Origin of the sequence: Slackia equolifaciens, assembly GCF_003725995.1 — a bacterium.
GTDB classification, from domain to species: domain Bacteria; phylum Actinomycetota; class Coriobacteriia; order Coriobacteriales; family Eggerthellaceae; genus Slackia; species Slackia equolifaciens.
On the sequence record NZ_QIBX01000009.1, the window covers coordinates 1 to 57671 of the forward strand.

The 57671-nt window shown below is 60.8% G+C and carries 46 protein-coding genes (1 of these 46 running past the window's edge); 9 read left to right on the top strand and 37 right to left on the bottom strand.

Annotated elements, in window-relative coordinates:
* Positions 1–497 precede the first annotated feature (497 nt).
* Positions 498–962 (bottom strand): universal stress protein, encoded by a 465-nt coding sequence (locus tag DMP06_RS06020; RefSeq protein WP_123208852.1) that lies wholly within the window; start codon positions 960–962, stop codon positions 498–500.
* 549 nt (positions 963–1511) lie between these two features.
* Here DMP06_RS06020 and DMP06_RS06025 point away from each other — a divergent pair.
* Positions 1512–2300, top strand: a complete 789-nt coding sequence (locus tag DMP06_RS06025) for an enoyl-CoA hydratase/isomerase family protein (protein WP_161957843.1) — start codon at positions 1512–1514, stop codon at positions 2298–2300.
* 29 nt (positions 2301–2329) lie between these two features.
* Here DMP06_RS06025 and DMP06_RS06030 read toward each other — a convergent pair whose 3' ends face one another.
* The 5 genes from DMP06_RS06030 to DMP06_RS06050 all read right to left on the bottom strand — a co-directional run bounded on the left by DMP06_RS06030 (position 2330) and on the right by DMP06_RS06050 (position 9102).
* Complete coding sequence (locus DMP06_RS06030; RefSeq protein WP_123208854.1) at positions 2330–3544, bottom strand: dicarboxylate/amino acid:cation symporter; 1215 nt, start codon at positions 3542–3544, stop codon at positions 2330–2332.
* A gap of 413 nt (positions 3545–3957) precedes the next feature.
* Complete coding sequence (locus DMP06_RS06035; RefSeq protein ID WP_123208855.1) at positions 3958–4602, bottom strand: TorD/DmsD family molecular chaperone; 645 nt, start codon at positions 4600–4602, stop codon at positions 3958–3960.
* A 249-nt stretch (positions 4603–4851) separates the two neighbouring features.
* Positions 4852–6054 carry an NrfD/PsrC family molybdoenzyme membrane anchor subunit gene (gene nrfD / locus DMP06_RS06040; RefSeq protein ID WP_123208856.1) on the bottom strand — a complete coding sequence of 401 codons (1203 nt, stop codon included), beginning with the start codon at positions 6052–6054 and terminating at the stop codon, positions 4852–4854.
* Between the two features lie 15 nt (positions 6055–6069).
* Entirely contained in the window at positions 6070–6690 is a 621-nt protein-coding gene (locus DMP06_RS06045) for a 4Fe-4S dicluster domain-containing protein (protein WP_123208857.1), read from the bottom strand.
* Between the two features lie 3 nt (positions 6691–6693).
* Positions 6694–9102, bottom strand: coding sequence for a molybdopterin-dependent oxidoreductase (locus tag DMP06_RS06050; RefSeq protein ID WP_123208858.1), 2409 nt, complete (start codon positions 9100–9102; stop codon positions 6694–6696).
* A 223-nt stretch (positions 9103–9325) separates the two neighbouring features.
* Between DMP06_RS06050 and DMP06_RS06055 the strand changes: the two genes are divergently transcribed.
* Positions 9326–9958, top strand: coding sequence for a TetR/AcrR family transcriptional regulator (locus DMP06_RS06055; protein WP_123208859.1), 633 nt, complete (start codon positions 9326–9328; stop codon positions 9956–9958).
* Positions 9959–10074: 116 nt separating this feature from the next.
* Here the strand turns inward: DMP06_RS06055 and DMP06_RS11410 are convergent, their stop codons facing one another.
* The 3 genes from DMP06_RS11410 to DMP06_RS06070 all read right to left on the bottom strand — a co-directional run bounded on the left by DMP06_RS11410 (position 10075) and on the right by DMP06_RS06070 (position 13482).
* Positions 10075–11382 carry a C39 family peptidase gene (locus tag DMP06_RS11410; RefSeq protein WP_123208860.1) on the bottom strand — a complete coding sequence of 436 codons (1308 nt, stop codon included), beginning with the start codon at positions 11380–11382 and terminating at the stop codon, positions 10075–10077.
* Positions 11383–11411: 29 nt separating this feature from the next.
* Positions 11412–12203 (bottom strand): pyrroline-5-carboxylate reductase, encoded by a 792-nt coding sequence (gene proC, locus DMP06_RS06065; RefSeq protein ID WP_181443024.1) that lies wholly within the window; start codon positions 12201–12203, stop codon positions 11412–11414.
* A 337-nt stretch (positions 12204–12540) separates the two neighbouring features.
* Entirely contained in the window at positions 12541–13482 is a 942-nt protein-coding gene (locus tag DMP06_RS06070) for a manganese-dependent inorganic pyrophosphatase (RefSeq protein WP_123208861.1), read from the bottom strand.
* Positions 13483–13614: 132 nt separating this feature from the next.
* Between DMP06_RS06070 and sdaAA the strand changes: the two genes are divergently transcribed.
* Both sdaAA and DMP06_RS06080 read left to right on the top strand, forming a co-directional pair.
* Positions 13615–15258 (top strand): L-serine ammonia-lyase, iron-sulfur-dependent, subunit alpha, encoded by a 1644-nt coding sequence (gene sdaAA, locus DMP06_RS06075; RefSeq protein ID WP_123208862.1) that lies wholly within the window; start codon positions 13615–13617, stop codon positions 15256–15258.
* A gap of 111 nt (positions 15259–15369) precedes the next feature.
* On the top strand, positions 15370–16452 hold the full coding sequence (locus DMP06_RS06080) for a hypothetical protein (RefSeq protein ID WP_123208863.1): 1083 nt from the start codon (positions 15370–15372) through the stop codon (positions 16450–16452).
* Between the two features lie 65 nt (positions 16453–16517).
* Here the strand turns inward: DMP06_RS06080 and DMP06_RS06085 are convergent, their stop codons facing one another.
* Together DMP06_RS06085 and DMP06_RS06090 are read right to left on the bottom strand one after the other, a co-directional pair.
* Complete coding sequence (locus tag DMP06_RS06085; protein WP_123208864.1) at positions 16518–19082, bottom strand: ATP-dependent helicase; 2565 nt, start codon at positions 19080–19082, stop codon at positions 16518–16520.
* Between the two features lie 331 nt (positions 19083–19413).
* On the bottom strand, positions 19414–20394 hold the full coding sequence (locus DMP06_RS06090) for an undecaprenyl-diphosphate phosphatase (protein WP_123208865.1): 981 nt from the start codon (positions 20392–20394) through the stop codon (positions 19414–19416).
* A gap of 356 nt (positions 20395–20750) precedes the next feature.
* Here DMP06_RS06090 and guaA point away from each other — a divergent pair, with 356 nt between their 5' ends.
* From guaA to DMP06_RS06110, 3 genes are all read left to right on the top strand, one after another.
* Complete coding sequence (gene guaA / locus DMP06_RS06095) at positions 20751–22343, top strand: glutamine-hydrolyzing GMP synthase (RefSeq protein WP_123208866.1); 1593 nt, start codon at positions 20751–20753, stop codon at positions 22341–22343.
* Between the two features lie 100 nt (positions 22344–22443).
* A complete protein-coding gene (locus DMP06_RS06100; RefSeq protein ID WP_123208867.1) occupies positions 22444–23745 on the top strand; it encodes an ATP-binding protein in 1302 nt (433 codons plus the stop codon).
* A gap of 345 nt (positions 23746–24090) precedes the next feature.
* Positions 24091–25005 carry a hypothetical protein gene (locus DMP06_RS06110; RefSeq protein ID WP_123208869.1) on the top strand — a complete coding sequence of 305 codons (915 nt, stop codon included), beginning with the start codon at positions 24091–24093 and terminating at the stop codon, positions 25003–25005.
* Between the two features lie 406 nt (positions 25006–25411).
* On the opposite strand, the gene DMP06_RS06115 is transcribed toward DMP06_RS06110, so the two are convergent.
* From DMP06_RS06115 to DMP06_RS06130, 5 genes are all read right to left on the bottom strand, one after another.
* Entirely contained in the window at positions 25412–26206 is a 795-nt protein-coding gene (locus DMP06_RS06115) for a hypothetical protein (RefSeq protein WP_148042501.1), read from the bottom strand.
* 385 nt (positions 26207–26591) lie between these two features.
* Positions 26592–28868: a leucine-rich repeat domain-containing protein gene (locus DMP06_RS06120; RefSeq protein WP_123208871.1), complete on the bottom strand. Its 2277-nt coding sequence runs from the start codon at positions 28866–28868 to the stop codon at positions 26592–26594.
* Positions 28869–29528: 660 nt separating this feature from the next.
* On the bottom strand, positions 29529–29891 hold the full coding sequence (locus DMP06_RS06125; protein ID WP_123208872.1) for a hypothetical protein: 363 nt from the start codon (positions 29889–29891) through the stop codon (positions 29529–29531).
* Positions 29892–29924: 33 nt separating this feature from the next.
* A complete protein-coding gene (locus tag DMP06_RS11515; RefSeq protein WP_181443025.1) occupies positions 29925–30086 on the bottom strand; it encodes a hypothetical protein in 162 nt (53 codons plus the stop codon).
* A 177-nt stretch (positions 30087–30263) separates the two neighbouring features.
* Positions 30264–31172 (bottom strand): amidohydrolase family protein, encoded by a 909-nt coding sequence (locus DMP06_RS06130; RefSeq protein ID WP_245962406.1) that lies wholly within the window; start codon positions 31170–31172, stop codon positions 30264–30266.
* Here DMP06_RS06130 and DMP06_RS06135 point away from each other — a divergent pair.
* Together DMP06_RS06135 and DMP06_RS06140 are read left to right on the top strand one after the other, a co-directional pair.
* On the top strand, positions 31159–31890 hold the full coding sequence (locus tag DMP06_RS06135; protein WP_123208873.1) for a nucleotidyl transferase AbiEii/AbiGii toxin family protein: 732 nt from the start codon (positions 31159–31161) through the stop codon (positions 31888–31890). The genes DMP06_RS06130 and DMP06_RS06135 overlap by 14 nt on opposite strands.
* A gap of 435 nt (positions 31891–32325) precedes the next feature.
* Positions 32326–33015, top strand: a complete 690-nt coding sequence (locus DMP06_RS06140) for a DUF3800 domain-containing protein (RefSeq protein WP_245962407.1) — start codon at positions 32326–32328, stop codon at positions 33013–33015.
* A gap of 306 nt (positions 33016–33321) precedes the next feature.
* On the opposite strand, the gene hydF is transcribed toward DMP06_RS06140, so the two are convergent.
* The 21 genes from hydF to DMP06_RS06245 form a co-directional block, all read right to left on the bottom strand.
* Complete coding sequence (gene hydF / locus DMP06_RS06145; RefSeq protein WP_123208874.1) at positions 33322–34662, bottom strand: [FeFe] hydrogenase H-cluster maturation GTPase HydF; 1341 nt, start codon at positions 34660–34662, stop codon at positions 33322–33324.
* Positions 34663–34718: 56 nt separating this feature from the next.
* Positions 34719–35780 carry a [FeFe] hydrogenase H-cluster radical SAM maturase HydE gene (hydE, locus tag DMP06_RS06150; protein WP_123208875.1) on the bottom strand — a complete coding sequence of 354 codons (1062 nt, stop codon included), beginning with the start codon at positions 35778–35780 and terminating at the stop codon, positions 34719–34721.
* Positions 35781–35790: 10 nt separating this feature from the next.
* Positions 35791–37215, bottom strand: a complete 1425-nt coding sequence (hydG, locus tag DMP06_RS06155; RefSeq protein WP_123208876.1) for a [FeFe] hydrogenase H-cluster radical SAM maturase HydG — start codon at positions 37213–37215, stop codon at positions 35791–35793.
* A 30-nt stretch (positions 37216–37245) separates the two neighbouring features.
* Entirely contained in the window at positions 37246–38127 is an 882-nt protein-coding gene (locus DMP06_RS06160) for an NAD(+)/NADH kinase (RefSeq protein WP_161957845.1), read from the bottom strand.
* Between the two features lie 173 nt (positions 38128–38300).
* Positions 38301–40019: a [FeFe] hydrogenase, group A gene (locus DMP06_RS06165; RefSeq protein WP_123208878.1), complete on the bottom strand. Its 1719-nt coding sequence runs from the start codon at positions 40017–40019 to the stop codon at positions 38301–38303.
* Positions 40013–41851: an NAD(P)-binding protein gene (locus DMP06_RS06170; RefSeq protein ID WP_123208879.1), complete on the bottom strand. Its 1839-nt coding sequence runs from the start codon at positions 41849–41851 to the stop codon at positions 40013–40015. Before DMP06_RS06170 ends, DMP06_RS06165 begins: the two co-directional genes overlap by 7 nt.
* Positions 41852–41871: 20 nt before the next feature.
* On the bottom strand, positions 41872–42177 hold the full coding sequence (locus DMP06_RS06175; RefSeq protein WP_123208880.1) for a ferredoxin family protein: 306 nt from the start codon (positions 42175–42177) through the stop codon (positions 41872–41874).
* A complete protein-coding gene (locus tag DMP06_RS06180) occupies positions 42174–43487 on the bottom strand; it encodes an FAD-dependent oxidoreductase (protein ID WP_123208881.1) in 1314 nt (437 codons plus the stop codon). Before DMP06_RS06180 ends, DMP06_RS06175 begins: the two co-directional genes overlap by 4 nt.
* A 201-nt stretch (positions 43488–43688) precedes the next feature.
* Entirely contained in the window at positions 43689–45623 is a 1935-nt protein-coding gene (gene dznr, locus DMP06_RS06185) for an NADP(H)-dependent daidzein reductase (protein WP_123208882.1), read from the bottom strand.
* A gap of 72 nt (positions 45624–45695) precedes the next feature.
* The gene (locus tag DMP06_RS06190; RefSeq protein WP_123208883.1) at positions 45696–46199 is read right to left on the bottom strand and encodes a hypothetical protein; all 504 of its coding nucleotides are present in this window, start codon (positions 46197–46199) and stop codon (positions 45696–45698) included.
* A 96-nt stretch (positions 46200–46295) separates the two neighbouring features.
* A complete protein-coding gene (gene ddr / locus DMP06_RS06195) occupies positions 46296–47156 on the bottom strand; it encodes a dihydrodaidzein reductase (RefSeq protein ID WP_181443028.1) in 861 nt (286 codons plus the stop codon).
* A 145-nt stretch (positions 47157–47301) separates the two neighbouring features.
* Positions 47302–48762 (bottom strand): tetrahydrodaidzein reductase, encoded by a 1461-nt coding sequence (gene tdr / locus DMP06_RS06200; protein ID WP_123208885.1) that lies wholly within the window; start codon positions 48760–48762, stop codon positions 47302–47304.
* A 111-nt stretch (positions 48763–48873) separates the two neighbouring features.
* Positions 48874–49788, bottom strand: a complete 915-nt coding sequence (locus DMP06_RS06205) for an electron transfer flavoprotein subunit alpha/FixB family protein (RefSeq protein WP_013979961.1) — start codon at positions 49786–49788, stop codon at positions 48874–48876.
* Positions 49789–50511, bottom strand: a complete 723-nt coding sequence (locus tag DMP06_RS06210) for an electron transfer flavoprotein subunit beta/FixA family protein (protein ID WP_013979962.1) — start codon at positions 50509–50511, stop codon at positions 49789–49791.
* Positions 50512–50526: 15 nt separating this feature from the next.
* Positions 50527–51000, bottom strand: coding sequence for a dihydrodaizein racemase (ifcA) (gene ddrc / locus DMP06_RS06215; RefSeq protein ID WP_173363555.1), 474 nt, complete (start codon positions 50998–51000; stop codon positions 50527–50529).
* Between the two features lie 336 nt (positions 51001–51336).
* Positions 51337–52116, bottom strand: coding sequence for a LuxR C-terminal-related transcriptional regulator (locus DMP06_RS06220; protein ID WP_123208886.1), 780 nt, complete (start codon positions 52114–52116; stop codon positions 51337–51339).
* Between the two features lie 527 nt (positions 52117–52643).
* Entirely contained in the window at positions 52644–52919 is a 276-nt protein-coding gene (locus tag DMP06_RS11790; protein WP_338056807.1) for an IS3 family transposase, read from the bottom strand.
* Between the two features lie 712 nt (positions 52920–53631).
* Positions 53632–54144: a hypothetical protein gene (locus tag DMP06_RS06230; RefSeq protein ID WP_123208888.1), complete on the bottom strand. Its 513-nt coding sequence runs from the start codon at positions 54142–54144 to the stop codon at positions 53632–53634.
* Positions 54145–54253: 109 nt separating this feature from the next.
* Positions 54254–54712 (bottom strand): DUF6262 family protein, encoded by a 459-nt coding sequence (locus tag DMP06_RS06235; RefSeq protein WP_123208889.1) that lies wholly within the window; start codon positions 54710–54712, stop codon positions 54254–54256.
* Between the two features lie 413 nt (positions 54713–55125).
* Complete coding sequence (locus tag DMP06_RS06240) at positions 55126–56301, bottom strand: PDDEXK nuclease domain-containing protein (protein WP_220092542.1); 1176 nt, start codon at positions 56299–56301, stop codon at positions 55126–55128.
* Between the two features lie 498 nt (positions 56302–56799).
* Positions 56800–57671 carry the final stretch of a hypothetical protein gene (locus DMP06_RS06245; protein ID WP_148042502.1) on the bottom strand. Its footprint extends 3199 nt past the window's final position, so the window shows 872 of its 4071 coding nt (coding positions 3200–4071); its start codon lies beyond the right edge, outside the window; the stop codon is at positions 56800–56802.

Here is a 57671-nt window from a genome sequence, read left to right on the forward strand (position 1 = left end):
GAGTGGATGCGCTGGTTCCGCGAGGGGCGCATATCCCAGAAGCTCGGGTGGCTCACCCCGGACGAGCGCCGCGCGGCGCTGGGCTATCCGGTGCTGTAGGATGTACAAGAAAACGTCCGCGGTCCCTGGACGTCAAATCGGATTACACACTTCGAAAAACTGCCGTCCAGAAAGTATTCGAGCAGATGCCAATCGCCCTCTTCGGAGAGAGAGGGGGGGGGCTGACCCATACCTGAAAGGCCCGCCGGAATGCACAAGGGGTCAGCCAAAGTGCACGAGCGATCAGTCGGAGTGTGCAATCCGCGGTTCCACGACATGCGCACGCGCTACGAGATGGCTGGGTCAACCGGAGCGCGCGAGCCGCAGGCTTTACAACATACGCACGCGCTACGAGGTTGCTGGGTCAACCGGAGCGCGCGAACCGCGGGCACAAAAAAGCGGCGCACTCGCATGCGCCGCTTCCATACCGTTCTCAAAAGAACCGCAAACGCCTCGCATTACTTTTCGATGAGCACGGGGCATTCGGCGTTGCGCAAGACTGCGTAGCTTACGCTGCCCAGCATGCCGGCGACGGCGTTAAGCCCACGACAGCCCATGACGATCAGGTCGATTTTGTGCTCCTCGGCGTAATCGAGAATCGCCTTGCTGGGCTTGCCTTGACCCATAGCGACCTCGACGTTATCCAGATTCATGATGTCGCCCAAATCCTTCATCAGCAGGCTGGTCTCGTACTTCACGTACTCCTCCTGCATATGGGCAAGCTCCTCGCGGGAAGAGCGGATGGAGCCAGACATGCGCTCGGCAATCATAAACTGGGACGATTCAAACTCGGGCATGGGAGCGGCGAAAAACACCGTCACCTTGGCGCCCTCGATCTCGTTGGCCATTGCGAGCGCCGTGGCCAGCGCGTGGTGAGCGGATTCGGAACGATCGTACGGAACCATGATGTTCTTGTACTTCATGGCGACCTCACTTTCCTCGTGCCATGATTTCCTCTTCTCATTGTAGCAGGGTTGCACGCGTTGCGCCGCCCGAATGCAAAGAGCGAGCGACAGGTCGGCCCTGAGCGTCGAGGCGCAGCTCGCCCGTCACATGCCCGTCGGCGCAATTTCCGACGGCACAGCCCGCTGGCACACGTGCTCGCTGCCGCATGGGCACCGCTGCCCTGCATCACATCGCTAAGCCACTGAGTTTCACCTGTTTGCCGATGCATAGGCTCCGCACCTGGAACGGAGCCCGCAAGCACCTTATCCATGTGAAGTTGCAAAAATCGGCGCCACCGTACAAAAACCACAAGGTCGCTTGCCGTTGCGCCGCGCACCTTTAATTGAATGCGAAACGCTCAGCAGCCGCAAAAATCGGGATGACGCAGCGCTGGCACCGTTTACAATGTAAACAGTGTAAACATGCCCGCGACCTTGTCCTTTTGACACGCGACGCGCCTCTCGTTTCTCAGACCGTCCGCCGTGCCCCAAGGCAAGCCGCTGGCAGATGGACAGATGGGAGAAACCATGGCGTACGAAACCATCATCACCGAAACGCGGGGGAATGTGCTTCTGCTCACGCTGAACCGGCCCGAAGTACGCAATGCCCTCAACTCGAAGATGTGGGAAGAGCTGTGCGACGCAATCGACGATTTTGACCGCGACGACAGCCTCGCCGTAATGGTTATCACCAACACCGGAAAATGCTTCTGCTCGGGCACCGACCTCAAGGAGCTCGCGCGGGGCGAATACCATCCTCCTCGCGGACGCGAAGACTGGGGCTTTGCGGGCATGACGCGCCACTACGTGTCGAAGCCCGTCATAGCAGCCGTGAACGGCATCGCCGTAGGCGGCGGGGCCGAGATGGTGGTGGCCGCAGACCTTGCGCTCATCAGCGACGATGGCAAAATAGGATTCCCTGAGATCAAACATAGTCTGCTTGCCACCGGAGGAGGCGCGCTGCTTCGCATGGGACGTTCCATGTATACCAAGCGGGCAATGGAGCTGGTGCTCACCGGAGATGCAATAGACGCGCAAACCGCCCTTGAGTGGGGTCTCGTGAACCACGTGGTTCCCGCGGAAGAGCTGGTCGACCGCGCCATTGAACTGGCGGAGCGTATCGCCAAAAACGGCCCCATCGCCATTCGCATGACCAAGCTCGCCCTGTACGACTGCATGGACAAGAGCTTTCTTCCCGCCACCGACGGCTGGCGCATGATGGCAAACTTCGATGCAGAGATCAAGCGCACCGAAGACTCCCGGGAAGGCGAGCGGGCCTTCGCAGAAAAACGCGAACCCGTCTGGAAGAACCGATAGCGCCGCTCCGATAACGCTGTTTGCCCCGGCTATTCCTCGACCTTGGCCTCAAGCCCGCCGGACGAAAGCCCGCTTTCGTCCTCGATGCCGTGCTTGTTGGCATAGCCCGAAAGAGCCAGCGTAAGCGCTCCGTCGCCGGTGATGTTGCAGGCGGTGCCGAAGCTGTCCTGCAGCGCGAACACCGTGAGCACGAGCGCCGTGCCCGTGGCGTCGAAGCCCAGCACGCCGGTGATAAGCCCCAAAGACGCCATGACCGTACCGCCCGGAACGCCCGGCGCGCCGATGGCGAACACGCCCAGAAGCAGGCAGAAGAGCACCATGGTTCCCAGGTCGGGAATGTATCCATAGAGTACCTGCGAGACCGTCATCACGAAAAACACCTCGGTAAGCACCGAGCCGCACAGATGGATGTTCGCGAACAGCGGAATGCCGAAGCTCACCATGTCGGAGCGGAGCGGCTTGGCCTTGCGCGCGCACCTAAGCGCCACGGCAAGCGTGGCGGCCGAGGACATGGTGCCGATGGCGGTGAGGTACGCCGGCCCGTAGTGACGCAAAACCTGCAGCGGGTTCTTGCCGGAATACGCACCCGCCGCGCCGTAGAGCACCGCAAGCCAAATGTAGTGCCCCACGATCACGATGAGTACCACGGCGATGAACACCGGCAGCTGGCGCGTGATGGTGCCTTCGTAGGCCAACCCGCAAAACGTGGACGCAATGAACAGCGGCAGCAGCGGGATAACCACCTTGGATACGATAGCCAGCACGATGCGTTGGAACTCGTCGAGCAGCTTGGTCATGAGTTCGGCGCGCGTCCACACGGCTGCAAGACCCAGAAGAATCGACAGCACAAGCGCGCTCATTACGCTCATGACCTGCGGGATATCAAGCTGGAACACCACTTCAGGCAGCTCTTTGAGTCCGTCAACCGCGCTCGCGATAGAAAGGTTGGGGATAATTGCATAGCCCGCTGCCATAGAAAAGAATGCGGCGCCGATCGAAGACGCATACGCCAAAATCACCGCCACGCCCAAAATGCGCGACACGTTCGAGCCCAGCTTGGTGATGGAGGGCGCGATAAAACCGATGATGATAAGCGGAACGCAGAAGTTGATAAGCTGGCCGAGCACATATTTGATTGTGACCACCACGTTCATGAATGCCTCGTTGGCCACCAGGCCCACAAGGATGCCAAGGACAACCGACACCAGCAGGATGAACGGCAGACTGGTAAGAATCTTTTTCATGGATGAGCACCTCTAGCATTTCAACCGAGCACGCATCAGGGCGGCGTCATGGATGGCAGGAGAACAGCCCGAATGCGGTCGAACGCACTGTTCGAATTTGCGAAAAGTGGAGGTACTTTACCACAGGTTGCACGGGCGACCGATTATGCGTCGAGAATCGACACGAACCGTCCCGGCGCTGGCGCAATGAGGCGCCTGACCGCACCCGAATCGTGGAATCCCGAATAACCACAAGGACGCCCAACGTCATGCAGGCCGCCCCATGCGCTGCGCTCACTGCGCAGCGAGCGCAGCCGAAACGAAACGGAATTGAAACCAAGTCAACCACGCGAATGGTACCTGCAGCAAGGTCGACCGCTGCGTAAGCAACGACTCGTCAGGCAGCAGCACCCTGCGATTCCGTGCGAAGTAGTCTATGCCACAACGCTCGACCCCTCCTGGCCAAACATGCGCAGCATTGCTGCGGCAAGCTTTGTCAGCGCAGCGAAATACCCCTTGGGATACATCTCCTGGATTCTCTCGCTCAGAGCATCGCACCAAAAAAGCGGATGCGTCTCGGCGAAACGACGCGCATCGTCAGCGAGAAAAGCACCTTCGCCAACGCGACGCAACATCTCCGACAGGCAAAGGAGCTCGATGCCCATATGGTCGGCATATTGATTGTTCTCGTTGCGCACTTCGAGCCCAAGATCTGCAAGCACGTGCCGCATCGCCACCGTCGCCTCTCCAAAGCCGACGAACCCATCGGATTTTCCTGTCGCGCGATACGCCGTCTCCCACGGAGGCGCCGCGGGGCGCGGCGGACCCACGAACAAGCGCGTGAATTCGACCGAGACGCGCTCAATCATGTTCTCCCCCGCTTCCGTTCGACGTTTCGCATCGCGTGCAAACGTCAGGCACTCGCCCACCGCAGCACGCACCCGCCCGTCTCCGAAATCGGGAAATTCTTCCCAAAACTCTGGGATAAGCCCCGCGTCGGCGGTTTGAGACATGGGTTTGAGCAGGGAATTTCCCAGAAATGCGAATACCTGCGATGCCGCAGCATAGTCGAGAGACATACCATAGTCCTCCTTGAAAAGAAGGCCCGCCGGAACCCACCGACGGGCCAATAGCCACTTGCGAAGCCTGAGCCGTTTTCGGGACGTGCGCCATGCGCAGGCCGCTTGCAGGATGCACGCTATGCATAAGCCGCGCACGAGATCCAGGTCGTTCGCGCGAGGCACGAGTCACTCACGAAGCCCGACCATTCGCGAACTGCGCCGTCGCAGGCATGGCCGCTCGCAACTCGGTCAAAGTCCGTCATGGCGCTACGCCGCATCAGCCCCTTCGCGCGACGGCTCGGCGGCCTTTGCCGCACCCTTGGGCAGAAGCTTTGAGCACATCACCATAAAGGCGAGCACTCCCAACGCGAACACGGCAATTACAATGACGATCTCGGGCCAGGTGGGTGCATATGTTCCCGCAAGCGTCCAAATGTTGGCTCCCGCCTGCTGCGCCGCCTGAGTACCCAACGTGATGCCGTTAGCGCCTTGGATGTTCGGCGTGATGAACGAAGTCAGAAGCAGCCAGCAGCGCTTGCAGAACACGCCCAACACTACGAGCGCACCAGCGAAAAGTACCAGACCCGTGCGCTGGCGATTGCGCGCAAACACCAAGATGCAGAACGGAACAAGCAGGCCGCACACGATTTCGAACCAGAAGAACGGCGCAGTGGGGCCGCTCGTCATAAGCGCAAGCGTCTCGGCTCCGGCGGCACCGGGATACGCCATGGTCAGAACCTCGCAGCCGATAAAGTACGCATCCACCGCGATGCAGGTGGCGAGCAGACCGGCAAGGCTGCTGAATAGCTTCTGATCAACCTCAAATACACCCGCCTTGCGCAACGCCGCAAGAGCAATCAGCAGCATCGCCAGGCCCGAATCCATGGCGGAAGCCACGAAGATGGGCGCCATGATGGCGGAATACCAGCCCTCTTTGGCAATCTGCAGACCGAAAATCCATGCAGTCACGCTGTGCACCAAGATGGCTATAGGCAACGCAAAGCGGCTCACGATGGCCACCTTATCGGCGGCACCGGGCTTTTTGGAGGTCATGAAGTACAGATACACGATGTTGATAATCAGGTAGCACGAAATAATGCAGATATCCCAGAACAAAGGCGAGGTGGGATTGGGGCCCGTAATAATGCGCCACACACGCTGAATGCCGCCCAGGTCGATAAGGACGAACATGCCCGCCATGCAGATGCACACCGTGGAGACGATGACCGCAGGAAGTGCCACCTTCTTATACTGCGCCACATGGAACACGCTCGCCGAGGAAGCTACAATCAAGCCGCCGGCGGAAAGGCCCACCATGAACATGAAGCAGATGATATAGAGGCCCCACGAGTTAGAGTTGTTCATTCCCGTGACGCCCAAGCCGCCCATAAGCTGGTAAACCCACGTTGCAATGCCTATGAGCGTGATCGCACCCAGCACGCCGTAGACTATTTTCGTTTTCGTTGCCATGCGAATCCCCTCCCCTTACGATTCAAAGTAATGGACCTGCGGGCGAGTGCCCTTGTCTTCGAGGAGCACATAGCCACCGTGCTCGCGAATGGCAACCGACGCCTCAGAGTTCGGATCGTCCAAGTCGCCGAAGATGCGCGCATCGGTCGGGCAGCACTGCACGCAGCGCGGTTCCTCCCCTGCGTCGGTACGCTCCTTGCACAGCGTGCATTTCTCCATCACGCCCTTGGCGCGTACGGGAACACGGGCATCGCCGTAGTCGAAACCGGTCGAACGAACCGGCTCGTTCCAGTTGAACACGCGAGCGTTATAGGGGCAGGCAGCCATGCACATGCGGCAGCCGATGCACTTGTCGTAGTCGATCTCGATGCGGCCCTTGTCGTCCTTATAGGTCGCACCGGTGGGGCACACGCGCTGGCAGGCGGCATTCTCACAGTGCTGGCACGCAAGCGGCAGATAGGTACGCGTAAGATTGGGGTATGTGCCCTCCGCGCCGTCATAGATGTCGCAGTTCTCGGTAAGCACACGGTTCCACAGCATGCCGTCGGGCACGTTGTTTTGCATCTTGCAGGCGAGCACGCAGGTGTTGCAGCCGATGCAGCGATGCAGGTCGATTGCGATGGCGAGTTTCGTCATTGCCTATTCACCGGCTTTCTTGATCTCGATGAGAGTATCGTTGAACGGAATCATGGGACCATAGGGCAAGGCGTAGCCGCGCTCGTTGAGCTGGTCGTTCGACACGCTCTGCATCATGGTGCCATCGAGCAGGCTCGCATAGGTGCTTTCCGCCATGTAGGCGCTGCCGGGCTGGATTGCCTCGTTCAGACGCAGCTTGGTAGTGAAGGAGCCGCGGTCGTTAAACGCCTCCACCTGATCGCCATCCGCAAGGCCGCGCGATGACGCATCGACGGGGTTGAGCTCGATATGCGGCTCGAACAGCTGCTGAATCCACGCCGCGCCCGAATAGGTCGAATGAACGCGGAAGCGAGAGCGGCTCTGGGTGAATGCCAGCGGGTACTTTTCGCGCAAAGGATTGCTCGCGTAAATCTCGTTTGGCTCCTCCCACTTCGGAAATGCTTGCCCCCATTCGATCAGGTTCTCGTAATACGGCTCCTGGCGCCCAGACGGCGTAGCGAGCTCGTATCCCACTTCAGGTCCCAGCGGGTCCTCGGTCCCCACCAGTTTGACAGCGCCGTCTTCCTCGAACAGTTTCTCCAGCGTAATGCCCGCCATTTGGGGGTCTTCCGAGGTCAGCAACGCGCGGGCGAACTCCTCGCCGTTCTCGGGGTAGGCGTCGGCGATGCCCATGGCCTCTGCAATACCCTTCTCGATGTAGAAGTCGGATTTGGACTCGAACAGCGGGTCGAGCACCTTCTGGTTCTGCAAGATATAGCCGTTGGCGTTTTTCACGCCGCCCACTTCATCTTGGCATTCAAACTTGGAGCACACGGGCAAAAGCAGGTCGACGTAATCGCAAACGGAACTTTGATAGATGTCGGCTACGCACACGAAATCAAGGGATTCGAGCCATTCGCGCGTCTTTGTCCAGTTGGCGGCCTTCTGCGTAGGGATATCGCCGAAGAACATGGCAGCATGCACGTTGTCAGATTTCTGAACCATGTCATAGAAACCCATTGGAGAGGGAGCTGCGCCCGCATTCTCCGGCAAGGGCCATGCGCCCATCATGGCGTTGTAAGGCGTAACGTGGTAGGCATAGATGCCGCACCCCGTGCCGCGCTTTCCGTAATTATCAGTGAGCGAGGCACACAGGGCGTACGCATGGCCTGCAACGTCGTTGTTTCCCACCTTGTCGATGCCGCCCACGCCGTTGCAGATGACCGAGGGGCCTTCGGCGTATTCCTCGGCGATGCGTGCAATGGTGCCCGCAGGCACACCGGTAACGCCTTCTGCCCAATCGAGGGTGTATTCCGCAAGATCCTCCTTGAGGCGCGTAAACTCGGTGACGCAGGTGCGGCCGTCTACCTCAAACGTTCCCTCGAGCGCGGCTTGGACGCCGTCGGTGTCGTACGGCATGGCACGTTCGGAGCTCTCGTCCCACACGAAAGGCGCCTTGACCTGCACAGGCTCACCAGTCGTAGCGTCCACGGAATCACGCATCTCGCCCAAGACCTCGCCCGTTTCTGCATCAATCAAAAACGGGAACGAAGTATGCGCACACAGATGCTCGGCGCTGTAAAGCCCGTTGTCTACGATGTGCTTGGCGAACGCAAGGAACATCGCCGGATCGGTGCCGGGCTTGAGGTTCACCCACTCGTCGGACTTGGATGCCGTTGCGCTGAAACGCGGATCGAAGCAAACAAACTTGGTGCCCGCCTTTTGCGCGTCGAAGAACGCGCGTGACCACATCATACCCGTCTCGAGCATGTTGCAGTTCACCAGCAGAACCGTCTTGGCCTGCGGCCACTCCCACAAGGTGTTCTTGGCGAACATGCCGTCCCAGCCAAACGCCTGGCCTTGACCGTTGCCCTGGCCCATGTCGTAGCCGTTCATGCCTCCCGCCTGAGCCCCCAGAAGCGATGCAAGAAGCGGGGTGAAGCGCTGCTGCGCCTCGGTGGAATACTGGATCCACAGCGAATCTTTACCGTAGGCATCCTGACATTTCTTGAATTCGTCGGCAATCGTCTGAAATGCCTCGTCCCAAGTGATAGCCTCGAATTCGCCGCTTCCGCGTTCGCCCACACGACGCAAGGGCGACTGGAGTCGCGCATCGCCATAGATATGCTGAATTTCAGAGATGCCCTTAAGGCACACGTTATGGAAGCGGTTTTCGTCATTGGGACGCGGCTCGATGATGCTCAGGCGTCCGTCGCGAACCGTGCACTTGAGCATGCAGTTGCACAGGCAGTGTTCGTTGTGGTAGGTGAATGCAGTGCGCTCACTTGCGGCACCTTCGTCCGCCTGCGCCGGGGCGAGCCACTCGCCCGTCGTCGCCATGGCGCCGATTCCGGCAAGGCCCGCAACTCCCGCGGCTCCCTTGAGAAACCCGCGGCGGCTGATGCCACGATGCCATCCGTTGGCTTGTGTCATTGTTCCCCCTTCGATTGTGTCGGATTGCGACGCATCTACACGTGCCCGGGCGCCGGAGATGCGTTAAACTCGCAGGTAGAGTGTATGGAGGAAGAATCAAAAGCACACTTGCCAGTATTTCAGAAGCGGGGCTTACGCCACACGTTTGAAAAACAGGTAATTAATTTGGACATATCCATGAGGCGGCAAGGCGGCAAAAGACGCGCCGCATGAGGAGGAATCCGTGGAAGACGCCAAGAGGAAGGATCTGCGCGTCGAGCGCACACAGCGTGCCATAAGACAGGCGTTTCATGAGATGGTGAACGAGGGTTCCACGCGCATCACGGTCAAAGAGCTCGCGGAACGTGCCGCCATCAACCGCAAGACCTTCTACTTGCATTACGAATCCATCGAGGCGCTGTTCTCGGAGGAACTCGAACGCATCTTGGATGACTTCTTCGCGAACTTTGAGACGACGCCCGAAACGCCCGAAGATATGTCTGGGCATGCGATTCGTTTTTTCCTGTATCTAACGCAACAGCCGCCGGCAATCGAGCGCCTGATTTGCACGCCGGCGTATTTTGATGATTTTGGCGATAAGCTCTATCGCCATCAAATGGACCGCTATGCCCGGGCGGGCGGCGACCCGTTTGAAGATCTGCCGTATGTATCCCACGGAAGATCTGGGCTTGTGCTGAGCTTCATCCGTTCTACAGCGCTGGGGTTTTATCGGCAATGGGTAAAGGACGGCAAGACGGTCGACCCCCAAGAGGCGGCGGAGCTGTTAGCCAACCTTACCTGCCACGGCATCAACTGGTTGTTAATAGATAAGCAGTTCAACCGCCTGACCGCACCCGAATCGCGGAATCCCGAATAACCACAAGGGTGTCCAACGTCATGCAGGCCGCCCCATGCGCTGCACTCGATACGCAGCTGCCCCCACATGTCGAGCATCATGCAGCTCGCTTCGAGCGCGCTCGAGGGCGCCGTGCCCTATGCCGCCTTGAAGGCGTAGAGGGCAATGGTTTGGTTGAGAATCGTATCGACATCCCACGCCTGGGCGCTGCGCACCGAAGAGTAGGGGTCGTTTATGGCCAACGTGCCGTCATCATTCACGCCGGTGATCACGAAGAAGTGACCGCCATCGGTGAAGTCGCCCGCACCCACGTTGCAAATGACCACATAGCCGCTCTGGAGATATGACGTAAGCACGTCGGCCCCGGCATCGGGATAGAACGGCTCGCACTGAAGCCCCAGGTCGGGCGCTTCATCGATGAGGAACGAGCCCACGGTGCCCTGGTAATCCACGGCGTACCCATCCTTGGTGGCGAGCTGTCCCATGTCATAAGGCGTCATATCGGTCTTGCCGGTGAGCCCCATGTACACCATGGAGAACGACGTAGGGCAGCAACCCGCCGAAGCAAACGACGAACCGCAGTAGGTGGTATAGCCCCAGCGCTCGTCCCACTGCATGAGCAGGGGAATCTCGCCCTTAGTAATCTCGCCGTCAAACGCCTCGCCCGCATCGGAAGGGAAATGATCCGCCATACCGGCCACAAAGTCTATGGCCTCGGGGTCGTCAGCCGCCAGCTCGAGCATCTTGACCTGCTCGGCCTCGCCCTCGTCGCCGAGCGCCTCGCCAATGGTATTGATGATGTGCGCCACCCGCTCGTCGGTTGACGCCATATCTGCCAGCTTATCTGCCATATCCTGCGAAAGGCTCGACGGGAGCCTGGAAAGATCGGCCTGCTCAACCTGAGGTTCGGCCTGCTCCTGCTCGGCCGAAGCCTCCTGCGTGGGCTCCGTCTGAACGGGGGTCGCCGTTTCGGGTCCCGAGCATGAGCGCTCAACCGCGCCGATGAGCACGAAAAGAAGCACCAGCACCACGACGCCGGCCCCGATGATGAAAGGCCGCGGCAGGCTGATGAAACCGCCCAGCAGCGAGGCCAAACGAGAGGAATGCGACGAAGACCGCGGGCGGCGAGAAGATCGATGACCGCGCGAATCGGCGCCCTCCCCTAAAAGATCGGCGTGGTCGACCGATGCGGGGAGATCGCCGTCGGAGGCATCGCGCGAGACGGCCCTTTGCCTGCCTGCGGGCGGTTCCGCCCGATGCGGGGCGCCATCAGGGCGCGCCTGCGAAAGCCCGTCCTCGCCTTGAGCGCCGGAGCGCGAGGCAAGACGGCGTTCAAGCCTCCTGCGAGCAGCGTCGCGCGGGTCGTCGGTCAGATCGCGCAGCGGGTCGTCGGGGTTGAGGCGCTCCCGTGCTTTTCTTTTTCTCTCGTCGCTTTCGTAGGTCATAGACGTATTCCGTCACGCTCCAGAACGGCCTAGAGGCTCTGCGCCTTGTCCACGGTAGCCATCAGCGCATCGATCACCGCGCCGCGCATGCCCATCTCCTCCAGCGTGCGCACGCCTTCGATGGTCGTGCCGCCCGGAGAGCACACGGCATCCTTGAGCGCGCCGGGATGCTGGCCCGATTCGAGCACCATCTTGCCCGAGCCCACCGCCGCCTGGGCGGCAAAGCGGTACGCCTGCGCGCGCGGCATGCCTTCGAGCACGGCGGCATCGGCCATGGCTTCGATGAACATATAGAAGAACGCGGGCGCGCAACCGGCAACGGCGCTGCCGGCGTCAATCAGCTTCTCGGGAATGAACTCGCTTTTGCCGAAGGAGTTGACGATGGCAAGCACGCGATCGACATCCTCCTGGGTGCAGGCGTCATTGGGCACCACGGAGGTCATGCCCTCTCCCACCGCGGCGGGCGTGTTGGGCATGAGACGCACCACCTTGGCTACGCCAGCGGTCTCGGAAAGCCACGCGAGCGTCTTAGCGGGCGCGATAGAAACCAGAATCACATCCTCGGGCAGCGCGGGTGCGATCTGCGGCACCACCTCATCGAACATGTAGGGCTTGACCGCGAGCACCACGATCTCTGCCGAGGCGGCCTGCGTGTTGTCCAGCGTGACATCGATGCCGAACTGTTCGTGCGCGGCATCGATGGTTGCCTGCGTATGAGCAGAGGCGATGATATCGCCCGGCTCGCACACGCCCGAAGTTACGATGCCCTTGATAATGGCGCGACCCATGTTGCCGCAGCCGATGAAGCCAATCTTATGCATGATGCGCCTCCTGCGCTTAGAAGTTTGCGATTTATCAAGGATACTACGCGAGGCTACCCGAAGGCTTTGCTTTGTTGAAAAACCATCGGAGTCGTTTAAAAGGGGGAAAGGAGAAGGGAAGAATCCCTTCTCCTTTCCCCCTTTGCATCCCCCTTTTCTCATCCCTCGCTCCAGGGCGCATGGGGCACCGGATGATTGGGGCTTCATTGCCCACCGGGCGGGCATTGCGTTGCTCGCCCGCGGTTTACGACAACGGTTGAACTTGAGGCACCTCCAAGTGCTTCGTGGGCTTTTGGTTTGCGCTTCGCGCAGCGGGCGGCGCTCCGCTCGCCCGCGTCTACTTCGCGGCGAGAATGGGTGCTGCCACCTGCTTCTTGCGGGAGAGGACGCCGGGCATCCAGACGGCCTTGCCCTCCACGTCGATGTCGAAGACGCGGTTCACCAGCTCACAGTCGCCCTCGCAGATGAAGTTGCTGCCCTCGGCGAGGATGTCGGTTGCCATGAGCAGCATGAATTTGTAGCCCTTGTCGGCGACAACGGCGCGCATGGCCTCGCGAATCTCCTGCTCGCGATCCATGACCGCCTGAAGGTCCACCGTCTCGAACGCCACGATGAACACCGTGGAGCCATCTGCCAGAGGGAACTCCTTGGCATCGGCGCCGATGATCTTTTCAACCGGCATCTCAGCGGGGTTGCTGCGGCACTTGAAGATGGACATGCCGTATTCCACCGGGTCAACGCCCACGATCTTGGCGGTGCGCTCGATGATTTCGCAGTCAAGCGGCGTGGTGGTGGGCGATTTCATGATCACGGTGTCGGTGAGCATGGCGCCCAGCAGCACGGCGGCGATGTTCTTGGGAAGCTCGACGCCCTGGATCTCGAACTCGCGCGCAACGATGGCCGCAGTGGAGCCGATGGGCATGTTGTTGAAGCGAATGGGATTTGCGGTGACCAGGCCGCCGATGCGATGATGGTCCACAATCTCCACGATTTCGGCGGCATCCAGGCCGTCGGCGGACTGCAGGGCCTCGTTGTGGTCGACCAGGATGACCTTATCGCCCTCGCCCACGTGGTCGATCAGACGGGGCGCCTCGATGCCGTTCTCGCCCAGAATCCACTCGGTCTCGGGCGGAAGCCCACCCAGGCGACACGCCTCATACGTCACGTTCTCGCCGCATTTGCGGGCAAGCTCGTTTTTCAGATAGGCATAGCCCACAGCGGCGGAAATTGCGTCGTTGTCGGGATTCTTGTGACCAAACACCAGAATCGGCGAAGTCATCGATGTTCCTCCTTGACTCGTGTCTCATTTTTGCGACGAATAAGTGTACCATGCACATCGGCATGATTGCCGACGCAAGCGGCGAGCATGCCAAACATGCACCCGAATGGACTGGACGGAAGGAATTCGCCCATGAAGTCTTTGAGCATCCGCGACATCATCGGCCCGGTGATGATCGGCCCCTCGAGCAGCCACACCGCCGGCGCCCTGCGCATCGCGCGCATGTGCCGTCGCCTGCTTTCCGCAGAGCCCGTGCGCGCCGTCTTCACGCTCTACGGCAGCTTCGCCCATACCTACCAAGGCCACGGCACCGACCGTGCGTTGGTGGCGGGCATGCTGGGTATGGAGCCCGACGACGAGCGTATTCGCGACTCGTTCGCACTGGCCGAGGAGGCGGGGCTCTCCTTTGCGTTTATCCCCTGCGACGACGACTCCGACATCGGCCACCCCAACACGGTGGACATCGAGGTGGTAGACGCTTCCGGCGGCGTCACATCCATGCGCGGCGAGAGCATCGGCGGAGGCGCGGCCGTAATCAGCCGCCTCAACGGCATCGACGTGAGCCTGACCGGCGAATACCACAGCATCGTGGTTAAGCAATACGACCGCCGCGGCGTGCTGGCACACATCGCCACATGCCTGAATGTGTTCGACGTGAATATCGCCACCACGCGCCTGTTCCGCAAAAAGAAGGGCGATATCGCCTACACCATCATGCAGACCGACGACAAGATTCCTGCCGAGCTTGCCGCCGCGGTGGCGCGCCACGCCGACATCCTTGACGTACGCGTGGTGGAGAGCGACCGCGCAAGCGAGACCGGAGCGCCCGTTGCCGCCGAATGCGCCGAGGCACAGGGCTTCGGCGCGGGCATGAGCGTGGCCGAGGCCGAGGAGATGCTGGAATCGCTCGACTTCGCGAACGGCGCTGAGCTCTTGGCATACTGCGAGGCCGAAGATCTGCCCATTTCAGACGCCATCTGCCGACGCGAGCGCTGTCTGCTTGCCGCGCAGGGCATCGCCGTGGACGACACCAAGCATTATCTCCATCGCGTGCTGGACGTGATGCGCACTTCGGCTACGCGTCCTCTCGATGCGCCGCAGCCTTCCATGGGCGGGCTCATCGGCGGCGAGGCCCAGAAGCTAGCCGCCATAGAGAAAACGGGGCTCGCGAACCCGCTTTTGGCACGTGCGACCACGTATGCGATGGCGGTGCTGGAGACGAATGCCTCCATGGGCTGCATCGTGGCGGCGCCCACCGCGGGATCGTCGGGCGTGCTGCCCGCCATGCTGCTCGCATGCCAGGACGTGCACGGCTTTGACGACGACCGATTGGAGCGCGCGCTGGCGAACGCCGCCGCAATTGGCTATCTGATCACCCGCAACGCAACGGTATCCGGCGCCGAGGGCGGCTGCCAGGCCGAGGTGGGCGCCGCGAGCGCCATGGCCGCGAGCGCCGCATGCGAGCTCATGGGCGGCACGCCGCGCCAGTGCTTCGCCGCCGCATCGAACGCACTCACCGGCCTCATGGGCCTGGTGTGCGACCCCATCGCGGGCTTGGTGGAGGCGCCGTGCCAGAAGCGCAACGCGACCGGTGTGGCCAACGCCATCGTGGCTGCGCAGATCGCACTCGCCGGCATCGACAACCTGGTGGATTTCGACCAGACGGTGGAGGCAATGCGCCGCGTGGGCTGCGCGCTCCCCTTCGAGCTGCGCGAAAGCGCCCTGGGCGGCCTGGCCGCAACACCTGCCGCCTGCGCCTTCTGCGGAAAGTGCTAATGGGCTCGCGCAGCATCGAAGACAACATGATTTCAGTCGGACCGCCCGCAACCAGGCGGTCCGATGCATTTCGCGTATACTGTACGCAAAAGCTGGTAAGGAGGTGTGGCGATGGCGGAAGCGTTTCGATATCTCAAATGGCACGATGACGTGATTGGCGTTGTAATCGATGACTGGTCGGTCACCTTCACCGAGCCTCGCTACAACTCTACCGTTTCGCTGTATACGCACGGCGCCTCTTCATGGACACCCGCCCAATTCGCCGAATTCCTTGCCGAGCGTATTCCTAGCCCTTCGCGGCGCGACATCGAACGCATCCTATTCAGGTGCGGGCTTTCCGAATATGACATCTTCAAGATTGCCGATGCCACCCATGCCGTGAACGCCAAAGACGAGTTGTGGTTGGCCCATGCGAAATCCGACCGTTTTGAAGATGCGCTCACCGATGTATTCGAGTCAATATTTCTCCAGCGCATTGATGCCCAAGGCGACAGTGTGAATACGCCAGAGGGATTCAACGTGAAACGCTACGGAGCCTTCGACGGTAAGTACGGGATTGTGAAGCGACGCATCAGCCCCCTGACCACCGATGTCGAATCGGAAATCGCCGCCTTTCTATTGGCGCAGGAAATGGGCGTCCCCTGCTGCCCCGCGCGTCGCTTCGATGACGATTCGGTATTCTCGGAATTCATGTACGACGTCACAAACGAATATGTGGTTCATATGCGCCGCCTGTTTGATGGGCAGCGTGGCGAGAACGAGCTAGACAATTTGCTCGCCGTTCGCCCGCAGTACGCCGACGATTTCTACCGCATGATTGCATTCGATTTTGTCACGCGACAGGACGACCGGCATCTGTCAAACATCGCCGTAAAGGTGACCGGCAATGGCGAGTCGTTTTATCCGCTCTATGACAATGGACGCTCGCTCTTTTACGAAGACACCGAACGCATGGTAGCGGATGCCGTAGCAGAGCCTGCCGCCTTCGCCACGACATTTGGTCCTACGGGAACCTATTGGGACCACGCACGTGATATTGCCGCACGAGGAGTTCGCTTCGGCGAGCTGGTCAACCTCGAGATTGCGCCACAGCGCATCCGAAACATCCTCGAAAAAGCCGGATTCACAGGCTATCGCCTCGTTGGCGCACAATCATGGATCGAGCAAACGCTGGAAATGTTAAGGCGTTTATAGGCGAAACGACCCAGAGCCAACCAATCTCAACGCAGAAAGACCCGACTCACGTCGGGCCTTTCTGTTTAGTTGATCTTCACGATGGGTGCGTAGTCCTTGAGCAGCTTCTTGGTCTTGCCGGTCTTGGCGAAGTGAACGTGCAGCAGGTCGCCGTCCACCTTGATGACCTTGCCCTTGCCGAACGTCTTGTGGTCCACGGTATCGCCCACGGCGAACGTCATGTTGGCCGCCGCCTTCTTGCCGGCGTTTGGGTTGGTGCGCACGCCGGACGAGCCAAGCGATGAGCCCGAACGCGATGCGCCGGACCCGCCGCCCGAACCCGAAGTGCCGCGTGAGCTCGCACCGCCCATGAAATCGGCGAACGACGAACCCGCCGCACGACCCGCATTACGAGGACGGCTGCCACCGGCGCTCGACTGGCCGAACACGCGACCGCCGCCCGCCTCGGTGCCGCTGCCAGAGATGCCGCGACGGCTGCCGCGCTTCTCCCAACCCGTGCCCGAGAAGCCGGAGCTTCCCAGTCCGATGGTGCGGCGCAGCTCGGAGGGAATCTCGCCCACGAATCGCGACGCGGGGTTGGCCACCGTATCGCCGAAAATCTTGCGCGTTTGAGCGCAGGTCAGATACAGCTTCTTGCGGGCGCGCGTAATGGCGACGTAGGCCAGACGACGCTCCTCCTCAAGACCCGCCTCGTCATGCGCGGAGTTGCTGTGCGGGAACAGCGTTTCCTCCATGCCCGCCACGAACACGCAGTCGAACTCCAAGCCCTTGGAGGAATGCACGGTCATGAGCGTAACCGCCTGGCCGTCCTCCGCCTCGGCGGCGTCGAGGTCGGTGCGCAGGCGCACCCATTCGATGAAGTCAGCCAGCGAATACGGCGAAAGCGTGCGAATGGCCGCCAGCCCCTCGGAGCCGGACGCACCGAACGAGCCCTCGCTATCGCTTGCGACCAGCGTTGTCATCGACAGCTGGCCCTGGCCCGTGCCGGAATCTCCGAAGGTTTCGCCCGCGGGCTCTTCTCCTCCGGTGCCAACAACCTCAATGAACGCATCTTCGTCGTTGTCTTGATGCGACTCCACATACTCATCCACAACGGACAAGAATTCCTTGATGTTTTCTATGCGTCCACGCGCCTCATCGGTGTTTTCGGCCTGCAGCGCCGCGATGAGCCCGCTTTTGTCGATCACGGCCTCAATCACCTTGCGCAGGTCGCCGCCATAGCTGCGCGCCTCTTCGATCAGGCTCACGAACGCCCCCAGCGCCGTGCGGGCGCGCATCTGCAGATGATCGTCGGCCACGCACAGCTCTGCCGCCATCATGAACGGCATGCTGGCCTGGCGCGCGGCGCTCTCGATATACTCGATGGTGGTTTTGCCGATACCGCGGCGGGGCGTGTTGATCACGCGCTTGGCGGCTATATCGTCAGCGGGGTTCACCAGCAGCGTGAGGTACGCCATCACATCGCGAATCTCTGCGCGGTCGAAGAACCGCGTGCCGCCGACGATGCGATACGGCACGCCCGCGCGCAGCAGCATGTCTTCGAGCGAACGGCTCTGCGCGTTGGTGCGATAGAACACGGCTATCTGGTCGTACGGGATGCCTTCGGCGCGCTGATGCTCGATCTCCGCCGCGATCCAACGGCCTTCGTCGCGCTCGTCGGCGGCCATGTACACGTTGATCTTTTCGCCCTCGCCCGCCTGGGTGTACAGACGCTTCTGCTTGCGATGGATGTTGTTTGCCACCACGGCGTTGGCGGCCGCCAGGATGTTGCCGGTGGAGCGGTAGTTTTCCTCCAGCTTAACGGTGTGCGCGTTGGGGTAATCCTGCTCGAACTCCAGGATGTTGCGGATGTCGGCGCCGCGCCAGCTGTAGATGGACTGGTCGTCGTCGCCTACGACCATGATGTTCTTGTTCTTGGCGGCGAGCATGCGGCAGATCTCATACTGCGCGTGGTTGGTGTCCTGATACTCGTCCACCAGAATGTAGCGGAAGCGGTCCTGATACGCCTCCAGCACGTCAGGATGGTTCTTCAGCAGAAGCCACGTATACACGAGCAGGTCGTCGAAGTCGAACGCATTGGCGGCCTTCAGGCGCTGCTGCAGCTTCTCGTATACGCGGGCCGCCACCTTGGCTCCGGGGTCGCGCGCGTCTTTGGCGAAATCGCCCGGCACGATGAGCTCGTTTTTTGCCTGCGAGATACGGCTGCGGATATTTTGAATGGGGTAACGCTTGGGGTCGATGTCCAGCTCGGCCATAATTTCTTTGACCAGGCGCTTGGAATCGTCATCGTCGTAGATGGTGAAGCCCTTGTCAAAGCCCAGGCGTTCGCAATCCACGCGCAGAATACGCACGCACATGCTATGGAAGGTGGACACCCACATGCCGCGTGCAGCAGGGCCCACGAGCGCGCCCAGACGCTCGCGCATCTCGGCAGCGGCCTTGTTGGTGAACGTGATGGCAAGGATCTGCCAGGGCTGCACGTTAAGATCGCTCAGCATATGCGCGATGCGGTAGGTGAGCACGCGCGTCTTGCCCGAGCCCGCCCCCGCAAGCACCAGCAGCGGCCCTTCGGTGCACAGCACCGCCTCGCGCTGCGCCTCGTTCAAAGAATCGATATCCACCGTGCTCATGCAAGCCCTCTTTCGCTTTATCACTCCGCCGCAGCGGCTTCGCACTTTCCGCCGCATCTGGCGCCCTCGCCGCCACAAGAGCAGCGCGCCAGCGGCCTTCTCGCCCTCCGACGCATGCGCGCGCCCGAGGGCACAAAAGGGCGCAGCAAGCGCCGCGCCCAATATCGATTGCATTCTCTGCCGCATTGGCATCGTATACCTTAGCGGCCCTGCCCCGCTGCTCCACAGGAGCGCAGGACGTCTCCCGCCCATAACGGGCAAGCAGCCGTGCACCTCGGCCTCGAGGCTTCCTCCGCAAGTGCCCCACCCGTAGCGGGCCGAACGCCTTGCCTTAGACGATCACCAGGAAGTAAATCAGCACCACGGCGCCCACGATGATGCGGTAGATGCCGAACGCCGTGAAATCGTGCTTCTTCACATAGCCCACCAGGAATTTGATGGCCAGCACCGACACGATGAACGCCACGATGAGGCCCACGGCGAAAATCATCCATTCCATGGAGGTGTAGTTCAAGCCGTGGCGGAAGAACTTCAGCAGGCTCCAGCCGAACATGATGGGGATGGCCAGGAAGAACGCGAACTCGGTGGCCACGGTGCGCGAGGTGCCCAAGAGCATGGAGCCGATGATGATGGAACCCGAGCGCGAGGTGCCGGGAATGACCGCCAGGCTCTGGAAGATGCCGATGAGGAACGCCTTGCCGTACGACATCTCGTCGAACGTGTTCACCTTGGCGATGACACTCGAGGCGTCGTATTCGGTGTCGGCGTTGGGATCAACCGACACATATCGAGACTGCTGCGATTGCGCACCCTCCCCTGCTCGGCCGGGCACGCGCGCGTGCTTGCCGCGGGGCGCCTCGGACGCGGCGGCGATCAGACGGCGGTTGCGCGCCTCCATCACGATGAAGATGATGCCGTACACCACGAGCGCCGACGCCACCACGATAGCCGAGACATCCTCGTTGGTCATGATGTTGGTTTCGACCCAATCGTCAAGCGCCAGGCCCACGATGGCGGCCGGGATGGAACCCACCACCACCTTGGCCCAAATGCCCCAGGTGGTGCGCTTCTGCTCGGGCGTCTTGCGGCGCGAGAACGGATTGAGCTTGTGGAAGAACAGCACGATAACGGCCATGATGGCGCCCAACTGAATGGCAACCAGGAAGGTGCTGTAGAACTCGTCCGACACATTGAGCGGCACGAACTCGTCCAAAAGCATCATGTGACCGGTGGACGAGATGGGCAGCCATTCGGTGATGCCCTCGACGATGCCGAACAGGCACGCTTTGAGCGCTTCAATCAATACATCCATGCAGTTACTCCTTCGAATAATTCCTCGGATCGAATCTGTAGCCTCGCGCCGCACAGGAATCAGGGCGACGAGACGCGCGCCATGCAACAGACGCGAGTATGCTGCAGTTTTCAAGGACGCCTTGAAGTAGACCGCTCAAAGCGTGCACAAAACACCAGGTCACAGCAGCGGCCAACAATCAGCTACTTCGCCGTGCGTCAAAAAACTGCAGCATACTCGCGTCTTTTTTTGCTCATGACGCAGCAAAAACGCAATTCGGGAGGGTTTTCGCTCCCTGCGCTTTTCCGCCGCGGTATTCTAACATATGCGGTATGCTTATTCGTACGTTTCAAACACCCGACAAAAGGAACAAACGCATGAACGAATCCACCTTCGCTGAGCAGAAAGTAGTCGTGTTGGACTTCGGAGCGCAGTACGGGCAGCTCATCGCCCGCCGCGTGCGCGATCTGGGCGTGTATTCCGAGATCATGCCCTGCGACGCATCCGCCGACGAAATCTCCGCCGCACATCCCGCGGCGCTCATTCTTTCCGGCGGCCCCGCGAGCGTCTACGCCGAGGACGCCCCCTCCGTGGACCCCGCGATTTTTGACATGGGGCTGCCCATTTTGGGCTTTTGCTACGGCCACCAAATCATGGCGGCCACGCTCGGCGGCGAAGTGGCGCATTCCGAGGTGGGCGAATACGGCGCTGCCAAGATCATGCGCGACGGCGAGAGTGTGCTTTTCGGCGACACGCCGGCCGAGCAGACCGTGTGGATGAGCCACCGCGACGCCGTGAGCCGCGTGCCCGAAGGCTTCACCGTCACCTCGCACACCGACGTGTGCCCCGTGGCCTCCATGGAGTGCGCCGAGCGCAAGCTGTTCTCCACGCAGTTCCACCCCGAGGTGAAGCACACCGAGCACGGCAACGAGCTTTTGCGCACGTTCCTGTTCGACGTGTGCGGCTTTGAGGGCACGTGGACCATGGACAACATCATCGAGCAGAAGGTGTCCGAGATCCGCGAGCAGGTGGGCGACGCGCGCGTGATTCTGGGCCTTTCCGGCGGCGTGGATTCCTCCGTGGTGGCAGCGCTTTGCGCAAAGGCCATCGGCAAGCAGCTGACCTGCGTGTTCGTGAACCACGGCCTCTTGCGCAAGAACGAGCCCGAAGAGGTTGAAGAGGTATTCACCAAGCAGTTTGACGTGGACTTCGTGCACGTGCATGCCGAGGAGCGCTATGCCGAGCTTTTGGCCGGCGTGACCGACCCGGAGGCCAAGCGCAAGATCATCGGCACGCAGTTCTGGAAGGAATTCTTCGCCGTGGCGCAGGAGCTGGACGGCGTGCAGTATCTGGCGCAGGGCACCATCTACCCCGACATCATCGAGAGCGGCGCACGCAAGACGGGCGGCAAAGCGAGCACCATCAAGAGCCACCACAACCTGATTCCCTTCCCCGAAGGAGTGCACTTTGACCTGATCGAGCCGCTTGATCACTTCTTCAAGGACGAGGTGCGCGCGCTGGGCACCGCGCTTGGGCTGCCCGACCACATCGTGCACCGCCAGCCCTTCCCCGGCCCGGGATTGGCCATTCGCATCATCGGCGACGTGACGCCTGAGAAGCTGGAGATTCTGAAGAACGCGGACGCGATCGTGCGCGAGGAGCTGGACGCGTACAACCAAAGGCTGTTTGAGGAGACTGGCGAGCGCAACAGCGAGCACAGCTGCTGGCAGTACTTTGCCGTGCTGCCCGATATCAAGAGCGTGGGCGTGATGGGTGACGAGCGCACGTATCAGCGCCCGATCATCCTGCGTGCGGTGGAGTCGAGCGACGCCATGACCGCCGACTGGGCGAAGCTGCCCTACGACGTGCTCGCACGCGTAAGCGGCCGCATCGTGGCAGAGGTGCCCGGCGTGAACCGCGTGGCGTACGATATTACCAGCAAGCCGCCTGCGACTATTGAGTGGGAATAAAACTCCGCCTGATTTTCTCCAAAACTGGCTTTCTTACGGCCTTATTTTCGCCAATTTGTGCGAAAATAAGGCCGTAGCCATTTTTAGAGGAGGGGCTTGCATGGAACGATTCCTCATGGATGAACTTGTTGTCTGGAAGAACAGACCCCGCCGAAAGCCGCTCATTCTCAATGGCGCGCGTCAGGCTGGAAAGACTTGGCTGCTTAAAGAATTCGGAAAAACGCAGTTCGAGAACGTTGCATACGTGAATCTCGACGACAATCCCAGGATGCGCGAGCAGTTCGAGTTGGGCTACGACATCCCGCGCATCGTCTCCGCCATCCAGTTCGAGACGGGGCGGGTCGTGTCCGAGGGAGGCACCCTCATCGTCCTCGACGAGATCCAGGCGTGCCCGAAGGCGCTCACCTCCCTCAAGTACTTCTGTGAGGAGGCGCCTGGGTACGTGGTGGCTGCGGCCGGTTCGCTTCTGGGAATCACCGTGCACGAGGGTAGCGGGTACCCCGTGGGGAAGGTGAATACGCTCGACCTTTACCCCCTTAGCTTTCGGGAGTTCCTCGTCGCGACGGGGAATCGGTTGCTCTGCGACCTCATCGACACGGGTGACGCGAGCCTCATCAACAGCTTCTCAAGCAAGTTCGTTCCGCTCCTTCGCCAGTACTACTACGTCGGGGGGATGCCGGAGGCCGTGAGCGTCTTCCTTGAGCGAGGCCTCTTGGAGGACGCGCGCGAGGTGCAGCTCGATATTCTGCGCGGCTACGAGCGCGACATCTCGAAGCACCTGAGCAGAACCGAGACCGAGTACGCGCTCGCCGCGTGGCGCTCGATTCCGTCTCACCTCGGCCGCGAGAACAAGAAGTTCGTGTTCAGCCACATCGCGTCGGGCGCTCGGGCACGAAACTACCAAGCGGGCATCACGTGGCTCACCCAGGCGGGTATTACGACCCTCGTCCGCAGGATTTCGAAGCCTGGCATCCCCTTGGCCCCTTACGCCGACGACACGGCGTTCAAGCTCTTTCTAGTGGACGTCGGACTGCTGGGCGCGATGGCGGGGCTCGACAAGGAGACGGTCGTCGGGGGCAGCGAGATCTTCGAGGAGTTCAAGGGCTCCCTCACCGAGCAGTACGTCTGCCAGCAGCTCGTCTCCGACTGCGGACTTACGCCGTATTACTGGTCCGCCGAGAACTCCTCGGGGGAGATTGACTTCCTGGTTCAGGGGTCGAACAGTGTCTACGCCATCGAGGTGAAGGCGGAGGAGAACCTGCGGGCAAAGAGTCTTCGATCGTTCAAGGAGTCCCACCCGAAGATCAAGTCCGTGCGCTTCAGCCTGTCGGGATACCGCGAGCAGGACTGGATGAGGAACGTCCCGCTGTACGCGATGTCGGACATGGGGCTGTGGGGATAGGTGCGTCTGCCAATGTTTCACCAGCTCAAACCTCCTTCCATATCCTGGTCGACGGGCTAGCCTTTCTCTCGAAAGTCGGGGGAAAGAGAGATTCCATGTCAGGCGGGTTCGGACATCTCGATAGCCTCCCCGAGAACCGCAGGCGCTGCACTCTTTGCCCTGGGGACCGCAGCCTTCTCGCAGCGCGACCCGAGCGTGTAGGGGCGTGTTTGGAAAGAGCTGTACAGTTCATGCACGAACCCGCCGCTCATATAATGCATAGCGGGCATAGACAACCTAATTGCACATAATGGGGTGCTGTCCGCTATCCGCTTGTATCCCTTCAACACGCCGAAAGAGGCCGCCATGGACTACCTAACCACGTTACATGAAGCAATTAAGAAAAAACTGATCGCAGTTGAAGGACCGCTTGAATTCGGAAACGGCGGAAGCAGGACGCGGAAGCTTTACCACCTCAAGCGCCTGGAAGACAACTTGGTCGTCCCGATGTCTGGAAGCGTTCGCGCCATGTATGAGCGCGGAGGCGGAAACGAGCTCGACGGGAAGATGTGCTCCATCCGGTCTAGTTCGGCCATGACGTTCAACCTGCTTGGAAACGGTCCTGTGAGGATCACTTCAGGAAAGCATGCTGGAAGCTATGAGCTCGCCTATGAGTACCAGCTGCCGACGTTGCGAAACAACCCGCATCCGGCGAATCTCGACGCGTATCTGAAAGGCGAAGGCGAAGACGTCTACTGCGAGATGAAGATGCTCGAATGGCTCGGGACTCCCCGTCACATCCTTCGCCCCGATTATCTCGAAACGACTCACTACCTCGTTCCTTGCGAAGATGCTGAAAGTTTCGTAGCGATGTTCCAGAAACTCGCGTGTATCTGCGTCATGGGAAGGGGGCGTAAGCCTGAACGCCTTTCAGGTGGAAGGTACGACAGCCTGCAGATGACGAAGCACCTGCTCGCGATCTACGGAAAGCTCGTGAACGACGCCACTTACCGACCAGGAAAGGTGACGCTGCTGAACAGCGTCTGGGAGTTCACCAACCCCAGTGTCCTGGAAGGCTACATGGAGAAATATCTGAAGATGGAAACGGAAGAGCATAAGGGCTTCGAAAGCTTTGCGAAGCTTGCCGAAGAATATATAGCCCCGCTGTTTGAGGCACGAGGTACGTCGCTCTCGATTGAATACATGACCGCTGCTGAGCTGATGGAAGTCGTCGAATACGAGCCTTGCCACCGTGCGAAGCTGGAGCGCTATATCGTCTAGCGAAGCTGTCGCGCCCGATTCCCGTTAGAAAGCCTCCCATGCTTACGGTGCTTGAAGGCACTCCGTGCTGTCCGGTCAGGGCTGCTGGCACGCCGCGGCGCCGACGTTGTCGCGCGTTGTTCGCGCCGCATGCCGCGCCGGGCCCGAAGGCCCCGACGCTGGTGCGGGTTCCGATTGCGAGTGCAGGTGGCTATGCGTGTTGCTCGGAAGCTGCACTCATTCGGGCTTTTGTATGCTGTGCACCCTGAATGCCGTTGAGGAAAAAAGACAAAGAATCTGCTCAGCAAGCAGCTGGGCAGGAGGACTTCCCTGTTTTATGGACATAAGACTGTGCCGTCCGTCTCTGCGGGCGTGACCAGCGCGGTACAGATCACCGCGAGAGAATTCCTGCCCGCCTCCCTACCCCCTACCACAATGCGGCACGTGCCGCCTTCACGAACGACCTCCATTCGTCGGCATCGGCCGCGACGGCCTTGTCCGCCGCCTCTTCGGCGAGCACATTCAGGACATGCGAGCGCTCATCGCCCACGCACGACAGAGCACCAATCCCCTCGAGATACGCCACCGCAAGCTCTCTGCGCCTCACGCGCGAAAGCACGTCGCCCAGGCTTTCGATCTGCCCATTCGTTGCCGGAAGACCCTTCGGCGACCCCTCCAGGAAAGCAGGGTCGAAGGGGAACTCGGCCAGGAACCTCTCGCGCGCCGCAACGTCGTCCCCCGCGCTTCGCTCCAGCTCGCGCGCCCTGCCCTTCTCCTCCAGCGAGAGGCTCCACCATTTCATGTTCTCGGCGACATGCGCCGCCACCCCGGCGGCATACCACGTCGAGCCATCCCACCATCGCTTGCTCTTCTGGCCCATCTCGCCTGCATCGAGCGCCGAGGAGCGCGAGAACACCCCGGCGTCCAGCAACCGGAACTCGTCGGCAATCCGCCATGCGGCCGAACGGATGGGTGATTCGGATCCAAGTTCAAACCGGCCCGTCATCAGCCCTTCCTGATTCGAGTCGAGCGCCCCGCCCCGCTCACGCCGACCGCACACGGGCAAATCGGTTGGCGAGAATTCCATATCGCACCGCCTTTCGAACCTCTCCGAGCAAAATGCCCAATACCATAGCTCCTCCTCGGACAACGCGTTCAGCTGACCGATGACGCGTTCGTCTCCTTCGCCCGCAATCGTTAGCACGAGGGAGACGTCATCCACCGCATTCCCTCCCGCCACGAGCGGGTCGTATGCCCAGACCTGGACCGTCTCCTCGGACGTCCACAGCTCCAAGTTGACCGCCAGAGTGACCAGCGCGACCTGAGCGCCAGGCGTCAATACTTTCGCAAGCGGGAGCAGCTCTCGTTTCGTGCTCGGCCACGAAAAGCCCCATCTCGTCTCTTAGGTATATTGCAGCGTCGTCCATTTCATACTTTTTGTATTATTCCATATTGGAATAATACATTTCCGTTGAGAGCATTACGAGACGCACCCCTCTTTCCCGTCAAACCAATCCCATGCCGCAGTGCCAGCGCACCCTAAAAGAACCGCCCCGCAGGATTGCCTGCGGGGCGGAATAAGACTCATAAAGCGCTTTTGGCGAAACCTAGATGCGAGACCTTCTCAGAGCGAACACCCCTGTTGCGATAGAGACGACGGCAAGGATAGAAAGCACTGTTATCGGCAGCATGGAGCCGTCGCCGGTCTTGGCGAGCGATTCCTTGTCGCCGTCGCTGGCGGCCTTATCGTTCGCAGATTCATCATCGACCACCTGCTTCTCTGCCGCGACAACGGTGAACTCGGTCTCGGCAGTGCCGGTATCGGAGACGATCGCCAGCGTATGCTTGCCTACAGACAGGGTTTCAAGATAGGAGGGCTTCAAGGTGACGATGGTGCTGCCCTCCTTTACAGTGTAGTTGGAGGAGTCCACGTCTTTTCCGCCTATCTGAACCTTTAAGAAGTCAGCGAAGGCGGCGTTGGAGGTGAAGGACAGTGCATCCTCGCTACCCTTTTGCCACTTTCCGTTCGCACCTTCAATGATCATTGCCTTGAAGGCGGGGTCGACCTCACTGCAGACGGTGCATTTGCCGTTTTCGTAGCTGTGACCGATGGCTTTGAGCATGGTGTCTTCAGCGGTGATTTCGTTCGAACCGTTCTCATCGCTGAAATACTTGCCGCAGGCATCACAGGTCCAATACTCAACATTGCCGGGCTCGGTGCAGGTGGCAGGGGTCGCCTCGGTCTTGGTGAGCGTATGTTTCAAAGTGAGATTACTTGGCTTCACTTCGTCAATCACATAGCCATCGCCCATAGCGCCGTCGGAAATGGCGAGAGAAGCAGTGATGTCAGCGCCGTCTTTGTCTTCTACGGAAACGATTGCAACATGGACTTTGCCGTCTTCGGATGCCTCAGCGTTTTTCAACACTTTATAGCACCATACATGTACGCCCTGTGACACATTTAAAAACGAACCGGTGCCTAAGCTCAAGCCATCCCTTACATAGACATTGGTTAAGTTATCGCATCCATAAAACGCATAATCCCCGATAGAAGTGACGCTCTCGGGAATGGTGATCTCTTTCAAGCTGGAGCAATCGGCAAATGTGCCCTGCCCGATAGAAGTGACGCTCTCGGGAATGGTGATCTCTTTCAAGCTGGAGCAATCGGCAAATGTGCCCTGCCCGATAGAAGTGACGCTCTCGGGAATGGTGATCTCTTTCAAGCTGGAGCAATAGGCAAACGCGCGATCACCAATAGAGGTGACGCTCTCGGGAATGGTGATCTCTTTCAAGCTGGAGCAATCGGCAAATGTGCCCTGCCCGATAGAAGTGACGCTCTCGGGGATGGCGACCTCGGTCAAGCCTGTGCACCAGCTAAATGCGTAATCCCCGATGGAGGTGACGCCCTCGGGGATGGTGATCTCTTTCAAGCTGGAGCAAAAGGCAAATGTGCCATACCCGATAGAAGTGACGCCCTCGGGGATGGCGACCTCCGTCAGGCTGGAGCACCCGTCAAACGCCCCATTCCCGATGGAGGTGACGCTCTCGGGGATGGCGATCTGGGTCAAGCTTAAGCAATCATAAAACGCGTCATCACCAATAGAGGTGACGCCCTCGGGAATGGTGATCTGGGTCAAGCCTAAGCAACTATTAAATGCGCCATCACCAATAGAGGTGACGCCCTCGGGGATGGCGATCTCCGTCAGTTTGGAGCACCCGCTAAATGCATAATCCCCGATAGAGGTGACGCCTTCGGGGATGGTGATCTGGGTCAAGCTTGAGCAAGCATTAAACGCGCCACCACCAATAGAGGTGACGCTCTCGGGGATGGCGACCTCCGTCAGGCTGGAGCACCCTCTAAACGCCACATCCCCGATAGAGGTGACGCCCTCGGGGATGGCGATCTGGGTCAAGCCATAGCAATAAGAAAACGCGCCATCACCAATAGAGGTGACGCCCTCGGGGATGGTGATCTGGGTCAAGCTTGAGCACTCACTAAATGCATGATCCCCGATAGAGGTGACGCCCTCGGGAATGGTGATCTGGGTCAAGCTTGAGCACCCTCTAAATGCATGATCCCCGATAGAGGTGACGCTCTCGGGAATGGTGATCTCGGTCAAGTCTGTGCACCAGCTAAATGCATGATCCCCGATAGAGGTGACCTTGTATTTCTGGTCACCGACTTCTATTGTTCCAGGGATTTCAACATCACCAGAAATGCCAGAGTCGGCGTGCGTCACCATCGCCTCATCAGTTTCCGTATCGTGTTGATAGGTTATTTGGCCTATCGTGGTTTCGCCCGTATCCGCAAAACATGGCGTGGCTGCGACGAAAGGCAAAGCAAATGCCAGGATGCAGAGTAGACTTAAAATACTTTTCTTCATGAAGAGTCTCCTCGTCTTATGAATAATCTATTGCTTTATTATCCCATAAAAAGAATGTTTTTCCCATAAAAAGAATGTTTTCCGCCTTCCGCTCTTGACAAAAGTCAGGGAGAAAGCCTCCGAGGGCGCATGGTTTGCATCCCCCGATTGCCGTATCAGAGACGGCGTGCGCGCCCGTTGAAAACCACCTGTGACCACTCCCCTTCGTAAATATGGGAGTAGTCGCCAGGGAATAGTCGCAAATCAGATGAAACGGAAGCAAAAACCTCATTTTGTAATCACCCCGTCCGATTACAAAATGATTCGCTCTACAAGGAACTTCCTGAAAGAGGAGCAACAAGATGACACGATATAGCATGTATTTTAAATTTGCGATGATTGAGTGGGAATGACGCTCAAAACGGCGCAAACCCGCATGAATACAGGCTTTTTTGCCCGTCCATATTGCTCTTGATACTGGATTGATACTATTTGTGTCCGCCCGGTACTCTCAAGAGAATAATCCCAAAAGGACAAGCAAAACCGCCCTGCTGAACGACAAATTCAGCAGGGCGGTTTTTTGCTTGTCTTATTTGTTTTTCCGCCAGGGGATATGGAAGAGAGCCAGGTGGAGAACCGCTTTTTACTCAAGATTATTTTGCCTGATAGTCGATGCGGCAACTAGAATTCCCGAAAGAAAATGTCCGCGTCGATCAATATGCTTTTGATATCTGCGAAGGCAGCATTGATTGCCTCAGCTGAAGCTTTGTTGGTTTTTACTTCAATTGTCATAAACGAAGTCCTGCCATCAATCGCATCATTCGTAATGATAATCGCTTCTCCTGGTTCCCCCGTGAACTCCGATTTAGCGCCAGGACCCATGACCGTTGTCTTCGTGTTGCTGATGACAACACCCGCATCGCTAAGACGCTTCAGCGCCAAAGATTTAATTTGATGATCCCTCTCGTAGTTGAAAGGACTAGAGAAAAGCATCTTGTAAGTGTATGTGGGCGATTTCTTCTTGCCAAATCCAAATAATCCCATGTTGTTACCTCATTTCGGGCGCGTGCTGGTTCTCTACGCAAGGCACCATTTGCTGAACTCGCTCATTGCGTCATTCAGTGAGGAATAAGGACCGTATTTTGATCTGCCGTCCATGACATAGACCCAGAACGTAACTCCATTGCCCTCAATCCAACAATGTCCGTAACTGCCGTGTCCATCCTTGTAGATAGCCATGGAACAACTCCTCTTCTCTTGGCGAAAAAATGCAGTTACATTTTAAGTTACGGCAAAAGGAGTGTAAACGCTCACCAGGTGTTCAATCTCGTTCAGCTCTTCGTGCAAGGTCGCGCACTTTTTCTTCAATTGTACGTGCGCACGCTTCGAACGCCTCATCTCAACCTTCGGCCTTCTCTACACTTCAAGTGGCACAAACTGGAAGGTGGTGCAATCCACCAAACCGCGATCCATGCGAAAACACGTTGCCGCATTAATGGTCACCATCTGTATTGCCCGCACGGCCGGAATACCACACGCAACAGCAACACGCAAAATGCGATCCAAATGCCCCTCTTCCACAATGGTGTACGGATGCAAGTCGTCAGAAACTAAGTTTGCAAAGCGAGAATCCACCTTGTTTTCTGTGAGGGCTTTAGCAAGCACGGGCAAATCAAGCCATGCAGAACCATGACGCAACTGCGCGTACATACCCAAGCGCATCTTGTCCAAGGCATCCTCTGCGCGAGTTGATTCATGACAACAGCGCACGCCAGAACCTGCATACGCATTGAGCCCTCTATCTGCTTCAGGGACCGAATAATGGCCTGTAATAACTTTGTCTGCCTTGAGGGTTTCGGCAAGTTCTCCGTGTGCATGGTCAGAACCATTTACCACACCAACGAAATTCATCATTTCGCCAAGTTCAACGACGCTATCCCACGTCATGCTTTCGCGAATTTCGTCTGGTCCAATGACGGATCCCGTATCTTCAAATCCTGGCACGGCTGGCACACAAGACGGCGTGGTAACCATAGCTTTAAGCGGCGTGTTTTTGGCATCTTCCAACATCGCCTGCACACCCTCAAGCCCAAGCACGTTGGCAATCTCATGAGGATCCCAATAAATGCCCACCGTGCCGTGAGGGATAACAGCACGGGCGTATTCGCCAACACCAACCATGGAGGATTCCACGTGAATATGGCCGCCCAAAAAACCAGGCGCGATATACGCACCTGCTGCATCTATAACTGTTGTGTCCTCGCCAACACAATGAGCAGCGTTGCCCACATAGGCAATACGACCCTCCACAATGGCAACATCCATGCTGTCCTGGATCTCAGCAGTACATACATTGACCATCCTCGACCTGCTCCGTGACGGAGAAGACCTCAGCCTCATCGCCAACGTTTTCGGTGACGCCAGAAAAACCTATCGCGAGGTTGAAGAACGCGCCTTCGCCGACAAGGTGGACGAGCTCGGCGGACGTTACGGGCTGCAGAAAAACTGCTCTTTGTACGAAAGGCTAGGAGGATCGAAGTGGCAAACGGCATCCACAAAGCTCCCGCCGAGTTCGATCATTCGCTGCGTGGTGACGCTTCCGCCCGAAAGGCTCACTCCCGCAAACAGGCTGGACGTGCCGGGGCTCGACGTTCAGGACTATCTCGTCTATTCGGTCGAGGACCAGCTCGCCGACAAGCTATGCGCGATCATGGAAACTCATCCCGGAGGATGGAGATCGTCCAGGATGAAAGACCTCACAGACGTCGTCGCGTACGCGCTTACCCAGTCACCATCGTCCGACGGATTAAGCGCGGCAATCGCAAACGAGTGCGCCCGCCGCTCGATGGAAATACCACAAAAATTCAAAGCCCCTAATGAATGGAAAGTTGGGTACCAGTCTTTCACTCTGAAAGCAAAAACGCCAGAAGAGTACCGGCCGTTTGACCAATCGTGCAGCTTAGCCTCGAAGTTGTTTGACCCCATATTGAAGGGACAGGCAGGCAACAAGAAGTGGAATCCCGATACCCTGGCATGGAAGTGAACCCGCAATCCGCCCATTCTCAACGACGCGCATCAGGTCGGAAAGACATGACTTCCCAAAGAATTCGGCAGGGTGCAGCTCGAGAACGTCGCATACGTGAACCTCGACGACAACCCCCCAGGATGCACGAACAGTTCGAGCTGGGCTACAACATCCCGCGCATCGTTTCGGCCACTCAGTTCGAAACGGGGGGGGTCGTACCCGAAGGAGGCGCCCTCATCGTCCTCGACGAGATTCAGGCATGCGGAGGACATCGATGGGAGGATGGCCGCAATCGGATAGGGGCCCCGCCCCCATCAACTTCACGTCGTCGCAGACTCATATCCCCGTTGCCAAAAACAGCATTCGATGATATAAATTAGCCGGTTCTCCGATAGGAGGGCTTCCAAGTGCCGGGGGCGTTTTCCCCGGCTTTCTTTGTATTAGGGGGGCGAATTGCGCGAGCTCAGCCTGTTCATAGACGAGTCCGGGAGCGACAACCTGAAGGACAGGTACTACCTCCTCACACTCGTGCTCCACGAGCAGGACGAGGACATATCTGACAGCATCCGCCTATACGAGCGGTCTCTCGCAGAGAAGGGACTGCCCGACATCCCGTTTCATGCTTCCCCGCTCCTGAACGGCCACGACGGCTACGAGAACATGGAGCCCGCCGACAGGAAGCGGCTCCTCTCGTCGTTTCGGGTGTTCTTCCGTCACATGCCGGTGCGCTACACGTGCATCACGCTCAAGACGAAGGAACACGGCGACCTTGATGAGATGACCGCCGCGATGCGGAAGCACCTCGTCGACTTCCTGTTCGACAAGCTGGCGTACTTCCAAGACTTCGACGTCGTGAAGATCTACTACGACGACGGCCAGAAGTCGGTCGCAAGAGCGATTCACAAGGCTGTCGACTACGCCCTCGCTAAGGACGCGGTGACATACAGGCTCGCGTCTTCCGCCGACTACAGGCTCAGCCAGATTGCGAACTACATCTGCACGATGGAGCTGACCGCCCTCAAGTACGCCGACGAGGTGCCGCGCCAGGCGTACACCATCGACGTACCTGGCAGCACCAACGGCTTTGCCCACACTTCTGGGCGCATCGCCGGACGCAAGGCAATAGAGATCATCCAGGAATAACCGGCTCACTTAAGGCTTGCCTTCCAACCACGAAGCCGTCTTTGGAGCCATGCGCAAAGGGACTGTATCAAATCTAGTGCTACAGCACGGCCCGCCAGGATCGAAAGGTCTTGACGGGCCTCCCTTTCTCTGGCCCCACGCGTCTGTGCGAGTCAAGTTTCGTAGACGCTTTATTCGTCTTTCCCAGAGTTGCAGTAGACATCCGGGCTGGAGTTGGCATCGTGTCCGTAGACGCTGGGACTGTTTTCAACACAGGAGCGTAGACAGCGGCATCAAGGCAGGGCGTCTCGCGTCCATCCCTCCGCCTCAGGCCGATCGCGCGCTACCTTCCATGACCTGCTCTGCAACCCACGGGAAGGCGCGGATAGAGCGCTCGAACACTCCCGTGCAGTAGGCGATCGTGAGGCCGTAGTTGGACACGGGGACGCCTGCCTCCACGCAGGCCCGAACCCTGGAGAGAACCTGGCGACGCGTGAACATGCAACCCCCGCAGTGGATCACCAGATCGTAGTCGCCCAGGTTGGCGGGGAAGTCCGCCCCCCTCACGTTGTCGATGGTCAGGCCCTCCCCCACCCTCTTGCGCAGCAGGCGGGGGATCTTCACCGTTCCTATGTCCTCCTCGATGGGGTGGTGCGTGCAGGCCTCGGCGATCAGGACGCGGGACTCCTCCGTGAGCCCGGCGATGGCGAGCGTGCCCATGGCCTGGGTGAGCAGGTCGCCCTTGTTGCGGGCAAACGCAACGGAGAACCCTGTCAACGGGATGCTGTCTGGCACCATGGCCGCAACGCTGCCGAAGGCTTGGGAATCTGTCACCACCAAGGCGGGGGGCTCCTCGAGAGCCGCTAGGGCTGCCGGCAGCTCGGTGTCCCGGACGCAAAGCGGGATGCAGCCGCCGTCGAGCAGGTCGCGTATGGTCTGCACCTGCGGCAGGATGAGCCTTCCGCGCGGCGCCTCCTTGTCGATGGGGATCACGAGGACAACCACGGAGCCAGCCGGCACGATGTCGGAGAGGATCGCGGGGGCGTTCACGAAACTGTCGGGCGCGTTGTCGAGCAGCGCCTGCCTGAGCTCGGCGACGCCCTTGCGCTCAGATGCCGCCATGCAGACAGCCGGCAGGCCCCTGGCCGCCGCGGGGATGCCCTCGCGGCACAGCTCCATCAAGCCGTCTGCCCCGCCGGCCGCATGCAGGGGCAGCAGGTCCGTTTTGTTGAAGACCAGGATGACGGGGATGCCCTCATCCTGCAGCTTGGCGAGGATGCGGTCCTCGTACGCCCCCCAGACTCCGGCCTCCGTCACGAGAACGCCCATGTCGCAGCGGCTGTACACCTGCTCGGTGCGCTCGATGCGCAGCCTGCCGACCTCTCCCTCGTCGTCGATGCCGGCAGTGTCGACGAAGAGAACGGGGCCCAGGGGCAGCAGCTCCATGGGCTTGTCCACAGGGTCCGTGGTGGTGCCGGCATAGTCGCTCACTATGCTTGCCTGCTGGTTCGTGATGGCGTTCAGCACGCTGGACTTGCCCACGTTGCGGCGCCCGAACAGGCCTATGCCCAGCCTCGAGCCCCGAGGCGCCCGCATCAGGGCGTCCCCGCTCTCGCGCACGCTTGTAGCCTCTGAGCGGCTGCCCTCCCGGCTCTCAGTCTTCACCATGGTATCCACTCCAATCGTGTCAGTCCCCTTCGCGGGCGCTCCTGGGCGGGGCGTGCTCAGCCCACCAGGGAGTCCCCGCGACCGACGACGAGCTCGTATCCGATGCGTGCCATCCGCGCCTGCAGGCAGAACCTGCACTCGGCTGCCTCCTCGCCGGTGCTGATCTTGTTGTCATAGAGGTCGTAGTCCTTCCTGTGCTCGACCGGCGAGAGGTTGGGCATCACCACGTTGGCGCCGGACAGGATGCCCTGTTCCCTGCCCTTCGGGTCGATGGTGCCGAGCGCGGTTGTCGCCGGGATCAGCGCCTTGGGATGCGCGAGCCTCAGGCACGCGAGCATGAAGAGCGTAAGCTCGAGGCTGCCGGCCTGTTCACCTGCGTACATGGTGTGGCGGTGCGGGATGAACGGCCCGATGCCGATCATGTGGGGCTGCAGGTAATGCAGGAAATCCATGTCGCGCGCAAGCTGCTCTGCGGTCTGCCCCGGCGAGCCCACCATGAAGCCGCTACCCACCTGATAGCCGATCTCGCGCAGGGTGAAGAGGCACTTGTGCCTTCGGAAGGGACTCATCTCCTGCGGGTGCAGGCTCCTGTAGTGCAGGTGGTCGGCGGTCTCGTGGCGCAGCAGGTAGCGCCCCGCCCCGGCGTCGAAAAGTGCCTGGTAGCTCTCGCGGCTGCGCTCCCCCATTGAAAGCGTGATGGCGCAGTCGGGGAAGGCCCCGTGGATCCGGGCGACCAGCGGCACTAAGCGCTCGTCGCTGAAGAAGAGATCCTCCCCGCCTTGAAGCACGAAGGTCCTGAAACCAAGCTTGTAGCCCTCCCTGCAGCACGCCATGACCTGCTCGTCGCTCAGCCTGTAGCGCACCGCGTTGTTGTTCGAGCGGCGGATGCCGCAGTAATAGCAGTTGTTCTTGCAGTAGCTCGAGAGCTCGATGAGGCCGCGGGTGTATACCTTGCGGCCGTAGTGCTCGTCTCGCACCGCGCGGGCCCGCTCGCGGATGCAGGCGGCGCTCTCCGGGGTCCTGCCCCCGATGAGCTCCACCCACTCCCCTTCTTCGAGCCTCCGCTGCTCCTCCAGCTTGTCGATGAGCTGCTGCTGCCTCCTCAGCGCGTCTGACATGAGCACCCGCCTAGAACCTCAGATCCCTCGCGCCGCCCCTGATGGCGTCGAGGTTGCGCAGGATCTGCCCGCGCATCCTCGACTGCCTGATGGTGGGGCTCTCGAGCTCGCGCTCCACGAGCGCCTCGCCGGCCTCGCGCACCGCAGGCGACGCGTAGTCGATGAGGTACTCCTCGAGGGTCATGAGGGCGTTGGGGTGGCAGAAGGCGGAAATCTGCTCTGCCTTGCACACCTCCATGAAGCGCTCTCCCTGGCGCCCCGCGCGGTAGCAGGCGGTGCAGAAGCTGGGGATGTAGCCCAGCTCGATGAGCCAGCCCATCACCTCGTCGAGCGAGCGGTTGTCGTTCACCTCGAACTGGCTCGTGCTCAAGTCCTCGGGCTCCGGCTCCAGGTAGCCGCCCACGCTCGTGCGCGAGCCTCCGCTGATCTGCGAGACGCCCAGCTCGAGCAGGCGCTCCCGGCACGCCCTGCTCTCGCGCGTGGAGACAATCATGCCGGTGTAGGGCACGGCGATGCGGATGCAGGCGACGATTTTCATGAAGGCGTCGTCCGGCACGCCGTTGTCGAAGGCGCCTGGGTCGATGTCGTCTGCCCTGCGGATGCGCGGGACGCTGATGGTGTGGGGACCCACCCCGAAGGCGGCCTCCAGGTGCTCGGCGTGCATGAGCAGCCCCGCGAACTCATAGTCGTAGCCCTCGAGGCCGAAGAGAACGCCCAGGCCGACGTCGTCGATGCCGCCTTGCATGGCGCGGTCGTGCGCCTCCGTGTGCCAGGCGTAGTCGTGCTTGGGGCCGCTGGGGTGCAGTCGCTCGTAGCTCTCGCGGTTGTAGGTCTCCTGGAACAGGATGTAGGTGCCGATCTCGGCCTTTTTCAGCCTGCGGTAGTTCTCGACCGTGGTGGCGGCGATGTTGACGTTGGCGCGGCGGATCGAGCCATTCTCGTGCTTGACGGAGTAGATGGTCTCAAGGCTCTCGAGCACGTACTCGATGGGGTTTTCCACGGGGTGCTCGCCCAGCTCGATGGCCAAGCGCTTGTGCCCCATGTCCTGAAGGGCGCGCACCTCGGCGGCGATCTCCTCCTGCGTGAGCTTCTTGCGCGGGATGTGCCTATTCTGGGCGTGGTAGGGGCAGTACACGCAGCCGTTGACGCAGTAGTTTGAGAGGTACAGCGGGGCGAAGAGTACGATGCGGTTGCCGTAGTAGGCCTGCTTGATGTCGCGCGCGATCTGGAAGACCCTCTGCGTGCGCTCCTCGTCGTGGCAGGCGAGCAGGACGCTGGCCTCGCGGTGCGTCAGGCCCTTCATCTTGGATGCCTTCTCCAAGATCGCGTCGACGAGCGCCAGGTCCTGGGAGGCGCGCTCGGCGTACTCGAGCGTGTCGAGTATCTCCTGGTGGTTGATGAATTCGTCTGCATGGGGTGATGCTGCGTCGTACATTGCCTTTCCTTCTCTCTGCTTCAGGCGCCGCTATTGCATGAGGAAAACGTTTGAGAACCGCTTATAGAAGCCCTCTCCCCGCTGTCGGAGGAGCTCTGCCGTCAGCGCGCTGTTGCGCACGCGCACTCTATCGACCGGCTGGCAGGGGGTCTGCAGCTCTCCGTCGAGCTGTATGGACGGGTCGTCTTCCAAGCCCTCCCTGCAGGGGCGCAGGTCGATGTCCACCCAATCGTCCTGCCCCGTGACAATAGGGCGCGAGGCGAGGGCGTGAACTGCGATGGGGACCACGAGAAGGCCCCTGTTCGAGGGGGCGACCACGGGGCCTCCGGCAGAGAGCGCATAGGCCGTCGACCCCGTCGAGCTCGCAACCACGACCCCGTCTCCGCGCAGGGTGGCGAGATGGCAGCCGGAGATGCCCACGGCGCACTCGAGGATGTTCGCGGAGGGCGCCCGGTTCACCGCGACGTCGTTGAGGGCGAAGAGCCTCTGCGGGTATGTTCCCTCGGCGCCATGCTGCAGCTCGACTTCCAGGCAAGGGAGCTTCTCGACCTGGCATTCCCCGGCCAGGGCGGAATCTATGAGGGAGGTGTCGCTCGCATCCCCCCGGTTGGAGAGAAAGCCCAGGTGGCCGTAGTTCATGCCGAGGATGGGGATGCCGAGCAGGACCGCCAGGCGGGAGGCGCGCAGGATCGAGCCGTCTCCCCCGAGGACAACCATGAAGGAGAACGCCTCGCGCAGGCGCGTGTCCTGCAGGATGCCGGGGCTCTCCGCGTGCACCTGCGCGCAGTCCGGCATCTCTTCCAAGGTCATGGCCTCGAAGCTGTGGCGGCGCTTGCGGAGGTACGTGCACAGGCTCACCGCTGCCTGGCTTGCCCGCTTGTTCTTTTGACAGTAGACGACGAGGACGCGCATTTCCGAGACCTTTCCGAGGGCTTTGTGCATTCGCAGCGGGGACGGCAGGGTTGGATGACCGCCCCCGACTGCGCTGCCGGGGCAGTCTTGTTGGACGGCGGCACGCTGCGCCCGGAATGGCAGCGCACCGCGCGATGTGTCAAGGTGCCGTCAGCACGGCGGCAGCCGGGAGCCTAGATGGTCCACTCCTCCTGGTTGGTGTGGAGCCACTCGTGCGCAACATGCGAGAGGGGCTTCTCCAGGCAGGTCTTGTAGAGCTTCTGGATGTCCGGGTTGTCATGCGACATCCTCAGGCTGTCCTCGGCGTCGAGCTTGTCCAGCACGGCGGTGCGCTCCTTGGCGAGCTCCCTGTTGAAGCGGATGGGCTGGCCGCCGCCGCCAACGCAGCCGCCGGGGCATGCCATGATCTCGACGAAGTCGTATGCGACCTCGCCGCTCTCTAGGGCGTTAAGCAACTTCTCGGTGTTTCCCAGGCCGCTTGCCACGGCGATCCTCACGGTCAGGCCGGCGGCGCTGAGCTCCTTCTCCATCCACGGATGTTCCGGCGTTGCGGCCGTGCAGTCGCAGGCCTCGAAACTCGCCGGGGCGCCCTCGAGGATGCTGACGGCAGTGCGCAGAGCCGCCTCCATGACGCCGCCGGTGCGGCCGAAGATCGTTGCCGCGCCGGTGGACAGGCCCAGCGGGCTGTCGAAGTCGGTCTCCTCCAGGGCGGCGCAGTCGACGGAGAACATGCGCAGCATACGGTCGAACTCGCGCACGGTGAGGACGGCGTCGACATCCCGGCCGCCCTCTGTGGAGAGCTCGGGGACATCGCACTCGTACTTCTTTGCAACACAGGGCATGACAGAGACGCAGAAGATCCTCTTCTTCCCACCTGCCTCGGCTGCCTCCCTGAGGGTGTTCTTGACAAGCGCGCCCATCATCTGGTGGGGCGACTTCGCGCTGGAGAGCTGTGGGACGATCTCCGGGTGATGCAGCTTGGCGAAGCGCACCCAACCAGGACAGCAGGAAGTGAACATGGGCCGGGGCTTGTCGCTCTTGACGAACTCGAGGAACTCGCTGCCCTCTTCCATGATGGTGAGGTCGGCGGCGAAGTCCGTGTCGAAGACCCGGTCGAAGCCCAGCGCCCTGAGCGCGCTCGCCATGCGCCCGGGGGTCGCCTGCTCGCGGCTGAGCTTGACGCCCTCGCCCCAGGCGGCGCGAACGGCGGGGGCAACCTGGACGACGGTCATGACCTCGGGGTCGAGGAGAGCGTCCAGCACCTTGTCGATGTCGCTGCGAGCGGTGAGGGCACCCGTGGGGCAGTGAGTGATGCACTGGCCGCACAGGGCGCAGCCCGCCTCGGAGATATCGAGCCCGTCTTTCACCGCGACGCTCGCGCCTGTGCCGGAACCGGACGGCTCCCAGACGGCGCAATGCTGGACCTTCTTGCAGAATGCGACGCATCGCATGCACTTGATGCACTTGGAGGAATCCCTGATCAGCGGGAAGTCCTCGTTCCAGGCACCTTTGGCGGGCATGTCACAGGTGCTTTCCCCCACTGCGAAGTCCGCGGCCAGCTTGCGCAGGGCGCAGGTGTCGACCCTGGCGCAGGAGGTGCACTCGGAGCGATGGGAGTCGAGCAGCGCCTCCACGTTTGCGCGGCGCATGGCGACCACCTGCGGGGTGTCCGTCCTCACCTCCATGCCCTCGCGAACGGGGGTGTTGCAGGCTGCGCAGGGGGCCTCCTCCCCCTCCACCTGGACCAGGCAGACGCGGCACGATCCGATGATGTTGAGGTCCTTCAGCGCGCACAGGGTGGGGATCTTGATCCCAAGCCCCGCCGCGGCGTCGAGGATGGTGGAGCCCTCGCTGGCGGAGGTCTCTCGTCCGTCAATGCTGAGCTTTACCATTGCCCCAACCCCTTTCCGTTAAGCGCGCCCACGCCGTAGTGGTCGCAGCGTAGGCAGCGGCCGCATTCCTGAGCGGCCTCCTCGGCGCTCATGGGCAGTTCTACGTAGTCGAAGTCTCCCTTGCGATCGCGAGCCGGGCGCTCGGCGATGTTCACGCGGCCGTAGGCGGTGCGATCGTTGGGCCTTGCCGGCGGAACCTCTGCACCGCAGTCGAGCTCGTGCTCGAAGCCGAGGTATGTGTCGATGTTGCGAGCGGCTGTCTTGCCGGCTGCGATCGCCATGATGACCGTCTTGGGGCCGGTCTGGCAGTCGCCGCCGACGAAGACGTTCTCGTGGCCCTTCGAGCGCAGGTAGCCGTCTGCCTCGAAGTAGGTCCTGTCCGCCGGCATGCCGAACTCCTCGAAGGGGGCGCTCTCGATGGCCTGGCCGACTGCGATCAAGACGATGTCGGCCTCGATGGTCTCCTCGGGCTTTGCCGCTGCGACGGGGGCGGGGCGGCCGCGCTTGACCGCGCCGATGCGCTGGGGCTGGACCACGAGGGCCCTCGCGTTGCCGCCCGCGTCGGTCTCGATGCGCACGGGAGCCTGCAGGGTGAGCATCTCGACGCCCTCGGCGATGGCGGCCTCGACCTCCTCGGGGAGCGCCGTCATGTCCTCGAGCCTGCGGCGGTACGCCACGGTGACGCTCTCCGCTCCTGCTCGCACGGAGGTGCGGGCGCAGTCCATGGCGACATTGCCGCCGCCCACGACCACGACCTTCTTGCCGGAGAAGTCCGGGTACTCGTCGTCGCCGATCTTGCCCAGCAGGTCGACCGCGGACATGACGCCCGTCGCGTCTGCGCCCTCGATGTCCAGGGTCTTGCCCCCCTGGGCGCCGATGGCAACGTAGACGGCGTCGTACCAGCCGGCGATCTTGCACATCTCCTCAGCGTCGATCGCATGCTCGTAGTCCACCTGGATGCTGCCGGCGCCGAGAATGGCGCGGATGTCCTCGTCCAGGCGCTCGCGGGGGAAGCGGTAGGCGGGGATGCCGTAGCGCATCATGCCGCCGAGCTTCTTGCGGGACTCGTAGACCTGGACCTCGTGTCCCATGAGCGCGAGGTAGTAGGCGCAGGTCATGCCGCTGGGCCCGCCGCCGATGACGGCCACGCGCTTGCCCGTGGGCTCGGCGCACGCGGGGGTGGAGACCTTGTCGGCGCCGACGGTGTCGACGGCGAACTTCTTGATGCCGCGGATGTTGAGCGGCGCGTCGATCATGGTGCGGCGGCAGTGTGCCTCGCAGGGATGCTCGCAAACCAGGGCGCATGCGGTGGGGAAGGGATTGTCCTTGCGGATCATCTTGACAGCGCCTGCGCAGTCGCCCTCCTGCACCAGGGAGATGTAGGCGGGGACGTTGACGTGGGCGGGGCACTCGGTGACGCAGGGCACGGTCTGACGGGTGCCGGCGTCGCAGGTCGCCTTGGAGATGTGGCACTCGTACTCGTCCGCGAAGGACTCGAGGCCCTTGAGCACCTGTGCTCCGGCATCGTATCCGACGGCGCAGTCCGCCGTGTCCCTGAGCAGGCGCGCCCTCTTGGCGATCTCTGCCACGTCGGAGCGGTCGGCCTCGTAGCGGAGTACCTTGTCGAGCAGGGCCTTGATGCGCGGGATGCCCTCGCGGCAGGGCGTGCACTTGCCGCAGGTCTGGGCAGCGCTGGTCTCGAGCAGGCCCGCCTGCACCGCAATGGGGCACGTGCCGGGAGGCATGGCCTCGACGCGGCGCGCGTAGGCCTCGGAGAGCTCGACGATCTTGGCATCGGCCTTCGAGCGCTCGTCAATCAGAATCATTGACATGGTGTCGGGCACCTTCCTCTCTAGCCGAACCTGTAGACGACACCCATCATGGGCTTGGGGTTCTCCCACTTGGACAGGATGCTCCCCTCGCATGCGATGCGGCAGGTGCCGCACTCGAGGCAGCCGGCGTAGTCGAAGGACTTGCGGCCGTCGGGGCCAACCTTGTAGAGGGCGGCGGGGCACACGCGGACCAGCTTGCCGAACTCGGCGTCGTCGAGCTGGTCGATGTCGTCGTTGCAAAAGCCGATATGGACGTTCTCCTCGTCCACGTTGTACTTGTTGGCGGCGATGTACTCGCTCACGTTGACAGTGATGTTCAGGCTCATAGTGACATCAGCGCTCCCTTCACTTCCTTGAGCAGCTTGAAGAGGCCTCGCTTCTTGACGATGGGCATGAGGCGCTTGCGCAGGGGCTGGGACGGGGTGCCATCCACGACGAACATGGAGTTGAAGATCTCGCTGACCATCTTGGGGTACTCGGTGAAGAGGCGATCCCAGCTCTCCATGGTGTGGGGCCAGTCCTTGAAGGTCTCCAGGTCCTTGATGACGAAGGAATCCCTCAATTTTGACTCGTAGGAGGAAAGGCCCGCCGCCGAGACGTCCTGCCTGTCGATGGCGTCGCATGCCGCCTCTGCCGCGATCTGGCCGGACGCCACCGCCAGATCCATGCCGCGGACGACGTAGCCCAGGTTCATGCAAAGCATGGCCGCGTCGCCTGCCACAAGGGCACCCGGGTGCACTAGCTTGGGGATCATGTTGTAGCCGCCCTCGGGCACCATGTGGCCGGAGTGCTCGACGACCTTGGCGCCGCGGATGATGGGGGCGACGGCAGGGTGGTTCTTGAAGTCCTCAAGGGCCTGGTAGATGGTGGTGTCAGACTTGCTGAGGTTCTCGATGGTGGCCACGAGGCCCAGGCTGATCGACTCCTTGTTGGTGTAGAGGAAGCCGCCTCCCACGTTTCCGTGGGTGCAGTCGCCCACGAAGAGCATGGCCGCGCCCTCACCTTCCTTGCACAGGAAGCGGGACTCGATGGTCTCTGCCGGGAGCTGGAAGACCTCCTTGATGCCGACTGCCATCTCGTTGGGCTTGGGGCGCCTGGCGCCCAGGCCGCGCTCGGTGAGCAGGCTGTTGCACCCCTCGGCGATGATGGTGACATAGGCGGTGATGTCGTCCTCGCCGGCGCGGATGCCAATCACGTTGCCGGCCTCGTCCTTGAGCAGCTCCTCGACGGCGATTCCGGGGATGATGTCGCATCCGGCGTCCTCGCAGATGCCCATGAGCCACTGGTCGAAGTCGCCTCGCAGGACAGAGTAGCTGTCCTGGCCCTCCATGCCGAGCTCGCGGCTGGTGAAGTCAAGGGTCAGGTTGCTCTCGGGGTCCATGATAGCGATGCGCTCATGGGTGATCCTGCGCTCGAACGGGATGTCCTCCCAGGCGATCTCGCCGCCTGCGTACTCGTCGATGACACGCCTGAGCGAGTGCGCGTAGATGCGACCGCCGGTCATGTTCTTGGCGCCGGCGTACTCGCCGCGCTCGACAACGAGGACGCTCTTGCCCCTCTTTGCCGCAACATAAGCAGCGATGGCGCCCGCGCAGCCGCATCCGACGACAATGATGTCGAAGTCGCGTTCCTCCATCGTTCCTCCAATCAGTAAGACACGCGCTTTGCCGGAACAACAATCCATGAGGTCCATATCCTGCATGCGTACCGGCTTCGCATGTTGCCCTCAGTCGACGGGCCGGAGGCGCGGCGCAGCTGCTTGCCCGCTCCTCCGGCCCGTTTGGTCAGAAGCGCCTCAAATCAAGGGTGTGGGTCCTTGGCTTCAGCGCCGTGTTGGCTACAGGTTGCAGCCAGCGATGTAGCCTTCGTGGACAGCGTCCATGACCATGCGGGAGGCCTTGCAGTCGCCGATGCCGATGACCCTGACGTCCTCGCACTTCTCCTCGATCTGGGCGCGGAACTGGTTGAAGGTCGGGACGAAGCCAGAGGAGATGATTGTCTGGTCGACGTCCAGGGTCTCCAGGCCGCGGGGGCCGGCGAACATGGGCTTGCCGTCCTTGACGGCGACGAGCTGGGTGGAGGGCTTGATCGTGACTCCCGCCATACCCAGGCGAACCATGTAGGCGATGCCCATGACGCCGGGGACGAAGAACTCCGGGGAGCGGGTGGTGATGGTGACATCCTTGCCCCGCTCCTCCGCGAGGATCAGCGCGGTCTCGGCGCCCACGATGCCACCGCCGACAACGACGACCCTGTCGGCATCGCTCTTGCAGTCGTTGTCCAGGAAGTCCATCGCGTACACGACGGAGGGGTCGTCCTGGCCGTCGATGTTGAGGTTGCGCACGGTGGCGCCGCAGGCGACGATGGCGACGTCGAAGCCGCCGGCTACAACGGTGTCTGCAGTGGCCTCCTCGTAGATGACCTCGATGCCCTCCTTCTTGAGCTGGGTCTCGTAGTAGGTGATGAGGCGGCCGAGGTCCTCCTTGCTGTCGGAGACGGTAGCCTCCTTCAGAACGCCACCGATCTTGCGCTTCTCGTAGATGGTGACGTCATGGCCGCACTTCTTCGCGGTGATGGCAGCCTCGCAGCCAGCGGGGCCTGCGCCGATGATGATGACCTTCTTGGGAACCTCAGCCTGCGGGTAGACGGGTTCGTCGAACTTGTACAGGGCCGCGTTGACGGCGCACTGGACGACGCCGCCGGAGAGCATGCCGCGGTCATGGCAGCCGACGCCGCAACCGATGCAGGGCCTGATGTCCTCAGGACGCCCCTCAGCTGCCTTCTTGGCCCACATGGGGTCGGCGAGCGCGGGCTTGCCGATGCCGATGAAGTCGCAGACGCCGTCCTCGAGCAGCTTCTCGCCGATCTCGGGGGAGTAGATGCCGCCGCACAGCATGGTGGGGATGCTAACAGCGTCCTTGATCATCTTCGCTGCCTCGACGTGGTTGGCGCCGTGCTTGGAGAGCAGGCCGGCCGCGTTTATGACCTCTGCATGGGAACCCCAGGTGATGTTGATGGCGTCCGCACCGGCTGCCTCGCACATCTTGGCGACCTCGCAGGTCTCCTCGATGGTGATGCCGCCCGGTTCGAAGTCGATGCCGGAGAGTCGGATAGCCAGCGGGAGGTTGGGGCACTTCTTCTTGATGTCGCGGATGACCTCGAGCAGGAAGCGGGCGCGGTTGTGCAGGCTTCCGCCGTACATGTCGTTGCGGGTGTTGTTGCGCGGCGAGAGGAAGTTGCTCAGCAGGACGCCGCATGCCGCGTGGACGTCGACGATTTCGAAGCCCGCGGTCTGCGCGCGGAGTGCGCAGTCGCCGAAGTAACCGACGAAGTCGTGGATCTCCTCGATGGTGAGCTCGCGGGGAACAGCGCCGCCGTTCTCGTACCAGGGCTCCCACTGGATGCGGGAAGAGGAGATCAGGTCGTCACCGCGCACGAACGCCGCGTCGCGGCCCGGGTGGACGATCTGCAGGCCGGGGATGGCCCCGTGCTGCTTGATGGTCTTTGCGAGGACGGACATGGGGCCGATGTAGTTGTCGCTGGCCAGGGACAGTCCGACATGGTGGAACTGGGTCACGCCAGCGTTGTCCATGAACACGATGCCGGTTCCACCGTCGGCAGCCTCAGCGTACGCCTTGAGGGAGGCCCAGCTGGGAGAGCCGTCCGGGTTGCCCAGCTCGGTGCCCATCGGCATGCGGATCGCTCGGTTCTCGACCTCTAGGTTACCGATGTAGCCGCGCTCGAAGGTCTTCGGATAGAACTTGTTCTTCATGATCGCTCCAATTCAAGATGGGTCTGCCTTCCCCTGAGACAAGCAGGGGTATTGAGGCACCTTGATAGGTTGTTAGTGCTGCTGTGCCTTTTCAGCCTTCGCAGGGTCGAAACCCGACACCTTGGCGGCGAGGAGCTGAACGGGGCGCAGGAAAATGGGCACTGCGATGACAGCCAGGATAAGGACAACGGGCAGGTTGAACATGATGTCAGCCATTGCACCGGCAAGTCCCTTAGTGCCGAGACCGGCGATCAGGAAGTTGCAGAACGTGATGCAGATGCCCATGCAGAGGCCCAGCACCACAGCGCAGCACAGGTAAGAACCCAGGCCACCCGGCCTGAACTTGAACAGGCCGGCAAGCTTCATACCCCAGGTCATTGCCGGCACGAGCGTGCCGGCGGTAAAACCGACGCAGAAGCTGGAGATGAACGTGCCGACAACGGCCTCGACGGTCATGAAGTGGACGCCGAGCCTCATCTCGATGGAGATGTCGACGAACACAGTGAGGACGATGCCGAGAACGATGTTCATCGCAACGTTGACAAACAGAGCAAAGCCCTGTGGACCCTTGAACATATGTGACCCTCCTTGTAGAAGCCGATGGAGATAGTGCCGCTGACAAGGCAACGGCACTACTCAACGAAGACTCGATCTGAGCGAGAGGCGAGGGGGCTAGACCTCGATCTCGCCCTGCATGCCGCCGGTCACAGCGCCGGCGCAGCCGCCGTCGACGGGGATGTTGGCAGCGGTGATCTGGCGGGACTCGTCGGATGCCAGGAACAGGTAGGCGTAGGCGATGTCCATCGGGTCGATAGCCTGCTGGGTGGTCTGGGCTGCAACCAGGCCGCTTGCCATCTCCTTGGGGATGTTGGACATGGCCTCGGTCCAGACCAGGCCCGGGGTGACGGAGTTGCAGCGGATGCCGAAGGGGCCGCCCTCAGCGGCGAGCTGGCGGGCCAGGGACAGGCAGGCGCCCTTGCAGGCAGCGTGGCAGGCCTGAGGGGAGTTGCTGCCCTGGAGGCCGACGGTGGAGGAGGTGATGATGATGGAGGCGCCGTCTGCCTTCTGCAGGTAGGGCCATGCGCAGTTGCAGACGTTGTAGACGAGGTCGAGCTCGTTCTTGATGCCGTAGTTCCAGATCTCCGGGGTCATCTCGCCGAAGGGGGCCATACCGGGGTGGGACGCGTTGTTGATGACGACGTCGATGCCGCCCATGAGCTCGGCGCACTCCTCAACCCACTTCTTCACGGCGTCGTAGTCAGACAGGTCGACGTCCATGCCGGCGGCCTGGTAGCCCTTGGCCTTCAGCTCGTCGGCGACGGAGGCTGCCACGCCGGGGGTGCGGCCGGAGCCGCAGACGAAGGCGCCGTGTGCGCACAGCAGCTCCTGGGTGACCCTGCCGACGCCCTTGGTGGTGCCGGTGAGCAGGATCTTCTTGCCCTTCAGGCGCTGGCCGACGGACTCCTCGGGGGAGATCCACTTACCGAACACGGGTGCGCCGGGCATCTTGGGGACTTTGACTTCCTGTGCCATGGTTGGTTCCTTTCCTTGTCTTGGGCCGTCTTCCTTTGCAGCCCATCTTTGGCTCGCAAAATGCGGGCTCATGTCCTAGTGAGGAGACGATGCAGCGCAGCCTAGTCAGGATTGCACTGCAGCGCCATGCCATTGAGGCAGGGTGCTACATAGTGGAGATCGCGTGGCGGGCGGCGATGCGTCCGGAGGTGTGGGCGAAACCGTTTGCTGCGCCGGGAACCTCCATGTTGTAGGAGTCGCCGTAGAGACCCGTGGCGTCCAGACCGACCGCGTAGAGACCGGGAATGGCGTTGTAGTCGGCGTCGACGACCTGCATGTTGCCGTTAATGCGGATGCCGCCAGCAGAACCCATGGTGCCGGCAGCCAGAGGGATGGCATAGAAGGGACCCTCGACCATCGGGCGGAGGTACTGGGGCTTCTTCATAAAGGCGTCGTCGTAGCCCTTCTCGCATGCCTCGTTGTAGTCGGCCATAGTTGCGACGAAGGTGTCTACAGGCACGTCAATGAGTGCTGCGAGCTCCTCGAAGCTGCCAGCCTTCTTCACCAGGCCGGACTCGAGATTAGCCTCGAGCTCGATAGGGAGGCGCTCCATCGGCTTGTGGTACACGACGAACTCGCCGATCGCGATCTCGGAACCCTCGGCCACCAGACGGTCGATGTCCGCCTGGGAGAGGATGGACCAGACCACGCCGCCGGGCTGCTTGCCGTAGTAGGTTCCGATGTCGCCGATGTTCTCGGCAACGGACTCGGCCGCGAAGCGCCTGCCGGTCTTGTTGATCCACACGCCGGGGTTGACGCCCGCGCCGCCGACCTGGGAGTCCATGGTCATGTCACGGCCGCCTGCTGCGAGAATCGGGCAGGTGGTGATGGAGGTGGGGTCTGCGCCCGCGGAGAGGGCGAGGTCGAGGCCGTCGCCGACGTTCTGCAGCGGGGTGAGGGTGTTCATGTTGTAGGCAGCGGGGGCGAACCAGCTGTACTTGAAGATGCGCTCCGGGCTGGAGCCCATGCCGCCGGTTGCCAGGATAACGGCCTTGCCGCCGACGCGCAGGGGCTCGCCCTCAGGCTCTGCGACGACACCGACGACAGCGCCTTCCTCGATGATGAGCTCCTTGGCGGGGGTGGAGGTGAAGATGTCGACGTCGAGCTTCTGGATGGCGTCGAGCAGGACTTCCTGGCAATGGGCGCCGAGGCCCTCGGGCAGATGGAAGGTCCAGACCTCGTTGGGGTCGTCCTCTGCGGCGATGTCGCAGGCCTTGTAGACGACGCCGAGGTCGCGGTAGATGTCGATGGTCTCTGCGGAGTTCTCAACGAAAGCGCGGACGACGTCGTAGTTCGCGCGCTGATGGCTGTAGCCCATGAACTTCTCGATGCCCTCCTGCTTGGTCGGGAAGTGGTACTTGGAAAGACGCGGGGTGCCGAGCTCGTTCTGAATAGAGGACTCGAAGGCAGCGGTGCCTTCGGCGTACATGGAGAGGCCTCCGGTCTCGGGCATCTTCTCGAGCACCACGACGCGCTTGCCCTCACGGGCGGCGATCAGCGCTGCAGACTTTCCAGAGGCGCCTCCTCCAACGACAACAAGATCATACTCAACATCGAATTTTGCCATGGTTTCCTCCTTCTTGGGAGTCTGATTTTCACCGCTGCGTCGGCGAATCCGGCGCAGCGGTATCGTCTAAGTGAATCGATCGAGTGCTGGATAAGCCCTGATCGTGCGCTGCTAGGCGCCTTTGATCGCTGCGGTCAGGACGGGGATTATCTCCTTCACGTCGCCCACGATGCCATACGCACACTCGCGGAAGATGGAAGCCTCCGAATCGTTGTTGACGGCGACGATGACCTTGGCTCCGCGAACGCCGGTCATGTGCTGGGGCGCCCCGGAGGAGCCGAGGGTCAGGTACAGGCGAGGAGAGATTTTCTGGGTGGAGGTTCCGACCACGCGGTCGTGCTCGAACCAGTGGTAGTTGTCGCACAGGGGCAGCGTGCAGGCGACCTCTGCGCCGAGAGCTGCGGCGAGCTCCTCAACCAGGGCGAGGTTCTCCTTGGCTCCGATTCCCAGTCCCACGCCGACGACTTTCTCTGCGGTCAGCAGGCCGTTGGAGGCACACCCGTCACAGTTAGTGGCAAGCACGGTGAGAGAATCGAGCGCGCTAGCGCTCCCCGTGGCAACCTCAGCGGCCGCGCCTGCATCGGCCTCGTCCCCGCCGTCGGCAACGATGCAGACGGCGGGGCCGGATGTCTCAAGGACCTGCACGGCAGCCGCATCGGCGACAAGGCGCTCGACGACCGTTTTGCCCTCTGAGACGCTGACGCTGGTAACCGCGGCGGCGACCGCTGCGGAGAGCTTCACGGCGATGGCGCCGGCGATGGCGCGGGCGGTGGCGTCGTCCGAACAGAGCACCGCTGCGGGCTGCTCCTGGGCAGCCCTATCCGCAATCGCGGGGGCGAGCGCCTCGGCGAGAGTGGCGCTGGTATCGTACAGGGTCACCGATGCGGGGCCGAGCGCGGCAACGGCGTCTGCACGGCTTGCGTCGCCGAAGACCAGGGCCTCGTAGGGCGCGCCGCTCTTGGATGCGACGTCGGCCACGTGGGCGGCGCTCATGTCATCGGCCACCAGAATCCAAACTTTGCTCATCTACAGCACCCCCTCGGACTTGAGCGCAGCGACGAGCTGGTCGACAGCTGCCTGCGGGTCCGATCCGTCAAAGATCTTCGAAGGCTGGGCATCGGGCTCGTGGGTCCCGCCCACGGTGAAGGTAGCTGCGCCTTCGGTCTGCGCGCCAACCCTCTCAACCGGCTTCTTCCTAGCTACGAGGACAGCTCGCATACCGGGCTTGTTCTCCTCCTCGCGGCGGGCTGCGACGGCCAAGACAGCGGGGCCCTCGACGGCGATGTCCTGGGTGCCTGCGCCGAAGCGGCGGGTCACGACGAGCTTGCCGCCCTCCCTCTTTGCTGCATCGACTGCGTTGATGCAGGGCCAGCCAAGCAGACCGGCCAGCAAGCTCGGAACCATGGGCTGCCAGATGCAGTCACCGATGGCCACGAGGTCGACACCCTCGACACCCTTGACGGCGTTTGCCAGCGCAGAGGCCAGCTCGGTGGGCTGAGCGAGGATGTCCACGCCCTGGACCGCCACGGTGGTCTCGATGCCGCGGGCAGCGCCAAAGGCGACGTCGCCGCTGTCCATCGTGACGCCCGTCACGTCGCCATCTCCGGCAGCGTCGAGCGCTACCTGGATAGCGGCGTGGTCGTCGTCCCCCACCTCGGGGCGATCGGCAAGCCACTTGACGGCTCCGTCTGCACCCACCCGCTCGTCTGTGGGGTTCATTGCCCATTTGAATACTGCGACAGTGGTCATGGTCTCACCGCGCCCTTACTTTGCGTCCCAGTCGCAGACGTCAGTCCAATCAACGCCCATGTCGAGGGCAACCTGGATGGCAGCGCCATTTGCATCGGGGAACTCGTTGACGGCGATCTCCAGGTTGTGGGTGGCAGGCTGCGGGGGGAAGATCATCTCGCGGAACTTGCCGTGGTTGAACTCGACGGCAGGGGTCAGGCCCAGGGATGCGAAGTGCTCCTTGGCGGCGTCGAAGTCGTCGACGCGCATGGCGATGCCGCTGATGCCCTCGCCTACGGTCTGCAGGGCCTTGTAAGCGCCGATGGCGTCGTGGTCGTGCATGGGTGCCATGACCTCGATGCCGCCGGACTTGGGCAGTGCGACGCGCAGACCCATGTGCTCGTCGTCGTAGGGGCCGTAGAATGTCACCCCCAGAAGCTTATTCAGGTCCTCAACTGCCTTGTCGGCATCTGCAGCGCGCAAAGCGATGCGGTTGAGCTGTGCCTTGATCATCCTTCACTCTCCTTTCGAATGAGCTTTCGCGCGGGCTGCCGGCTTTTGCCGAGCCTGCGTTCTTCGAGCTCAATTTTCCGGGGAAGCGCTGGTTCCGTGAGTATCCCCTGAGTGACGAACGAATACTCTTGCGTAGTCGGATGGGTACTGCTTGGAGATGCCATCAGGGCCGCGTTGCGATACTTTCGATACCCTGGGGACGTCGCGGCGCTGCTAGGCATGACGGTCTCATGGGAGCCGCCACCCGGAAAGCCCAGGCGGGACAAGAAAAAGACGGCCGCGCAATCGCGGCCGTCTCATGTCCCAAGCTTGCTTGATGTCCTGCCAGTCTGGCTAGCCCTCGTCTGCCTCGCCAAGGTACTCGCTGCGCCCGACCTTTGCCGCGAGTACTGCGGCTTGGGTGCGGTTGCTCACGTGGAGCTTGTGGATGATGCTCCCGATGGTCTTCTTCACCGTGGGCTCACTCAAGAAGAGGCGCTTGCTGATCTCTGCGTTTGAGAGGCCCTCTTCCAGCAGTGCGAGGACGCGCTTCTCGCGGTTGCCGAGCATCTTGATGCCCTCTGCGATGGCAGACTCCGCGTTTGTCACGTGGGAGTCTCCGAGCAAGGCGCCCTGGAGGATGGTCCCCAGCGAGCCGGAAAAAGCGATGTCGCCGCAGGCCTGTGCCCAGAGGAGGGACCTTAGGCGCGACGAGCTCATCTCGTCGCGCGAGCCGAATCCGCTCGCGCCGGCCCGCAGGGCATCGAGGACGTGGCCGCTCTCTCCCATCGAGGCCAAGACGAAGATGCGCAGATCGGGGTTGAGATCCAGCATCTTCCTCACAGTTGGAGCGCAGCTGACCCCTTTGAACGTCGCACCTATCATGACTGCCTCCGGCTTATACCTCGCGCACGCGGTATAGGTCTCCTCGAGCGTGTACGCCTTGCCGACGAGCTTGAACTCGCCCCACTCGCGTATGAGAGCGGCGATACCCTCGATGAAGATGAAATCGTCGTCGGCGACTACCACGCGGAACGGCTCAGAGCGCAACGTCATGTGGACATCGTGCAAAAGCTCAGAGGACGGATCTAAATACTCCGCGCCCTCAGGCAAGCCCTTTTCCTCAGAACCCATAGCATTCCCCCGCAATCTCTGCCGACAAGTGCATCAGAAGCTCTCGCCCTGCGCAAGCAACGCGCGGGCCCTCTCCTGGAGAGCTTCCGCACGATGGCGGCTTCTGGAAACAGATAAACAGGTACCAGTACCTGCATTTTACCATCCTGCCGCAAGTGCTGGGGTGAACCTTGCTGCCCGCTCGCCGTATTATATTCTTTCGATACCCTTGCTTCACGGGTGATTCTGGCGCGACTCGCATTATAGGGCTTCTGCCGTGCCGCGAAATACCCGGCTATCTGCCGTATTTGCTGATCTGCAAGAGGCAGGCTGTCAGCTGGCAAGCGACGGAAGAAACATCTGAAAGCTGAGCTTCCACGAACATTTGTATTGACAATCGCTCTTATAAAGCGCATCGTGAATACTCCCATTAAGTCGAATATATGTTCCTAATCACTCACGAATCGCAGCACGGGAAGAGAGGTTCCGCCGAAGGCGAGACCGATGAATCCATAGCCTGATTCTGCCCCGTTTTTCGTTGACAGGTCCTACGTCGCCCGCAGGCGGACCTCTTCCATGTACGCCCGCTCGAACTCGTCGGGGCTCATCCACCCGAGCGCGGAGTGGATGCGGGCCCTGTTATAGAAGCACTCTATGTACTCGAATATCTCGATGGCCGCCTCGTCGCGGGTGGCGAGCGTGCGCGCGTGCGCGCACTCGCTCTTGACGATTGTCAATCCCGATAACGACCCATCCGTTATCTTCTCGACAACCAAGAAGATGCCAGTATTCTTCCTTTGGAAACCAGCTACGCCATTCCGCAAGCCACTGTTCCTTCGTGGGCTCGCCGTCCTCTTCCCAATACTCGTCTCGAAACTCCTGGAAAGTCATCCAATCGTCCGGGTTGCCTCGTTGCGCAACAATCCAGAGCTCCCGATAAGAGTTGTCATCAGAAAGCGGCTTTAAGGGTTCCATTTCTCGAATAATTCGCCAAGCGATTTCCTTGGTTGCCTCATCTCCCCTATCAGGATTGAGCCAAGACCTACCTCGCCAGAGAATTCTGTCAATTGCGGGTTCGAGCAACTTTGGATGACCGCTGTTTTCAACAGTGTCTACTGTGCAATTCTTTTCCTCGTGTCACACCAATTCCACAAGATCTAGCCCTCCCAATTAATCTGGACTTGTCTCTACGCGCATGCACTTTTTAATAGGCCAATTGGATACGGAGGAGTGCGGAAGCGAATACGCCCGTTTCGAATGCCAAAGCCCTCCATTCATCGAATGACGGCCAAAACCGAACTTCGCCGTCGCCTTGGGCATCGCGAGGATGCGCCTGTGGAAGTTTTTTGCGCGAGGTAAAGGGAGGAGCGCTTGGGTCCGTTCCAAGAACCGCCAACTGGACAACCCTATGGCACTGCTGACTGCAAAACTACGAACAACCCGAACGATAAACCAGATGCAATCTTGATAGCCAGAAAAACCCCCGCACACGGAAAGATGGCCTTTGAATGCTTCCGATCGCAGATCGAAAGACGACTACAAATCGACTTCGAACGTCTGGGTCTGATTCACCAAATCAAGCTCAAGCTGCAGGCGGCTGATTTCTTCGCACGCCGCACGATAGTCTTTATCCGCCTGAGCGACATCGTAATTTGCATAGACGTACTCGACGACATTCGAATCGCCTAGATAATAGCGCGACGCACGCTCTTTGGGGCTGCGGGCGCGAAGGCCTGCAAGCCTTCTCTTTTGCTGATTGAGCTGAGCCATGCGCACAAGCGCCTCATCGATGGTGATACCGCTTTCGGGCAAAACGGTATGAGCGTTAAACAGGTGGACGGCATGGCGCAGCTTGAGCATGCGGGCGTCGATATTTTCAACCGCCGCACGCGTTTCCTCATACGAGTACTTGGGTGGGTCGGCCTCCTCGCCAAGCGCCAGCTCGTAGACGCATGACTTCAGCTCCGTCTCAAGGAGGAAATCCTTCTCATCCTGAAGGCTCCGCAGGCATTTATTCGCCGAAGCGGACGTGAACGTTTTTGTCATCATGCGACTCCTTTGCTTTTGGCCCATGTTTTTGTATCGACAAAGTACCAGCTCAAACACACTTGCTTCAATAGTCGCATTAGTCCGATTTTTGGGAATGTGCGCGACGGCTCTATGCCGCGCGTTCACCCGCAATGAACAGATAGGTGTACTCGGACGTACCGCTTTTCGCAATTACGCGTCCGCTCTCGTTTTCCCAATAATGAGAAACCGAGTTCAAAATCGCGATACGCTCGTCCTTGAGGCGCGACAGCTCGTCACGAACCTCCCCCAGCTCCGAACGAAGCCGCTCGCTCTCCTCCAGGAGTTGCGAGATATATACCGCCTGCGGCGATTCGCACGAGCCAGCGAGCAATGAAGCGCCCTCTCGCGCCCGAACGATGATTTCTTTCAAATCGTCCCTGCGATAGAGTGTGCTGCGAGCCACCCCAGCGACATCGGCGACCGCATAAAAAGACGGCATGCGACCTTCTGCCAGCAAAGCGGCCACCGCAAGCCTCACCCTGTCGGCAATCTCCTCGCTGGCGCGGCGCCGCTCGGCATCCAAGGCATGAATCCCGTTCTCGCTCATGAAAACCTCCGTCCAACCGTCCCCGTTTCTTTCCGTCAATGGTAAAGGAAGTCGAACCATCCAAACGTTTCAGTTCTGCCTCAAATTGGCAATGCGAAAATCAGTCGGGAGCGCTGGCCGAACAACACGCTCAACAAAGAGTGTGGCAGCTTCTGCCGTGGTGCTTTACATTGGGTAGCGCGTCCCTTGTTCTACATCGCCATAGCTCGCCCTTGCTCCTCCCCCAATTTCATGCGTCTCATGGTCTTCCATGTGCAGTAAACTTTCGCGCTTGATCGAGCGTTGCGCGAATCTCGGCATATACCTCTTCATCACCCTTTGCGGCGAAGGAAGCTCCATCTCACCTGTTCCATAAAACCGGTCGAACTCATTGCAGTCTCACTTCCTCCGTCTTTCGGCACACCACTCCAACATCATCCATCTGCATTCAAATCAGCCCTAGCCGCCCCGTCTTCCTCCATGCGTTCGGCTTGCTGCAGCTTAAAGAGGGTCTTTTGGCCTTCGATTTCACGACGCAGCTCTTCATCCGTCGGTAAGTAAAGCTTGTATTTGCTAGCGAACAGATGCTCGTTGCCCTTAAGCACCGAGTAGCGAGCGATGTCTTTGCTTGTTTCGGAGCACAACACAACACCAATAGTGGGTCCATCGCCCTCACGGCGCCCCATCTCATCGAACATACGCACATACATGTCCATCTGGCCCACGTCTTGATGAGTGACCTTGCCCACCTTGAGATCGATAAGCACATAACACTTGAGGATGACGTTGTAGAACACGAGATCGATATAGTAGTCGCCGTCCATCCCGCGCAGATGGAATTGCCGACCCATGAAAGCGTAGCCTTTCCCCAGTTCAAGCAAGAACTTTTGCAAATTCGCGATAAGCGCGTTTTCTAAATCGCTTTCATGAGGTTGCCCTTCAGTGGAGAAGCCAAGGAATTCCATTATGTACGGGCTTTTGACGAAATCGTACTTCCGTTGTTCGTTATCCCGATGCAATTCGGCGCCTTTCGCTTCTCCTTCAGCCGCGCGGTTGCCTTCGTCTGAAGAAAGCAGTCGATAGTAGTACTGGGTGGAGATATTGCGGTCGAGCGTACGCACGCTCCAGCCTTGCTCAACGGCTTCGCGTGTATACCATTCACGCGCTTTATCGTCGTGAACGCGCAAAAGAGTGCGGTAGTGCGTCCAAGAGAGTAGTGGCGCAGATTGTTTACTCGCCGCGTAAACAATCGAGGGGTATGCCTTGTAGAACCGAACGAAGTACCAAAGATTCAGCTTCGAATACCCCTTGCCGTATTCTTTCGTAAGCGCCTTGGCGAGACCGACAATAACTTGCGCACCATACTCCGCGCGGCTCTCCCCCTTAAGCTCCTCCTCCGCGATGCGCTTCCCCAAATACCAATTGCGATACACCAACGCCGCATTCACCGAGCGGTGCGCCCAACGCTGAGAACTCTCGATGATGAGGCGTGCATCGCCAACGATATCATCGGTTTGACGATACTCAACCACGGCAGACGCAGGCAAAGACTGCATGAAAGAATCGGCCCCTTGCCCCGCATCGAACATCGCATTGCCCTCAGATGCCATCGTCCCACGCCCTTCCCGTCAACTGCCCGGAGCCCCGCCTCGAGAACCTCAGTTGCCCTCTGAGCACTTAACGATACCAACCGAGGCAGCACCCGCTCAATAGTCGCATTAGTCCGATTTCGCCCATTTCGACACCTCATTCGTTGGGCCGCGGAGGACGTAAGTAGACCCTGCAGCACGTCGGACACGCGACAAGCTTCAAAGGCGCCGCATAGCGCCGACGGAGCCATGACGGCGGCCGGCAACAAGCTCGACGCCTCGAACGGCCACCATCGGCACGCCTGCGACGAGGTGCTCCTCGAACGATTCTGCGGAGATGTTGTGTCCAGAAAGGAGGGAGGGAAGAAGAGCGCGGGGCTGAACGGGCAATCGCCCACCAAAACAACGGTCAAAAGAGCAGCCAACCCGAGGGACACGCCCCTTAACCCGCCCCTCAATTCAACGCGCCTCAGCGTGGCTGCACCTTTGCACAACCACGCTGGGGCAACTGGTCAAACGCTATTTCCGCATCCGACGCGATGCACGGATCGCTATTACCACCGCGCCTGCGGCGATCAGCGCAACGCCCGCGAAGGCGTAGGCCAAAACAGCGGTCGCATCGCCCGTTTTCGCGAGCTTCTCGGTATGCCGCTGGCCCTGGTCGGCCGGCTTCGAGGGCGTCTCGCTCTCATTTTGCGGCGTCCCGGGCGTTTTGCCACCAGGGTTCTCCCCGCTCGGGGGCGTCTCGCCGCCGGGGTTAGGGTCAGGCGTCTCGCCACCGGGGTTAGGGTCAGGCGTGTTGCCACCGTTACCGGGATCGGGGTCGGGAATGGGGTCTCCGCCACCGCCCTCGGTGCCTGAGCCCGGGTCGGGATCGGGGTCCGGGTCGCCGCCGCCGGGCTGCTCGGTTCCCGGGTCGGTCCCCGAGGTTCCGCGAGCCCTCAGCACCTGAACCGTCTCGGACACGGTTCCCCCGCTCCCGTGGCTTTCATGCCCATCGAAAAACGCGGAGTTCTCCACCGACGCAGAAGAGCCCACATCGCCCAGCACTCGCGCCCTATAGGTAATCTTCGTGTAAAGCCCGTCTTGCACAGTAAGGCGAATCTTGTGCTGCGCGAGCTCCGACAGGTCAACGTCAAGCGGAAGGGTCAGACCTGTTATGCCCTTTGCCTCAAACGAATCGGGATCCACGAGCAGGTTGTCCGAGCTCACATCCACCAACGTGACGGTCCTTCCAGAGGAGCTGAGGTCGGCGTTTGCGGGATTCACGATCAGAGTGAATTCGGCATTCGGCGCCGTCTCCTCGTTGTAGACCATCTTCTTCTGGACGGCGGTGTAACGCAAATCCGCATCGGACGAACCCTCTTTTTGAACCCCAAACCGATCAGTGA

What these genes read in the sequence shown, in the direction of transcription:
- DMP06_RS06085 (WP_123208864.1), bottom strand. Translation starts at nt 19,082, where the DNA reads ATGAGCACGGTGGATATCGATTCTTTGAACGAGGCGCAGCGCGAGGCG.
- DMP06_RS06135 (WP_123208873.1), top strand. Translation starts at nt 31,159, where the DNA reads ATGGCAACATCCATGCTGTCCTGGATCTCAGCAGTACATACATTGACC.
- DMP06_RS06025 (WP_161957843.1), top strand. Translation starts at nt 1,512, where the DNA reads ATGGCGTACGAAACCATCATCACCGAAACGCGGGGGAATGTGCTTCTG.
- hydF (WP_123208874.1), bottom strand. Translation starts at nt 34,662, where the DNA reads ATGGTGAAGACTGAGAGCCGGGAGGGCAGCCGCTCAGAGGCTACAAGC.
- DMP06_RS06020 (WP_123208852.1), bottom strand. Translation starts at nt 962, where the DNA reads ATGAAGTACAAGAACATCATGGTTCCGTACGATCGTTCCGAATCCGCT.
- DMP06_RS11410 (WP_123208860.1), bottom strand. Translation starts at nt 11,382, where the DNA reads ATGACCTACGAAAGCGACGAGAGAAAAAGAAAAGCACGGGAGCGCCTC.
- proC (WP_181443024.1), bottom strand. Translation starts at nt 12,203, where the DNA reads ATGCATAAGATTGGCTTCATCGGCTGCGGCAACATGGGTCGCGCCATT.
- nrfD (WP_123208856.1), bottom strand. Translation starts at nt 6,054, where the DNA reads ATGGCAACGAAAACGAAAATAGTCTACGGCGTGCTGGGTGCGATCACG.
- DMP06_RS06070 (WP_123208861.1), bottom strand. Translation starts at nt 13,482, where the DNA reads ATGACTTCGCCGATTCTGGTGTTTGGTCACAAGAATCCCGACAACGAC.
- DMP06_RS11515 (WP_181443025.1), bottom strand. Translation starts at nt 30,086, where the DNA reads ATGGCTATCTACAAGGATGGACACGGCAGTTACGGACATTGTTGGATT.
- ddr (WP_181443028.1), bottom strand. Translation starts at nt 47,156, where the DNA reads ATGGCACAGGAAGTCAAAGTCCCCAAGATGCCCGGCGCACCCGTGTTC.
- DMP06_RS06100 (WP_123208867.1), top strand. Translation starts at nt 22,444, where the DNA reads ATGGAACGATTCCTCATGGATGAACTTGTTGTCTGGAAGAACAGACCC.
- sdaAA (WP_123208862.1), top strand. Translation starts at nt 13,615, where the DNA reads ATGAAGTCTTTGAGCATCCGCGACATCATCGGCCCGGTGATGATCGGC.
- DMP06_RS06035 (WP_123208855.1), bottom strand. Translation starts at nt 4,602, where the DNA reads ATGTCTCTCGACTATGCTGCGGCATCGCAGGTATTCGCATTTCTGGGA.
- DMP06_RS06050 (WP_123208858.1), bottom strand. Translation starts at nt 9,102, where the DNA reads ATGACACAAGCCAACGGATGGCATCGTGGCATCAGCCGCCGCGGGTTT.
- hydE (WP_123208875.1), bottom strand. Translation starts at nt 35,780, where the DNA reads ATGTCAGACGCGCTGAGGAGGCAGCAGCAGCTCATCGACAAGCTGGAG.
- DMP06_RS06120 (WP_123208871.1), bottom strand. Translation starts at nt 28,868, where the DNA reads ATGAAGAAAAGTATTTTAAGTCTACTCTGCATCCTGGCATTTGCTTTG.
- DMP06_RS06230 (WP_123208888.1), bottom strand. Translation starts at nt 54,144, where the DNA reads ATGATGACAAAAACGTTCACGTCCGCTTCGGCGAATAAATGCCTGCGG.
- tdr (WP_123208885.1), bottom strand. Translation starts at nt 48,762, where the DNA reads ATGGCAAAATTCGATGTTGAGTATGATCTTGTTGTCGTTGGAGGAGGC.
- dznr (WP_123208882.1), bottom strand. Translation starts at nt 45,623, where the DNA reads ATGAAGAACAAGTTCTATCCGAAGACCTTCGAGCGCGGCTACATCGGT.
- DMP06_RS06235 (WP_123208889.1), bottom strand. Translation starts at nt 54,712, where the DNA reads ATGAGCGAGAACGGGATTCATGCCTTGGATGCCGAGCGGCGCCGCGCC.
- DMP06_RS06125 (WP_123208872.1), bottom strand. Translation starts at nt 29,891, where the DNA reads ATGGGATTATTTGGATTTGGCAAGAAGAAATCGCCCACATACACTTAC.
- guaA (WP_123208866.1), top strand. Translation starts at nt 20,751, where the DNA reads ATGAACGAATCCACCTTCGCTGAGCAGAAAGTAGTCGTGTTGGACTTC.
- DMP06_RS06240 (WP_220092542.1), bottom strand. Translation starts at nt 56,301, where the DNA reads ATGGCATCTGAGGGCAATGCGATGTTCGATGCGGGGCAAGGGGCCGAT.
- DMP06_RS06210 (WP_013979962.1), bottom strand. Translation starts at nt 50,511, where the DNA reads ATGACCACTGTCGCAGTATTCAAATGGGCAATGAACCCCACAGACGAG.
- DMP06_RS06045 (WP_123208857.1), bottom strand. Translation starts at nt 6,690, where the DNA reads ATGACGAAACTCGCCATCGCAATCGACCTGCATCGCTGCATCGGCTGC.
- DMP06_RS06180 (WP_123208881.1), bottom strand. Translation starts at nt 43,487, where the DNA reads ATGGAGGAACGCGACTTCGACATCATTGTCGTCGGATGCGGCTGCGCG.
- DMP06_RS06175 (WP_123208880.1), bottom strand. Translation starts at nt 42,177, where the DNA reads ATGAGCCTGAACATCACTGTCAACGTGAGCGAGTACATCGCCGCCAAC.
- DMP06_RS06220 (WP_123208886.1), bottom strand. Translation starts at nt 52,116, where the DNA reads ATGGGTTCTGAGGAAAAGGGCTTGCCTGAGGGCGCGGAGTATTTAGAT.
- DMP06_RS06170 (WP_123208879.1), bottom strand. Translation starts at nt 41,851, where the DNA reads ATGTCAATGATTCTGATTGACGAGCGCTCGAAGGCCGATGCCAAGATC.
- DMP06_RS06190 (WP_123208883.1), bottom strand. Translation starts at nt 46,199, where the DNA reads ATGTTCAAGGGTCCACAGGGCTTTGCTCTGTTTGTCAACGTTGCGATG.
- DMP06_RS06160 (WP_161957845.1), bottom strand. Translation starts at nt 38,127, where the DNA reads ATGCGCGTCCTCGTCGTCTACTGTCAAAAGAACAAGCGGGCAAGCCAG.
- DMP06_RS06205 (WP_013979961.1), bottom strand. Translation starts at nt 49,788, where the DNA reads ATGAGCAAAGTTTGGATTCTGGTGGCCGATGACATGAGCGCCGCCCAC.
- DMP06_RS06110 (WP_123208869.1), top strand. Translation starts at nt 24,091, where the DNA reads ATGGACTACCTAACCACGTTACATGAAGCAATTAAGAAAAAACTGATC.
- DMP06_RS06165 (WP_123208878.1), bottom strand. Translation starts at nt 40,019, where the DNA reads ATGGTAAAGCTCAGCATTGACGGACGAGAGACCTCCGCCAGCGAGGGC.
- hydG (WP_123208876.1), bottom strand. Translation starts at nt 37,215, where the DNA reads ATGTACGACGCAGCATCACCCCATGCAGACGAATTCATCAACCACCAG.
- DMP06_RS06090 (WP_123208865.1), bottom strand. Translation starts at nt 20,394, where the DNA reads ATGGATGTATTGATTGAAGCGCTCAAAGCGTGCCTGTTCGGCATCGTC.
- DMP06_RS06080 (WP_123208863.1), top strand. Translation starts at nt 15,370, where the DNA reads ATGGCGGAAGCGTTTCGATATCTCAAATGGCACGATGACGTGATTGGC.
- DMP06_RS06030 (WP_123208854.1), bottom strand. Translation starts at nt 3,544, where the DNA reads ATGAAAAAGATTCTTACCAGTCTGCCGTTCATCCTGCTGGTGTCGGTT.
- DMP06_RS06130 (WP_245962406.1), bottom strand. Translation starts at nt 31,172, where the DNA reads ATGGATGTTGCCATTGTGGAGGGTCGTATTGCCTATGTGGGCAACGCT.